This window comes from Reichenbachiella sp. (assembly GCF_039944555.1).
Lineage (GTDB): Bacteria > Bacteroidota > Bacteroidia > Cytophagales > Cyclobacteriaceae > Reichenbachiella.
Genome location: NZ_JBDUYN010000004.1, coordinates 346,029 through 403,699 on the forward strand (window position 1 = coordinate 346,029; position 57,671 = coordinate 403,699).

At 40.7% G+C, this 57,671-nt stretch carries 40 protein-coding genes and 1 tRNA gene (2 of these 41 cut by a window edge); 22 read left to right on the forward strand and 19 right to left on the reverse strand.

What is annotated here, in order from left to right; genetic code table 11:
- Positions 1 to 288: the 3' portion of a response regulator gene (locus ABJD64_RS02990; RefSeq protein WP_348177262.1), read on the forward strand. 84 nt of this gene lie to the left of the window's left edge; only the last 288 of its 372 coding nucleotides appear in the window; its start codon lies off the left edge, out of view; it ends in the stop codon at positions 286 to 288.
- A 176-nt stretch (positions 289 to 464) separates the two neighbouring features.
- Here the strand turns inward: ABJD64_RS02990 and ABJD64_RS02995 are convergent.
- The 7 genes from ABJD64_RS02995 to ABJD64_RS03025 form a co-directional block, all read right to left on the reverse strand.
- Positions 465 to 538 (reverse strand) — tRNA-Ala (locus tag ABJD64_RS02995).
- Positions 539 to 612: 74 nt separating this feature from the next.
- Entirely contained in the window at positions 613 to 2,133 is a 1,521-nt protein-coding gene (gpmI, locus tag ABJD64_RS03000; protein ID WP_348177264.1) for a 2,3-bisphosphoglycerate-independent phosphoglycerate mutase, read from the reverse strand.
- A gap of 142 nt (positions 2,134 to 2,275) precedes the next feature.
- The gene (locus tag ABJD64_RS03005; protein ID WP_348177266.1) at positions 2,276 to 3,484 is read right to left on the reverse strand and encodes a peptidoglycan DD-metalloendopeptidase family protein; all 1,209 of its coding nucleotides are present in this window, start codon (positions 3,482 to 3,484) and stop codon (positions 2,276 to 2,278) included.
- Complete coding sequence (locus tag ABJD64_RS03010) at positions 3,471 to 4,220, reverse strand: DUF4292 domain-containing protein (protein WP_348177268.1); 750 nt, start codon at positions 4,218 to 4,220, stop codon at positions 3,471 to 3,473. The genes ABJD64_RS03005 and ABJD64_RS03010 overlap by 14 nt, the downstream gene beginning before the upstream one ends.
- The gene (locus ABJD64_RS03015; protein ID WP_348177270.1) at positions 4,213 to 5,955 is read right to left on the reverse strand and encodes a tetratricopeptide repeat protein; all 1,743 of its coding nucleotides are present in this window, start codon (positions 5,953 to 5,955) and stop codon (positions 4,213 to 4,215) included. Before ABJD64_RS03015 ends, ABJD64_RS03010 begins: the two co-directional genes overlap by 8 nt.
- 177 nt (positions 5,956 to 6,132) lie before the next feature.
- Positions 6,133 to 7,653: an oligosaccharide flippase family protein gene (locus ABJD64_RS03020; protein ID WP_348177272.1), complete on the reverse strand. Its 1,521-nt coding sequence runs from the start codon at positions 7,651 to 7,653 to the stop codon at positions 6,133 to 6,135.
- 38 nt (positions 7,654 to 7,691) lie between these two features.
- Positions 7,692 to 8,477 carry an enoyl-CoA hydratase-related protein gene (locus tag ABJD64_RS03025; RefSeq protein ID WP_348177981.1) on the reverse strand — a complete coding sequence of 262 codons (786 nt, stop codon included), beginning with the start codon at positions 8,475 to 8,477 and terminating at the stop codon, positions 7,692 to 7,694.
- A gap of 177 nt (positions 8,478 to 8,654) precedes the next feature.
- Here ABJD64_RS03025 and ABJD64_RS03030 point away from each other — a divergent pair, with 177 nt between their 5' ends.
- The 5 genes from ABJD64_RS03030 to ABJD64_RS03050 are packed head-to-tail and all read left to right on the forward strand — an operon-like array spanning position 8,655 to position 13,152.
- Entirely contained in the window at positions 8,655 to 8,900 is a 246-nt protein-coding gene (locus ABJD64_RS03030) for a hypothetical protein (RefSeq protein WP_348177274.1), read from the forward strand.
- Positions 8,901 to 8,905: 5 nt separating this feature from the next.
- Positions 8,906 to 10,093: a glycine C-acetyltransferase gene (gene kbl, locus ABJD64_RS03035; protein ID WP_348177276.1), complete on the forward strand. Its 1,188-nt coding sequence runs from the start codon at positions 8,906 to 8,908 to the stop codon at positions 10,091 to 10,093.
- Between the two features lie 8 nt (positions 10,094 to 10,101).
- The gene (gene truA / locus ABJD64_RS03040; protein WP_348177278.1) at positions 10,102 to 10,845 is read left to right on the forward strand and encodes a tRNA pseudouridine(38-40) synthase TruA; all 744 of its coding nucleotides are present in this window, start codon (positions 10,102 to 10,104) and stop codon (positions 10,843 to 10,845) included.
- Positions 10,846 to 10,867: 22 nt separating this feature from the next.
- Complete coding sequence (locus ABJD64_RS03045; protein WP_348177280.1) at positions 10,868 to 12,640, forward strand: ABC transporter ATP-binding protein; 1,773 nt, start codon at positions 10,868 to 10,870, stop codon at positions 12,638 to 12,640.
- On the forward strand, positions 12,637 to 13,152 hold the full coding sequence (locus ABJD64_RS03050; RefSeq protein ID WP_348177282.1) for a shikimate kinase: 516 nt from the start codon (positions 12,637 to 12,639) through the stop codon (positions 13,150 to 13,152). The genes ABJD64_RS03045 and ABJD64_RS03050 overlap by 4 nt, the downstream gene beginning before the upstream one ends.
- Here ABJD64_RS03050 and ABJD64_RS03055 read toward each other — a convergent pair.
- Positions 13,142 to 14,686, reverse strand: a complete 1,545-nt coding sequence (locus ABJD64_RS03055) for a hypothetical protein (RefSeq protein WP_348177284.1) — start codon at positions 14,684 to 14,686, stop codon at positions 13,142 to 13,144. The genes ABJD64_RS03050 and ABJD64_RS03055 overlap by 11 nt on opposite strands.
- A gap of 20 nt (positions 14,687 to 14,706) precedes the next feature.
- On the reverse strand, positions 14,707 to 16,125 hold the full coding sequence (locus tag ABJD64_RS03060; RefSeq protein WP_348177286.1) for a hypothetical protein: 1,419 nt from the start codon (positions 16,123 to 16,125) through the stop codon (positions 14,707 to 14,709).
- Between the two features lie 120 nt (positions 16,126 to 16,245).
- Here ABJD64_RS03060 and proS point away from each other — a divergent pair, with 120 nt between their 5' ends.
- Genes proS through ABJD64_RS03080 form a run of 4 tightly spaced genes read left to right on the forward strand, consistent with a single transcriptional unit; the run spans position 16,246 to position 20,125 of the window.
- Positions 16,246 to 17,730 (forward strand): proline--tRNA ligase, encoded by a 1,485-nt coding sequence (proS, locus tag ABJD64_RS03065; RefSeq protein ID WP_348177288.1) that lies wholly within the window; start codon positions 16,246 to 16,248, stop codon positions 17,728 to 17,730.
- 11 nt (positions 17,731 to 17,741) lie between these two features.
- Positions 17,742 to 18,272, forward strand: a complete 531-nt coding sequence (locus ABJD64_RS03070; RefSeq protein ID WP_348177290.1) for an NfeD family protein — start codon at positions 17,742 to 17,744, stop codon at positions 18,270 to 18,272.
- Between the two features lie 9 nt (positions 18,273 to 18,281).
- Positions 18,282 to 19,256 carry a flotillin-like protein FloA gene (gene floA / locus ABJD64_RS03075; protein ID WP_348177983.1) on the forward strand — a complete coding sequence of 325 codons (975 nt, stop codon included), beginning with the start codon at positions 18,282 to 18,284 and terminating at the stop codon, positions 19,254 to 19,256.
- A gap of 14 nt (positions 19,257 to 19,270) precedes the next feature.
- Entirely contained in the window at positions 19,271 to 20,125 is an 855-nt protein-coding gene (locus tag ABJD64_RS03080) for a carboxypeptidase-like regulatory domain-containing protein (protein WP_348177292.1), read from the forward strand.
- A 346-nt stretch (positions 20,126 to 20,471) separates the two neighbouring features.
- Here the strand turns inward: ABJD64_RS03080 and ABJD64_RS03085 are convergent, their stop codons facing one another.
- Together ABJD64_RS03085 and ABJD64_RS03090 are read right to left on the reverse strand one after the other, a co-directional pair.
- Entirely contained in the window at positions 20,472 to 25,814 is a 5,343-nt protein-coding gene (locus tag ABJD64_RS03085; RefSeq protein ID WP_348177294.1) for a lamin tail domain-containing protein, read from the reverse strand.
- A gap of 82 nt (positions 25,815 to 25,896) precedes the next feature.
- Positions 25,897 to 26,268, reverse strand: a complete 372-nt coding sequence (locus tag ABJD64_RS03090; protein WP_348177296.1) for a DUF1801 domain-containing protein — start codon at positions 26,266 to 26,268, stop codon at positions 25,897 to 25,899.
- Positions 26,269 to 26,341: 73 nt separating this feature from the next.
- Here ABJD64_RS03090 and ABJD64_RS03095 point away from each other — a divergent pair, with 73 nt between their 5' ends.
- The 3 genes from ABJD64_RS03095 (at position 26,342) to ABJD64_RS03105 (ending at position 31,327) form a co-directional block, all read left to right on the forward strand.
- Positions 26,342 to 28,744 carry an ABC transporter permease gene (locus ABJD64_RS03095; RefSeq protein WP_348177298.1) on the forward strand — a complete coding sequence of 801 codons (2,403 nt, stop codon included), beginning with the start codon at positions 26,342 to 26,344 and terminating at the stop codon, positions 28,742 to 28,744.
- A 308-nt stretch (positions 28,745 to 29,052) separates the two neighbouring features.
- Positions 29,053 to 30,045, forward strand: coding sequence for an aspartate-semialdehyde dehydrogenase (locus ABJD64_RS03100; RefSeq protein WP_348177300.1), 993 nt, complete (start codon positions 29,053 to 29,055; stop codon positions 30,043 to 30,045).
- Between the two features lie 88 nt (positions 30,046 to 30,133).
- Positions 30,134 to 31,327, forward strand: a complete 1,194-nt coding sequence (locus tag ABJD64_RS03105; RefSeq protein WP_348177302.1) for a hypothetical protein — start codon at positions 30,134 to 30,136, stop codon at positions 31,325 to 31,327.
- 23 nt (positions 31,328 to 31,350) lie between these two features.
- On the opposite strand, the gene ABJD64_RS03110 is transcribed toward ABJD64_RS03105, so the two are convergent.
- Positions 31,351 to 33,516: a winged helix-turn-helix domain-containing protein gene (locus ABJD64_RS03110; RefSeq protein WP_348177304.1), complete on the reverse strand. Its 2,166-nt coding sequence runs from the start codon at positions 33,514 to 33,516 to the stop codon at positions 31,351 to 31,353.
- Positions 33,517 to 33,717: 201 nt separating this feature from the next.
- Here ABJD64_RS03110 and ABJD64_RS03115 point away from each other — a divergent pair, with 201 nt between their 5' ends.
- The 4 genes from ABJD64_RS03115 (at position 33,718) to ABJD64_RS03130 (ending at position 41,483) form a co-directional block, all read left to right on the forward strand.
- The gene (locus ABJD64_RS03115) at positions 33,718 to 35,139 is read left to right on the forward strand and encodes a serine hydrolase (protein ID WP_348177306.1); all 1,422 of its coding nucleotides are present in this window, start codon (positions 33,718 to 33,720) and stop codon (positions 35,137 to 35,139) included.
- 24 nt (positions 35,140 to 35,163) lie between these two features.
- Positions 35,164 to 36,438 (forward strand): hypothetical protein, encoded by a 1,275-nt coding sequence (locus ABJD64_RS03120; protein ID WP_348177308.1) that lies wholly within the window; start codon positions 35,164 to 35,166, stop codon positions 36,436 to 36,438.
- Positions 36,439 to 36,448: 10 nt separating this feature from the next.
- Positions 36,449 to 37,618 (forward strand): MBL fold metallo-hydrolase, encoded by a 1,170-nt coding sequence (locus ABJD64_RS03125; protein ID WP_348177310.1) that lies wholly within the window; start codon positions 36,449 to 36,451, stop codon positions 37,616 to 37,618.
- A 430-nt stretch (positions 37,619 to 38,048) separates the two neighbouring features.
- Positions 38,049 to 41,483: a M4 family metallopeptidase gene (locus tag ABJD64_RS03130; RefSeq protein WP_348177312.1), complete on the forward strand. Its 3,435-nt coding sequence runs from the start codon at positions 38,049 to 38,051 to the stop codon at positions 41,481 to 41,483.
- A gap of 139 nt (positions 41,484 to 41,622) precedes the next feature.
- Here ABJD64_RS03130 and ABJD64_RS03135 read toward each other — a convergent pair whose 3' ends face one another.
- A complete protein-coding gene (locus tag ABJD64_RS03135) occupies positions 41,623 to 42,348 on the reverse strand; it encodes a DUF1223 domain-containing protein (protein WP_348177314.1) in 726 nt (241 codons plus the stop codon).
- Positions 42,349 to 42,523: 175 nt separating this feature from the next.
- On the opposite strand from ABJD64_RS03135, the gene ABJD64_RS03140 reads away from it, so the two are divergent.
- Positions 42,524 to 44,887, forward strand: a complete 2,364-nt coding sequence (locus ABJD64_RS03140) for an ABC transporter permease (RefSeq protein ID WP_348177316.1) — start codon at positions 42,524 to 42,526, stop codon at positions 44,885 to 44,887.
- Positions 44,888 to 44,900: 13 nt separating this feature from the next.
- Here ABJD64_RS03140 and ABJD64_RS03145 read toward each other — a convergent pair whose 3' ends face one another.
- The 4 genes from ABJD64_RS03145 to ABJD64_RS03160 all read right to left on the reverse strand — a co-directional run bounded on the left by ABJD64_RS03145 (position 44,901) and on the right by ABJD64_RS03160 (position 50,837).
- Positions 44,901 to 45,665 (reverse strand): hypothetical protein, encoded by a 765-nt coding sequence (locus ABJD64_RS03145; protein WP_348177318.1) that lies wholly within the window; start codon positions 45,663 to 45,665, stop codon positions 44,901 to 44,903.
- A 98-nt stretch (positions 45,666 to 45,763) separates the two neighbouring features.
- A complete protein-coding gene (locus tag ABJD64_RS03150; RefSeq protein WP_348177320.1) occupies positions 45,764 to 47,983 on the reverse strand; it encodes a DUF5916 domain-containing protein in 2,220 nt (739 codons plus the stop codon).
- A 192-nt stretch (positions 47,984 to 48,175) separates the two neighbouring features.
- The gene (locus ABJD64_RS03155; protein ID WP_348177322.1) at positions 48,176 to 48,805 is read right to left on the reverse strand and encodes a response regulator transcription factor; all 630 of its coding nucleotides are present in this window, start codon (positions 48,803 to 48,805) and stop codon (positions 48,176 to 48,178) included.
- A gap of 55 nt (positions 48,806 to 48,860) precedes the next feature.
- Positions 48,861 to 50,837 (reverse strand): sensor histidine kinase, encoded by a 1,977-nt coding sequence (locus ABJD64_RS03160; RefSeq protein WP_348177324.1) that lies wholly within the window; start codon positions 50,835 to 50,837, stop codon positions 48,861 to 48,863.
- A gap of 258 nt (positions 50,838 to 51,095) precedes the next feature.
- Here ABJD64_RS03160 and ABJD64_RS03165 point away from each other — a divergent pair, with 258 nt between their 5' ends.
- The 4 genes from ABJD64_RS03165 (at position 51,096) to ABJD64_RS03180 (ending at position 55,946) form a co-directional block, all read left to right on the forward strand.
- Complete coding sequence (locus ABJD64_RS03165; RefSeq protein ID WP_348177326.1) at positions 51,096 to 53,363, forward strand: Ig-like domain-containing protein; 2,268 nt, start codon at positions 51,096 to 51,098, stop codon at positions 53,361 to 53,363.
- 57 nt (positions 53,364 to 53,420) lie between these two features.
- The gene (locus tag ABJD64_RS03170) at positions 53,421 to 53,921 is read left to right on the forward strand and encodes a PEGA domain-containing protein (RefSeq protein WP_348177328.1); all 501 of its coding nucleotides are present in this window, start codon (positions 53,421 to 53,423) and stop codon (positions 53,919 to 53,921) included.
- Positions 53,922 to 54,161: 240 nt separating this feature from the next.
- Positions 54,162 to 55,217: a histidine kinase gene (locus tag ABJD64_RS03175; protein WP_348177330.1), complete on the forward strand. Its 1,056-nt coding sequence runs from the start codon at positions 54,162 to 54,164 to the stop codon at positions 55,215 to 55,217.
- A 12-nt stretch (positions 55,218 to 55,229) separates the two neighbouring features.
- A complete protein-coding gene (locus ABJD64_RS03180; protein ID WP_348177332.1) occupies positions 55,230 to 55,946 on the forward strand; it encodes a LytTR family DNA-binding domain-containing protein in 717 nt (238 codons plus the stop codon).
- Here ABJD64_RS03180 and lipB read toward each other — a convergent pair.
- Positions 55,943 to 56,665, reverse strand: a complete 723-nt coding sequence (lipB, locus tag ABJD64_RS03185; protein ID WP_348177334.1) for a lipoyl(octanoyl) transferase LipB — start codon at positions 56,663 to 56,665, stop codon at positions 55,943 to 55,945. The two genes, ABJD64_RS03180 and lipB, sit on opposite strands and share 4 nt — an antisense overlap.
- A 24-nt stretch (positions 56,666 to 56,689) precedes the next feature.
- Positions 56,690 to 57,671, reverse strand: partial view of an AMP-binding protein gene (locus ABJD64_RS03190; protein WP_348177335.1) — the 3' portion only. The gene runs 719 nt beyond the window's last position; the window shows 982 of its 1,701 coding nt (coding positions 720-1,701); the start codon falls outside the window, past its right edge; the stop codon is at positions 56,690 to 56,692.

Here is a 57,671-nt window from a genome sequence, read left to right on the forward strand (position 1 = left end):
GTGGGAGAAGCCGGCAATGGAGAAACAGCCATTGACTTATGTATTGGATTAGAGCCAGATCTAATCACCTTAGACAACATATTGCCAGATATGCATGGACTTGATATTCTTCAGACTATTCGTGAAGACGGGGTTGAGTCTAAGGTTGTAATGGTAAGTGCACTGGGTCAGGCAAGCATCGTTGATGAAGCCAGAGCGCTTGGTGCTTCAAACTATGTTGTAAAACCATTTGAGCCAGAGAATTTGGTTAATGTTGTGAATGGAATGTTTGTGCCCGTTGAGGCTTAAAGACTTATTATAAACATAGGTTTTCCGGATCAAATCGAGAAAAAGTCTGGACCTCTTCTATGGAGGATATCGAAGCCGTAGAGGGGCACCAGGTCCGATGCACCTTTTTGGACCGTGCAGCGTATAGAATTGAGGAAAAAGTATAAAAAAAGGAAGCCTAAAACAGACTTCCTTCGTGGAGCATATCGGAGTCGAACCGATGACCTCTACGCTGCCAGCGTAGCGCTCTAGCCAGCTGAGCTAATGCCCCAAATAATTGGGAAGGCAAATATATATTTATTTTCGATATTATAGCCTAGCGATTAGTCGCTAGGCTATAATATTTTATACCAAAATATTTCCTGTCATTTCCTCTGGAATACCCACTCCCATCAGTGTAAGTATAGTTGGTGCCAAATCTCCCAATTTCCCATCTTTTACAGGATCTTTGATATCTTCATCAGCAAAGATGCAAGGTACAAGATTAGTAGTATGGGCTGTATTAGGCGACCCATCTGCGTTGACCATGATGTCCGAGTTGCCGTGGTCTGCAATGATGATAGTGGTATAGTCATTGGACCTAGCAACATCCACCACCGCTTCGGCACAACTATCAACTGTCTCACAGGCCTTCACAGCTGCTTCGAATACACCAGTATGACCCACCATATCAGGATTGGCGAAATTGAGGCATACAAAATCAACCTCTCCTTTATTCAACTCTGGAATAATAGCATCACGAATATCGGCGGCACTCATTTCAGGCTGAAGGTCGTAAGTTGCTACCTTCGGCGATGGGCACAGCAGTCTTTTTTCGCCGTCAAATTCTTTTTCTCTACCACCGGAAAAGAAGAATGTCACGTGTGGATATTTTTCTGTTTCAGCAATACGGATTTGTTTTTTCCCAGCTCCTTCTAGTACTTCTCCTAATGTGTTTTTGAGGTTGTCCTTATCATACATCACCTTCACTCCTTTGAATGTGTTGTCATAATTGGTCATGGTGACGTAGTTCAATGGCAATTTCTGCATACCATCTTCAGCGAAGTCAAACTGAGTAAGTGCCTCTGTGATTTGTCGTCCTCTGTCTGTTCTGAAATTGAAGCAGATCACGACATCGTTTTCTTTAATCAGTCCTAATGGATTCCCGTTGGCATCAGTTTGGACGATAGGTAGAATAAACTCATCGGTGACATTTTCTGCATAAGAGTCATCTATGGCGGACAGGACGTCTGTAGTCTTTTTCCCTTTTCCACTTACCATAGCGTCATAGGCCAGCTTTACTCGGGGCCATCTTTTGTCCCTGTCCATTGCGTAGTATCTCCCGGTAACAGAAGCAATTTTTCCGGTAGTCTTGTCAAGATGATCTTGCAAATCAGACAGATAGGCCTTTCCGCTCTTTGGATCTGTATCTCGGCCATCAGTAAATGCATGAATCAATACATCATCTAGTCCTTGTGCGGCGGCGCCATCACATAGGGCCTTCAGGTGGCTGATATGAGAATGTATACCGCCATCAGATACCAATCCTATGAAATGAACAGTCTTATTATTGGCTTTGGCATCGCTAAAAGCTTCAAGTAGAGTTTCGTTTTGAGCAAGGCTTCCATCGGCAGCGGCATTATTGAGTTTCACCAAATCCTGATAGACCACTCTGCCTGCTCCTATATTCATATGACCAACCTCTGAGTTTCCCATTTGACCTTCGGGTAGACCTACGGCCAGACCAGATGCTTCCAGTTTGCTATGTGCGTACTTACTATAGCAAGAGTCGATGAAAGGAGTTTTTGCTTTTTTGATTGCTGAGACCTCCGGATTGGTGCCAATACCCCACCCATCCAAAATCATAAGTATTACCTTTTTATTCATACCGCAAATATAGTTTTCTTAAAAGCAGCATTGAAATTTATTCAGAAAAAAGGAGGTAATTTTCAATGAATCAATCCAAATATTAGATGAAATTCAATAATTCGTTAAAAAAATGAAAAATGTGAATTTGTACTAAAGTAAGTTATTTATTGGCAAGCCATTTTTCAGGATCCATTTTTACGTTGTTTTTCCATACCTGAAACTGAAGCTCTGAAATCCCGTCGCTATTAGTGAAGACCTCACCCAAACTCTCATTGGCCCTAAGAACCTGTCCTTTTTTGACGTTAACAGTTTTCAGTTTGGCATAGAGTGTATAATAATCACCATGCTGAACGATGACTACACGATTCATTCCAGGCACGAAGGCAGTTGTTGCAACTTTGCCTTCAAAAACAGCCTTTACCTGAGCATTTTTTTGAGTTTGGATATCCACGCCTTGATTCTCCACCCAGATATTTTTTAAAACCGGATGGGGATGTTTACCAAACCTTTCTGAAACAAAGCCGGATTGTACAGGCCAGGGAAGTCGATTTCTCTTACCTTCGAAAGAGGTAGAAATGCGTGCCATGTCAGCTGTAAGATTGATTGAGTTGGCATTTTTGCCAGCATTGGATTTTTCAATCTCTGCTTTTATAATCTTAGCTAATAATTTATCCAACCTCGTCACAGCTTTTTTGGTCTCCGCAACTTCTGCTCTAAGTTCTTTTTCACGTTTGCTCAGTTCCTGAACTACCTTGCTTTGCTTGTTTTTTAAGGACAGTAAATTCTTATTTTCTTTAACCTTTGATTTGAGTAAAGCATCTTGTTCCTCCTTTTTTACTACCAATACCCCCATTTGCTGGTTAAGCGCATCTCTGACTTTTTCAATCTGTTCTACCTGCACCTCTCGGGCCTTAGTATATTGTTCGAGATATTTGAGTCTTAGAAAGAGCTGGTTGAATGTTTCTGCAGAAAAAAGGAAAGTCAATTTGCTAAATCCCTGATTGGCTTTGTAGGCATCATATATCATCTGCCCGTATTCGTCTTTAAGGTGCTCCAAGTCTGTCTGTAGTGAGTTTACTACGATCGAAAGGTCGCTGATCTCGCCGTTGATAAGTTCTATTTCTTGAGTAATAGAAGAAATAAGAGCTCGTCTTGCCTCAATTTGTTTGTTAAGTGCCTGAAGTTGACCAATAGATGCTTTTTTTTCTGTTTCGGTCTCCTTTAAAATCTTCTGAACCTCAGAGATTTTAGCCAGATTGTCTTTCTTCTCTTTTTCAATCTGAGATTTACTTTTTTGGGCGATGCCCTCGTAAGTACAAAATAGGGTTGTGATCAAAAACAACCATGTAAAGAATTTACATTGGGTCATACTTATCAGGAATGCTAAATGCGAAATTCAAGTCTTCTTTATTGATGCTGATTTTTGAATGTCGAATTTGAACCTTAGATACTTTCTTAGCCTTGTTTCTTTTTGATCGGTAGTTGATTAGCATATTGATTTCCGACGGCACGATTTTGCCATCTACTTTAAGAAAATCTACGTAGTCTATATTCATGGCATTTCTACTGGTATCGCTTACCGCTTGAATCTTCTCTAGCTTCATAGAATTTGAACCTATATAGTTCATAACACTCAAATCGCCTTCCGATTTTTTTACCTTAAAATAACCTTCCTCTTTGTTGATTTCATCTTCATCCGTGATAGGCCAAATTAGGTTACCAATGATGATGGATTCGATTAATTTAAGATCAAAGTCGAAATGATACTTGTTGGATAACTCAGAGACTTTCAATACCTGGTATTCTTTGTGAATCTTATCCAAAATGATAATAGAATCTTTAGTTACTATTCCTCTGGCTGCCTCAATGCCTAAACCTGGGGTAAGAGAGAACCATATGATACTGTCCTTGCGAACCCTGATATTAGCCGTTGCTTTAAGATCACGATTCTCATCTTTATATTTAATTCTTGATTTTATTGACAGATTGTAATAGTCCAGATTATTCAGATTAAGTTGTTCTGATTTGGAGGAAAATATCGCCAATTTTTTGCTACAAGCCGATAAAGCCAACAGGCCTGTGAGGCATAGGATAAATCTATTCATAGAGCTGTTTATCTGCTATTTTTTTATCAAGTGTGGTTGTATCTTCGGCCATATCGCGAGCCGTTTTCCATTGTATAATGGCCTCGTCAATTTTTCCAAGCTTAAACAAGGCATCTCCGTAATGCTCGATTATTGTCGAACTAGGCTCATATAACAGGGCCTGTTTTAAATTCTTTTCTGCTCCAACAAAGTCACCCATCATATAAAGGACCCAGGCATGTGTATCCAGGTAGGTTGAATTCTCAGGATAATCTTTAACCAGCTTTGATGACATCTCAAAAGCTTTGTTCAGATCTTTTTTACGCAGTGATAAGAAGTAACTGTAATTATTGAGCACATGGTCATTATCTGGTTTTGCGTCCAGCGCAATTTCGTAGGCTTCATCGGACTTATTGTGATCGCCCAGGCTATTGTATGCATCTCCAAGCTGACCATGAAATAAACTTTTCATGTTTGCGTCACGGGCAGCATATGATTTTCCTGCATTGAATATTTTGAGTGCATTTTCATAATCTTTTTTAATCAAATATGCTGTACCTCCAAAGTAGTACAGTGTGGCCTGATTGGGGAATATTTCTAGCGCCTGATTGGCATGATCGATGACTCCGTCATAGTCTTCCAATTCTAAATCGAGTGAGAGTATATTTTGCCAAATATTGAAATTTGAGCCGTCAATTTTTACCGCTTTTAGATAGTATTCTCGACCCTTGTGTCTGTTATTGATGTTATAATACAAGTCTCCGGTCATGGCTAAGGCCTGATACGATTTTGGGTGGGTTTCTACAAGGGTTTCCGAAAGCGCAAGAAGTGGTTGATTTAGTTCGTCATTTGGAAGCATAGCCAAATAACCTGCCATTGTTCGTATTTTTCTTGATAAATCTAGCGTGCTGCTTGCAAATGGAATCTCCAACACTTTGATAGCTTCAGCAAATTTCTTTTGCTTACCATAAGCCTCTGATAAAAAAATATAAAGCCGTTCATTGTTTTGATAATGATCAATTTTGGAAAGAATGAACTTTTCGGCCTCTTCATATCTGTCATTTGATAGCATCATTTGGGCTAGAGAAAGAGCGTGAGATGGCTGGTTTGGATACTGCTCAACAAGTTCTTTTCCTTCATTGATGGCTAAATCCAATCGATTCATTTTAAGATATATCTGCTGCCTTTGGATTGTGATTTCTTCCATCTGGCCAAAATGATTCCTCGCCCTTTGATAAGTGTCCAGAGCTTCGGCATATTTTTTCTGATATAACTGCACTGCGGCTAGTTCAAAAAGGTAGTTTTCGGTACCCCCAACCTTGTCTAGCATTTCGATGTAAGTCTTTTCCGCAGCATTTAAGTCGCCCAAGCTAGTTTGTATATGTGTGACCAGCAGATAGTAGTATTTGTTTTCGGGGTTAAAGTTCTTAGCGAATATGGCATGAGGCAGGGCCTTATTCATATCACTACCATCGCTATAGATCTGTGCAATTTTATAGTGTGAAGCAGCATTTTTGGGATCTAATTCCAACACTTTTTGAAAGGCACTCATGGCTTTGGACAGATCTTCGAGCAAAAAATATTTCTCTCCCTCTAAGAAATAGTGATCAACTTCAGCTTTTTCTTCTTCCGTCAGGAATTGTACCCTTTCTATTTTTACCTGCTCCTTGTTTTTTTTCTTTTTCTTTTGGGAAAAAGCGTCATTGCTCCATATCAATAGTAGCGAAAAAAGAAATATGGTACGAAATACTGTCATTGTTGTCTCGATCTAACGATCAATAATAATAATTAGTTAGGGTTCACAAAATTAACGAAAAACCGCTTTACCTTATTGATTTTGACTTCATTGATTTGTTAAAAGTTAATTCCCAGACGTTCTACTTAAAATTTGGATTCCGACTAAACTCAAAGCAAATCCAAATTATTTGATAATTTAAGGAATTTTTAGACCGAAAACCACTCGGCCAGAAAGATGCCTTCGCTCTAAAAAGTATGTTACTAAAACAAATAACAACACACCAAGGTTTCTAAGGATAAAATTAATCAACCAGTTGCCGGAATCGAATTGATAAAAACCGAACACCAAAAAAGAAGAAAACACCACGTAGGAGAGAATTTTATTTACCTGATACGGTACTGGATAGTATTTTTTTCCCAAGATGTAACTAGTGGCGGCCATAGCTAGAAATGAAATCAATGTGACAATGGCACTACCAAAATATCCCATGATTGGGATTAAAACGTAATTCAGCCCGATTGTGATTAGCGCCCCCAATATCGTTATCAAAGCCCCATATATAGTTCGGTCGGTAAGTTTATACCATACAGATAAGTTGTAATAGATTCCATTAAAAAAATATGCCATTAAGAGAAATGGAACAATGTATAACCCTTCTCGATAAATTGGTTTCGAAAGAAACAGCATACCTATTACCTCCAAATTCAATGAGACAGAAACAAAAATGAACGCATTGAATATTGCAAATCCTGTCATGACTCGAGCAAATAAAGCGGGTGAATCCTTACTCTCCGCGTTAGAGAAAAAAAAAGGTTCAGCTGCGTATCTAAAAGCTTGTATCCCGAGCATCATAAAAACGGACAATTTGTAACAAGCACCAAAAATACCCAAAGCGTCCATGCTAGTTTGGTCTTGATAGAAGCCAGCAGGTAGCCAAAACTTCAGTAATGCACGAGATAGCATTTCATTGGTCATGCCCGCTAATCCCATGAAGAGTAATGGAGATGCGTATAATATAATTGGGGTAAATTTTTTTCGACTAAAGGTGAACTTGAAGCCTTTGAACTCTTTAATCAAAAGAATAATTAGTAGGGAATTTGAAATAAGGTTGGATAAAAAAACATACTTGGCTTTAAATTCAAAGTCATAATGCTCAAGCATGAAAGGCCTCCATTGTGGGAACCAGTCTCCTTCGTATATGTTTAGACAGAATACTAGGAAGAATAGGTTCAGAAAAACAGCGAAAGTGATATTAAAAAAACGAATGAAGGCAAATTTTTTGGCCTTTTTACGAAAGCGAAGCCTGGCAAATGGAACTGCAGTTATAGCGTCCACTGTAAGTACCGCAGCCAGCCAGTAGAATACCATTTCTTTGCCTGGGTATTCAAGCCAAACTGCTATATCAGCACCAAACCAGAATAGTAAACTTGCCAGACAGATACTGGACAAAATCAGTGATGATGTTGCCAGGTTAAATAGTCCGCTCTCACCGTCGGGGTCTTTGTTGGAAAACCGAAAATAAGCCGTTTCGATGCCATAGGTGAATACAGGATAGAGGAATGCAGTATAGGCGTAAAGTTCAGTAACTATACCATATTCACCAGGAAGAAACACTGTGGTATAGAGCGGAACAAGTAGGTACGAAATCATTCTGCCTACTATACTACTCAGGCCATACCACATAGTGTCTCCAGCTAATCCTTTGACTGTACTCATGTCTTAGCCAGATTTCTTATTATCATAGATCGAATTAATTATTCGCCCTTGAAATTGGGCTTTCGCTTTTCAAGAAAAGCCAAAGTGCCTTCCTTAAAGTCTTCTGTACCACAACATCTTGAAAAAGAATTAGCCTCAGTCTGATAGCCATTTTCACCCGTTGTAAATACTGCTTTTACACAATCGATGACCATGCCAACAGCAAGCGGTGCTTTTGTTGTAATCTTGGCCAGAATTTCTTCAGCTTTTGAAAGCATTTCTTCTTTGGTATCCACTTTGTAATTGACAAGACCAAGTGAAAGAGCCTCTTCTGCGTCAATCATGTCACCTGTTAGCATGAGCTCAATGGCCTTACCCTTACCAACTAGATGTGTAAGTCGTTGGGTTCCCCCATAACCGGGTATGGCACCCAGGTTCACCTCGGGTTGTCCAAATTTGGCATTTGCGGTTGCGATTCTCATATGGCATGCCATAGCTAATTCACATCCACCACCCAGAGCAAAACCATTAACAGCTGCGATGACTGGCTTCGCCGAACCCTCAATTAGGTCAAAAATTTCTTGCCCCTTTTCGGAAAAATTCCGTCCATTTACCTCATTTAAATTGGCCAATTCGGTAATGTCTGCCCCTGCTACAAACGCCTTTTCACCTGCTCCGGTGAGAATAATGCCTGAAATATCAACATTGTCAATAGCTTCTTCAAAAGTGCCTTTGAGTTCATTCAATGTTTTCTGATTCAGTGCGTTCAATGCCGATTCTCTGTTGATCGTAATCGTCAGGATACCGTCAGAGTTTTGTAAGGCCAGTGTTTCCAATTGATCCATAGTGGTGAATAATGGTTTTTTCAAATCTATTTAATGCTGAGAATTAATACTACGATTGCCAATGTTTTTTACTTAACGTCCAAATTAAGGAATGTCATTTTTGGTCAAAATATTATGTGTTGTCTGATAAAAATTTTCGCGCTTCACTTTATGAACAAACCGTATATTTGCGACGTGATGGAAAACGATATCGACTTTAAAACGTATTTGATTTCAAAGAAAATTGATCCAGATCAATTCAAAAGTGCAGAATCTGAATTGTTTGAAAAACTGGCAATTATCTTTGAACAATCGCACCCAGACAGCTTTACCGCTCAAAAACTTTTTCTGATTAACCCAATCAGACGAAAGTATTTATTGAAAGAGCAAGAAGGTGAATTGCCATCCAAACCCAAAATGAAGTTTAAACCCAAAATAGGATAATTCAAATGTACAAATCATTAGAGTCCAAACTGAAAATTCAACTAGAAGAGATTAAAGAAGCTGGTCTTTTTAAATCAGAAAGAATCATAACCACCCCTCAAGGAGCCGATATAAAAACAAGCGAAGGCAAAGAGGTTATTAATTTTTGTGCAAACAACTATCTTGGTCTTTCTTCACACCCAAAAGTAATTGAGGCAGCCAAAAAGGCCATCGATACACATGGCTTTGGAATGTCTTCCGTGAGATTTATTTGTGGCACCCAGGATATTCACAAAGAGTTGGAAAGAAAAATATCAGATTTCTTAGGTACCGAGGATACCATTCTTTATGCCGCTGCCTTCGATGCCAACGGGGGAGTTTTCGAGCCACTTTTTGGACCTGAAGACGCGATTATTTCTGATTCGCTTAATCATGCTTCAATAATCGACGGCGTAAGATTGTGCAAAGCTCAGCGATACAGATACAATAACAATGACATGGCTGACCTGGAGGCTAAACTAATTGAAGCAAAAGATGCAAAATGCAAAATTATTGTAACCGATGGAGCATTTTCTATGGATGGCACAGTTGCCCAAATGGACAAAATTTGTGACCTGGCAGATAAATATGATGCTTTAGTAATGACTGATGAATGCCACTCAACTGGATTTATGGGTAAAACTGGTCGGGGCGTGCACGAGCTCTGTGGAGTAATGGATCGCGTCGATATTATTACAGGTACGTTGGGTAAAGCTTTGGGTGGAGCTTCCGGAGGGTTTACATCAGGAAAAAAGGAAATAATTGAAATGTTGAGACAGAAATCCCGACCCTATCTGTTTTCAAATACTTTGGCACCTTCAATCGTCGGTGCTTCGATTGCGGTAATTGACATGCTGAGCGAGACTACAGAACTCAGAGATAAGTTGGAAGAAAACACACAATACTTCCGTGAAAAAATGACTGCTGCTGGTTTTGATATCAAACCAGGGCATCATCCGATCGTGCCAATCATGCTTTATGATGCGGTGCTTTCCCAGCAATTTGCTGCCAGACTATTGGAGGAAGGAATCTACGTAATTGGCTTTTACTTTCCCGTCGTTCCTAAAGGTCAGGCCAGAATACGTGTTCAACTGTCAGCTGTTCATGATCAGAATCATTTGGATAAAGCGATAGCCGCATTTACCAAAGTAGGTAAGGAGCTAAAGGTCATTTAATAGATTGCATGAGGTACTTCGTTGATATTTCTTATGACGGCTCGTCTTACCACGGTTGGCAAATTCAAAATAACGCACGCACTGTTCAAGGAGTACTCAATGAAGCCTTATCTACCATATTGAGGACAGATATTTCGAGTATTGGAAGTGGCAGAACGGACACAGGTGTTCATGCAATCATGCAAATGGTTCATTTTGACCACGAAAAAGAAATTGACGCGGATCAGCTAATGGCTAAGCTAAATAGTCTGTTGCCTAAGGACATTGCCATTAATCACTTGATGCGAGTTAAAGAAAGCGCCAGTGCCAGGTTTGATGCCATGTCTCGAGGCTACGTCTACAAGATGCATAAGCACAAAAGCCCTTTCAAAGAAGGGCAGTCGTATCATTTCAATCAGTCTCTCGATCTAGAGCAGATGAATCTTTGTTGTGATTTGATCAAAAAATGGGAGGATTTTGAGGCTATGAGCAAGGTCAAAACTGAGGTCAATAACTTTAATTGTGAAATATTTAATGCCAATTGGGAAAAGCATAACGATGGGACTCATTTTCACGTAAGTGCGAATAGATTTTTGAGGGGAATGGTTAGAGCACTTGTAGGTACCATGCTAGAGGTCGGTCAGGCACGCATGTCGATATCAGATTTTCAAAAAGTGTTAGAAAGCAAGGATAGGAAAAAAGCAGGCCGTTCTGTTCCGGCACATGGTCTATATTTGCGGGACATTACCTACCCAAAAGACATTTATCTTTAACTCAGTTCACGTTTAATTTAGTTTGGAAAAAGAAAAAGTTGACGGCAAAATACTCGATTTCAAAGTCTTAAAAAGGATATTTGTCTTCGCGAAGCCGTATATGTCTCAATTTTGGTTATTGGTATTGTTGACTATAGCCTTGGCAATACTGGTCCCAATCAGACCCTATTTAATTCAGATCACTATTGACAACGAAGTTGCCAATGGGGATTTTGATGGATTGATATTTATGATTGGTTTGTTGGTGACACTTCTAGTTGCACAAGCATTTGTACAATACGGCCACACGTACCTCTCGAGCTGGTTGGGTCAATATATCATTCGAGATATTCGCACAAACCTTTATGAACATATTCAAAAGCTCAAGCTCAAGTTTTTTGATAAGACTCCTATAGGAAGATTGGTGACTAGAAACATCTCGGACATCGAAACACTGGCGGACGTCTTTAGCCAGGGGATCGCCATGATGATCGGGGACCTACTTCAGTTGGTAGTTATTTTAATCTTTATGTTCTATACAGATTGGAAACTTACTTTAGTTAGCTTGTCCACTCTGCCTGTGCTAGTTTTCTCGACTTATATTTTCAAAGAGAAAATCAAGGTATCTTTCAATAGAGTTCGCACGGCTGTTTCCAACTTAAATTCCTTTGTACAAGAGCACATTACTGGCATGAGCATTGTCCAGATTTTTAATAGTGAAGAAAGAGAACTAAAAAAATTCAAGGAAATCAATCGAGAACACAAAAAGGCAAACGTTAAGTCTGTGATGTACTACTCGGTGTATTTTCCTGTGGCGGAGGTTATTCAGGCGATTGGAATTGGTTTGGTCGTATGGTATGGAGCCGTAAAGATGATAGATGCCCAATATCAGCCTGGCGTGCTAATCGCTTTTATCATGTATATTCAGATGTTTTTTCGCCCTATAAGAATGATTGCCGATCGGTTCAACACGCTTCAAATGGGAATAGTAAGTTCAAATCGATTAATCGATTTGTTAGAAAATGATGAACATATTTCAAATGAAGGCTCCCTCAATCCCATGCAACTGGAGGGAAGGGTGAAGTTTACAGATGTATGGTTCGCTTATAATGATGAAGACTATGTGTTAAAAAACATCAACTTTGATGTAGATTCAGGCCAGACCATTGCTTTGGTTGGAGCAACTGGTGCAGGTAAATCATCCATTATTAATTTACTGAGTCGTTTTTATGATATCAACCAGGGGACTATTGAAGTTGATGGGCATAATATTCATGAATTTGAGCTAAATGCCTTGCGTCGTAACATTGGTGTTGTATTGCAGGATGTTTTTTTGTTTTCTGATTCGATTGAAAAAAATATAACCTTAGGTAACACGGATATTTCTTCAGAGCAAATAATGGAGGCTGCAGAACTGGTTGGTGCACGAGAATTTATCGAACGATTGCCTGGAGGGCTGGATTACAATGTCATGGAACGCGGCTCAACGTTATCCGTAGGTCAGCGTCAGCTGATTTCATTCGTCCGGGCCATGGTCTATGATCCCAAGATTATTGTTCTCGATGAGGCCACTTCGAGTGTTGATACGGAAACGGAAGAATTAATTCAGCTGGCGATTGATCGTATGATGAAAGGCCGTACCTCTATTGTTATTGCCCACAGGCTTTCTACAATTCAGCACGCAGACAAAATTCTTGTCTTGGAGCAAGGAGAGATAAAAGAATCTGGTTCGCACGACGAATTACTTGCAAAAGAGGGTTATTATGCACAACTTCATAGCATGCAATACAAGGAGCTAAAGAACAAAATCGCTTGAAACACTCGCCGAAAATATTTTTGATAGGCATGCCGGGTTCTGGTAAGTCTACTTTGGGAAAAGAATTGGCTGAAAAGCTTAATAGGAACTTTTTCGATCTTGATGAAGAAATTGAACGCATGGCTGGCTGGGTTATCCCAGATATATTTGCTCAGGTAGGGGAAGATTACTTTCGTGAACTGGAAAAAAGTGTGTTGTTGATGCTGATTCGACTAAACGAACCAGCGGTAATTGCCACGGGAGGAGGCACACCCTGCTTCTATGACAACATGACTCTGATGAATATGTCCGGTACCACTGTCTTTCTTGATACTCCAATGGAAACTTTGGTGGAACGTGTGCAAGAAGACAAGAAGAGTCGTCCGCTGATAGGACAAATGAGTGACTCCACTCTGGAATCTGATATGGAGGCTCTATATAATAAGAGGCTTCCTTATTACAAGAAAGCCTCATTCACTACCAATTCTAAACTGGACGATATTGTCCAATTTCTAGATTCTGTCAAAAGTTGACCCCGAAGGTCACTGATACATTTAAGTTCTTGTTTTCTGTAAAAGCTGTAGGGCTAATGTTCAAATTTGGATCGTCAAAGGAGTAAATGGTATATGGACTTCTAGCCGTATTCCACTTAGAATGAACAGCAGATACATCAACAAAGAATTCTTGATTTCTATAACCCAATCCTGCTGATATTTTTTTGATACTATTGTCAATTCCACTGCTCAAGTATGGGTCTCCTTCATAGCTATAACCCCCTCTTAATCTGAATGCATCCAGGCGTATTTCACTTCCAACTCTGAAATTTATAGTGTTTTGGTAAAGAGATTTTATAGTTTGATTATCTTCAGAAACATTAAAGTCACTTGATTTTAGCTTGGCTGACGAATAATCAATAAAATCAACATCGGCCGAGATAAACCCATGCTTACCAAGGAAGAAGGCTGCACCGGTTGTTAGCTTGAATGGAGTCGTAATGTTGTATGAGGATTCGCTAAAGTATTCATCGTAGAAGTCTTGAAGCACAATTGAGGAGTCAGCGGTAATGGCATATTCCCAATTGTTGTAAGAAGTAAATAAATCTTCAGAACTTTCCTCTCTCATGCCATAATAAGTAGGCGTGGTTGCCGACACTCCAATTCTTAGAAAATCGGCGGGGCGTGCTATAAGTCCAAATGTTCCACTTATTCCTGTTCCCCGTACATCTAAAGTTGTTCTAGTACTAACTTCATTGATCGCGTCATCGGGTGCGTTGTTGTACAGAAATTCCGACTCGGTATAGGTGTTTTCTTTTGTATATCTGATTGAGTTAATACTTAAACTAGCGCCGAAATAAAGGATATCATCATAATTTCCTCCGGCGGCAAAGTCCCACTGATACTGACTGCCCTTACTGGTAAGCACCTCAATCTGGCGTGGGAAGTCTCCAATGAACTTATTATACCCATTGGGTTCATTTGGGTCAACAAAATCATTGATTAAATAGTGGTTATAGGCGTCGTAGACAATACCAAGATTTCCGAGCTGATCTACAGGAGTACCCCATGCTTGGTCAAGCCAGGATTCCACAATGGAAGATCTGCTGATACCACTCTCAGATGGGGTTGTGTTAAACCCATCATATCTGATATCGCTATGAAAGTTGTTTTCTCGAGTTACCGTAATGGCAAATGACCCTCCTTTGAATTTACTCGTTTCAATGTCGCTATTTGCAAAATTGAAAATGACTCCCAAATTAGCAATGTTGAAATTTGCCTTGTAGTCATCGGTTAATTCTCCAAAATATTCAGACTCACTGTTGTAGAAATTAATTGAGGGCGTAAAGGTGACCACAGAGCTTCTATTGAAACCTAGTCCTGCGGGATTGGCATAGGCTGAATTGATGTCACCACCTAGCGCAACTTGTGCTCCTCCCAGCGCCTGAGTTCTGGCAGTCCCAATAGAATTAGTCCTGCTGAATTGCAATGCGTCGTTGTAGTATCCAAACTGAGCCTGCGTAGAAAAAACGCACACCACGAGCATTAAACCTAAAAAAAATAGCCTCTTCATACTTCGATTTTTTTGAATACTTATCTACCTCTTGATGATCTACTTGATGATCCCGAAGATCGGCTCGGCGAACTTGTACGACTCGGTGAACTAGATCGACTTGGGCTACTGATCCTAACCCGGCTGTTACTAGACCGTGATGGAGTTGAATAGGACCGACTTGGTGAAGATGACCTGCTACCTGAGTAGGATCCTGAACTTCTTCCCGAGCTTTGAGTACTATATCTTCTTACATTGCCAGAGGAACTACCGGTTGATCGAGCCGAAGAACTTCTTACCGTACGTGGTGATGAGGAAATCGTTTTGTTTGGTTCATACCTGCTTCGCGTATTCACATTCTGAGAAGTTCGTCTTGAGGTAGTTGATCTTGAATTACTTATTGAGTATGTCTCCCTAGTTCTGGTCGATGAACGTGAGGTGGATCGACTGGACACATCCGAAAGTCTGGATCTGGAAGTACTTACATTCGCTCGTCGCAAATATTCATTTTGTGAGCGACTGTAATCCCTGGAATCTCTTGCAGTTGCTGACCGACTTCGGCTGCTTGAACTACTTCTTCCGGTGCTTGACGCAACTCGAGCTGAACTATTTGTCCGGCCGTTGCTTGCAACGGCTGCTGCACGCCCGGATAATCTAGAAGGTCTTGTTGAGGACATTCTTGAAATGTTTGTGCTTCTGGCCACAGTAGACCCCCGAGTATATCGAGCACCTCTGGTAACATTTCTGTAATATCGTTCGGCCTGATAGCCAGTCGCAGCATAGGCACCATATCCATATCCGCCATAGTATGGACTATACCATCTGAATCTGTTGAAGCTATAAACTGGGCAAAAGAAAGGGTCGTAGAAGAAGGGGTCATAAAATGCGTTACCCCAGCCAAAACCAATACCTATGCCGGAATACCATCCACCGAAACTGTTAAAGCCAAATCCAAATGATGGTCCCCAGGTATTGAACCTATTGTAGTATGGGTCTGCATAGTACCCTGCTCCATAGTAGTTATTCACAACAGTTGGCTGACTCTGTCTGTTATATTTTGGGTCATTATAAAATGATTCATCATCGTATTCTGCAACTTGATCCTCTACGTAATAATCCTGACTACTATATGTAGGATTTTGATAGTTATCGTTTTCTGAAGTTTTATTCTCATAGTTATCGCCATTGACCGACTGACGAGCTTGCTGCTTGTATTTTTCAATATATTCTGGGTTCACCTCTTTGGCAGAGTAAGAGGCATTGCCATAGGTGTTGTTGGAATAAGATTGATATGTAGTACTCGCATCAGTTGGAGTATCCTCGGTGTATTTTATTTTCTTTCGATCCTTCGAAGAAAAATACATGTCGTCGTATTCATTTTGAGCAAATCCAATCTGCGTCAATCCCATCATCAGGATAAGAGCAGAGAGAGCGGCGAATTTGAAATTTTTGTGTATCATAACGACCTCCGAGTTTAAATGGTAAGACATTGATTTTAATTACTGGACAACATATTATATTTGTGTCCAATTTTTCTAACAAGAGAAGAGCAATATCCATACCAAATTTAATAAATCAAGATGAGTAAAGGATTACCAAAGCGAAGCGAAGACTATTCTTTGTGGTATAATGAGTTAGTGAAGAAGGCAGATTTAGCCGAAAATTCGGCTGTAAGGGGTTGTATGGTAATCAAACCGTATGGATTTGCTATTTGGGAAAAAATGCAAGCTGCTTTGGATGAAATGTTCAAAGATACCGGACATTCAAATGCCTATTTTCCACTTTTTATTCCCAAATCATATTTGAGCAAGGAGGCGGCTCATGTTGAAGGTTTCGCCAAAGAGTGTGCTGTAGTTACTCATTATAGGTTGAAAAATGATGAAGACGGCAAGGGCGTGGTGGTTGATCCTGAAGCTAAGCTGGAAGAGGAATTAATTGTCCGTCCTACTTCTGAAACTGTCATTTGGAATTCATATAAGAATTGGATTCAGTCCTACAGGGATTTGCCCATTTTAGTAAACCAGTGGGCCAATGTGGTACGTTGGGAAATGAGGACCCGCCTCTTTCTTAGAACTGCAGAGTTTCTCTGGCAAGAAGGCCATACTGCCCATGCAACCAAGCAGGAAGCCATTGACGAAACAGTTCAGATGATGAATGTCTATGCTGATTTCGCTGAGAATCATATGGCACTTCCAGTATTGAAAGGCGTAAAAACTGAAAGCGAGCGTTTTGCTGGAGCAGAAGATACTTATTGTATTGAAGCGTTAATGCAAGATGGCAAAGCGCTTCAGGCTGGAACTTCGCATTTCTTGGGACAAAATTTTGCCAAAGCTTTCGATGTGAAATTTGCAAACGCTGAAGGTGGTGCTATGGAATATGTCTGGGGTACTTCTTGGGGTGTAAGTACTCGATTGATGGGTGCGCTTATCATGGCACATTCTGATGATCAGGGATTGGTATTGCCTCCTAAGTTGGCACCATTTCAAGTAGTGATAGTGCCTATATTCAAAAGTGATGAGCAGCTAGCTGAAATATCTGAAGTAGCGCTTAAAATTAAAGCGAATCTAAAGAAAGTAGGTATCAGTGTCAAGTTTGATGACAGGAAGACACATAAGCCAGGTTGGAAATTTGCTGAGTATGAATTAAAAGGTACACCAGTAAGAATAGCCATTGGCCCAAAGGACCTGGAGAATGGAACGGTCGAAGTGGCCAGAAGAGATTTATTGGAAAAAAATGTGATGCCTTTGGATGATAATTTTGTTCAAAGCATATCGTCGTTATTAGATAATATACAAGAGACCATTTATAAAAAGGCATTTAACTATAGAAAAGAACATTCCTTCACGGCTGATACATATGACGAATTCAAGAAAATTATTGAAAGTGAAGAAGGCGGCTTTGTTTATGCACATTGGGACGGTACTGCTGAAACGGAAGAAAATATAAAGAACGAAACGAAAGCAACCATACGTTGTATACCGATAGACCAGAAAGAAGAAGCCGGTAAATGTGTCTATTCTGGTAAACCTTCAGCGGGTCGCGTTGTATTCGCAAAAGCATATTAATAAACATAGGCATGGAATTAATTCCATGCCTATTTTGTATATTAGGCCCTCATTTTAAACCACTTGTATTGCTTGACTATTTTCTCATAGCGTTTCTTATTCTATCAGGTGTGGCATTGATTATCGTTGAGATAATTTTTGTTCCTGGTACTACTATAGTAGGAATATTGGGATTTCTTACGGGAGCTTATGGAGTCTATAGAAGTTACGAATTGTATGGACAGACTGCTGGTCATTTTGTGCTTGTCGGCTCCCTGACCCTAATGTTTGTGGCTGTTGTTCTCAGTTTTAAATCTGGAGCTTGGAAGCGTTTTGCGCTCAAAGGTGCTATGAGGACTCCCGTAAATAAAGATTTGACCTCCGGTTTGGAAATCGGAATGGAAGGTACCACTGTTTCTTCTCTCAAGCCAATTGGCAAGGCTGAGTTTGAAGATAAAGAATTTGAAGTGACCTCATTAGGTAATTTTGTAGAAGAGAGCCAACCTATAAAAATTATCAAACTAGAACGTAATAAGATATTTGTTGAACCAATTAAAACATAAAATAATATGATGATATATGCGATTTACGCAATGCTGGGAATAGTTGCGTTTTTTACCTTTCTCTATTTTGTTCCCGTAGGTCTGTGGATTACCGCTCAGTTTTCCGGAGTTAAGGTCGGGCTATTTGAATTGGTATTCATGAGAATCCGTAAAGTTCCACCATCATTGGTAGTAAATTCTCTTATTACTGCGACCAAGGCCGGTTTGCAAGTTACTTCGGGTGAGTTGGAGACTCACTACCTTGCCGGGGGAAATGTGCCTAGTGTAATCAAAGCGTTGATTTCAGCAGATAAAGCAAATATTGCGTTGGAATTTAATCAGGCGGCAGCAATTGATCTTGCTGGTAGAGATGTATTCGAAGCAGTACAAATTTCAGTAAATCCGAAGGTCATCACCACGCCAAGAGTCGCTGCAGTTGCCTCAGATGGTATTCAATTGATTGCAGTGGCAAGGGTAACAGTGCGAGCTAACCTCACCCAATTAGTAGGGGGGGCAGGAGAAGACACTATCCTGGCTAGAGTAGGAGAAGGTATTGTTACATCCATAGGTTCTGCGGTCACACATAAAGAGGTTTTAGAAAATCCTGATAAAATATCTAAGTTGGTTTTAACAAGAGGGTTGGATGCAGGTACTGCCTTTGAAATTCTTTCCATTGATATCGCGGATGTTGATGTGGGCAAAAACATTGGGGCAGATTTACAAACTGACCAAGCCGCAGCTGATTTGAAGGTGGCAGAGGCTAAAGCTGAAGAAAGAAGAGCTATGGCGGTAGCCGTAGAGCAGGAAATGAAGGCGAAGGCGCAGGAAGCCAAAGCTAAAGTAATCGAGGCCGAGGCTGATGTGCCGAAAGCTATGGCACAGGCATTCCGAGAAGGAAATCTTGGTATCATGGACTACTACAAAATGGACAATATCAAAGCCGATACGGAAATGAGAGAATCCATTTCTAAGCCAAAAGGTTCAGGTTCTGGTAAGAAAAAATAATTAAAAATTCTTTTTTGAATTTTAATTTAACGGGCATCTTCAGATACATTCATGGCATTAGTTCTACAATGAGAACCGAAAGCCGGATGTTGAAGATGCCTGTTTTTTGTAGGTCGGCCATACCACTAACAGGAATTCTTTCTTTAATTCTATTTGCCAGTCAGCTGTGCTTGGCACAGAAAGTAATTATTCATGGACAGGTACTAGATGGAACGAGCCTCGAAGAGTTGGCTAATGTTCATGTCTATTTGGAAGAGTATTTGGGCACCACTACTACTATGGAGGGCAGATTCGAATTTGCGGTAAACCATATGGATACACTGCACTTCTCCTTGGTGGGTTATGATTCACTGTCACTTGTGATTACCAATGTAGACGAAGTTCAAAAGGTTATTTTAGCGATGCATCGGAGCACAATTATTTTGGAAAGTGTGGAGATAGCTTCGGATTATCAGGCCGAAACGATCATCAAGCAGCCAGAGCGAATCACTTTTCAGATCCCTGGTGTAAAATATTCTAATAAACCACCTCAAAAGAATTATAAGTTGGGACTGGCTGCCATAGGAAGTCCTATGACTGCCCTCTATAGGTCTTTTAGTAAGCAATACAAGGAGGAAAAGAAAAACTATTTATATCTCAAGGAAAAACAGGCCGAAGATTTGGTTTACAACAAGGCCAAGGCCAATCTGGATAATGCCTTCGATCAGATCAACGAATATTTTGATGATTATTATTATCGAGATTTCATTCAGTATTCGGGGCTAACCGTGCAGTATGTGGCTGATTGCTCAGAATATAATCTGATCAAACTATTGCCCGACGCTATAAAAAAATACTACGAGCATCTTGAAGAACGCGAAGAGGAGTGATTTGAAAATCAAAAAAGCACGAGATTTTCATCCCGTGCCTTTCTAAATCAAACAATAAAGTCAACTGTCAGGTTTTAAGGCCCTTTAAAAATTGCTGACATTCTTGTTCGTCGCCAAGATATTTTTTTCGCTCTCCTATGACGGCGTACCAAACATTCTTTTCATTATCGAAAAGCAACCTTATTCTCTTTGATACTAGTGATTGCGAAACACTCATAGCTGGTGAGTTTTTAACTGATCTTGTGAATAGCAAAGTTGTTGTAAACCTGTGAGTCCTGAAATAGAGTAAAGACTTAAATTTTACTAGGAGAATCTCCTAAAAATGAAATTTGATACATTAAAAATCCTAAAACTTAGCACCAAGCACAACGGTCTCTTTTTGTACAGACTTGTTGCCTTGCCCGTCAAAAATTTCAAAATTGATCACGTAGTAACCCACTGATGCTCGATTACCATTGTTTGTTATTCCATCCCAGGTGAAGAATCCAGTTGTAGATAGTAGCTGCCCTTCGGCCAGGGTTTTTACCAAAACCCCACTGGTGGAGTAGATATGCACATTAGCAAAGTTTCCGGCCTGATCCAGCTGATAACTGATTGTGGTATAATCATTCATACCTGTATTGTCTGGCACAAAAACTTGTGGGTCGACCGACACCTCCGCAATCGATTGATTGGCCTCCCGAAATTGTGAGTTAATAATACCGGGAGTGGCAAACCCTACCGTACTCGCCGCAGATTTCCAGCTATCAGGATTAGTACTTTCTGCTTCAAATGATACCCGCTCTAAAGAAACACCGTCATCGTCGTCCAGAAGATTGAAATGATAGTCGTCTTGATACTTCATTTCATCTATTCTGACTCCAGAGCTATTGATCAGAATTACAGAATCTTCCGCGTCGGAAAGGCTTGGGAAGCTGCTCATGGCAACGAACTTCGAAACATCACCACTTGGATAATTCGCATTTAGTATGGCTGGGTCTGTCGTTAAAGCCATGTATTCTTCGGGATCAAGAATTAGGTTTTCTGTGGTAATTGTCACAGAGTTGTCCAATTGATCTCCAATCGTCCATTTGATCAAATTGATCGCTTTATCCGAGTTGTTATATAGTTCTACAAAATCAACGCCCCCAACTTTTGGATTGAAAAGCACCTCATTGATTAATACTTCTGAAAGGAGGGCCGCTTCAGGCAGCCTGAAGGTTGCAGAATTTGCGCCCGGTTGAATAATATTCAACTTACAGTCTGCAACCTGATTGATTGTGATTTCATACAGCTGACCTGGCTCCAGACTTTCAGTTAAGCTGATATTGACGCTGGTATTTTGAGGGCTGTCCAATTCCTGAGACGAAACTGTTTTTTCAGGCGAAATTGAGATTACGGCATTAATAAATTGTGAGGGGTGCAACTTCTCATTCATTTGAAGTTCTATGGAGTTTTCGCTTGTGGCAATGGCCGTGGTGATCTCTGGGCCGAAGCTATCAGGATTAGAGAGGGCAGCAGAATTAGCTTCACCAGGTGTCCCGCCGGTCTGGCTGATCGATGCCGTCCAATTATTTAATTCCCCGCAAGGATTCTCTAAATCGATCATCTCCAAAGCCCAGCCACCGTCTTCTTTATCGCTGTCTTTGTACCAATCTTTGGTGTAGGAACTGGAATAGATTTGCGTCTCCCCTGCGTAAATTGAGATAGTTTCTCCGGAATTATTGAGAGATGGGAAACTGGTTATTCCTATGGTTGCTACACCAGGAAATTGACTTGCCCAAGACGTACTGGTCAGCACTATATAGTTGCTGCTTTGAATTTCTCCAGAGATGATAGTAGCACTACCCCCTTCATCCACAATGCTTATACCAGCCAAAGAAATGGTTTGATCAGTGGTGTTGTATATTTCTATATACTCGGTATCTGGGAGTCCCACTTCCGGGGTTGGGTCAGACATAATTTCAGTGATAATGAGGTCTCCAAAAGAGGGAGAATTCGCAGCCTCGAAGGTAAGAGGGATGATGTGATTAATTAGAGCATTGTCAGATAGGTCCTCAATGTTGTCTAAGGTCAATTCATAAGCAGTTCCTTCTAGAAATTCAGTAGAGAACTCTAATAAGGTAGTTGAATCGGCATCATCGTATTTGACTTCAGTCGGATATCCAATGGTAGGTGTAATTTGATAGTTGTTTAAGAATTCGGCAGAAACCTCGTTGAGCGGTTCAGAATATTTGATCCAAATGGTATTGGCATCTACAATCAAATGCTCGGATACCGATGGAGCCGTTTGATCGTTTATTACCGTGGTAAAGTAGTCTGCCAGATCGTTGCCAAATGTGTTGATAAGATTTTGCCAGGAAATGGTGTACTCCAAGTCTCCTACCAGGGCTTCTTCAAATGTCAGTCGCAGAATTTTCGGGTCTTCATTGTCAATAACTGCCGCGTTGCAGTTGCCCAGGGATGGGCTAGCCGTAAAGTCTGATAACGTAAGTGTTTGCCCCTCTTTCAATTCGACCTCGAATTCGAGAGCGATAGTACGATCTCCAGCCAGGCCGGAATAGGAAATTCTTGAATCAAATAGGAATGAATAACTACTTTTAAACAAGCCATTCGAATTTTGATCGCTCACGTTATCAACAGTCAGGGAGTTTTCGCTGTTGTCCTCCAAGGTCGAATTAAAAGTCAATGTAGCTGTTTTGTCATCAGTGAAATTGATTGCACTTATGGATTGTCCGTTGATCGAATAGTTTATTAATGTACTTTTCGAAGTTAAATCCGGGATTTTGTTGAATTCAATCTGAACGGTATTTCGACCGGTGGATTGAACCACAGCTAGGTAGAAGATATCATAATTGAAAAAGGATGAGATTGGATTGATAATCGCATTGCCTCTCTGGTCTTGCATGGCTGAAATGTCTAAATCGATCTCTGAAGTCTCAGGAAGGCCTGAAGACAAATTAAGATAGACGATGTGCTGAAACTCTAAGTCCAGGGACGCACTGGTTGGCTGACCGAGCCCCTCAATTGAATAGTTCGTAATATTTTCCGCTATCGTTTGGTCTACATTCTCATTAAACCAAAGAATTAACTCATCAGAAGATCGAACGATGATACTGTCTAATTCCGGTTCGAATACGTCGTAGACAAATTCTTGCTTAAGCTTAGTTTTGATTTCGTTATTATAGAGGTCTTTTACTTCATCAATCGACAACTCGAAAACTACTTCACGTTCAAAGTCTTCGTCAAATTCAAGGGTTACCGTTTTTTGGTCAACGGCCAGCGTGGCCCTGATGGGGAAGATGTTTTCGTATTCATAGTTCTCCTTAGATTCAGCTGATTGCTCATCTACATTTTCAGTAAAGACAATCTCCAGTGATGAGGAGGAGACCACTTTCACTGTATCCAATTTGGGAGGAGAAGTGTCGTACACAAAAATGAGGTCTGGCGTAGTTAGATATTCCAGGCTGGAATTTCGAACGTCCGAAATAGTCAAGGTAAGATTTTTGTTATCATCAAAATTATTGGCAAATGCCAAATGGACAAGTCGATCATTGGAGCCATCCAGAAAGGCACTAGAAGGATTGCCGACACCATCATCAACGAAGTAGTTGCTTTCAGTGCCTGCGCTGGTAGGGTCCAGATTCTGTTTGTAATAGATATCCAGTAAGTTAATTCCCATAACCTGAATGGTATCAACCTGCTGAGACAGGGTAAAAGTAGGTGTCAAGGCTGCTGCCAGAACGTTGCCCTGTAAATCTTCGAGATTGCTTATTGTTAGTGTACTTTCTGTATTAAGTACAAATTCGTCTGCGAAGGTGAGGCTAACTGTGGTTGCGTCTTCACTATTCAAAATGGCCGATGTGGGGCTGGAACCTGAGTGGTCTGATACGTAATTCCCTTCAGTTTCAGCAATGGTTTCGTTTAGATCTTCGGTAAAACTTATATCGATCTGGTTAGATGTTCTTACTACTATGCGGTCAAGGGCAGGTGGGTTGGTGTCATAGTCAAAGGAAAGGCTATTGGTTTGGATAGCATTTCCGGCGCAGTCAGTGGCCCCGGTGATGGTAATGGTGTAGTTAGCCCCACTGGTTAGATCGGGAGTTACATCTATCGTTGTGGTCAAAAAACCAGGGCTTATTGGTGTAATGCCGTTTTCTGTAATGCCATTGTCAAATGAATAGGTGGCGCCGTTTAAAGAAGTTTCGTCCATCGGTTCATCGAAGGTGAGCAAGAAGGTATTAGCATCAGTAGCGATAAAACCCATGAGATTGGGGTCCGTAGCATCCGGGGTATTGTCGTAGACTGCATTTTGAATACCGGGCGTTCCTCCATTGGCATCAGCCGATACCGTCCAGTTGTTTTCGTTGCTGCAGGTCAGTTCGGGGTTGATTTGTTCAAGACTATATCCGCCACCATCTTTATCTGTGTCGTTGTACCAGTCCGATGTATAAGAAACACTATCAACCAGATTACCCAAATTGTCTGTGAGTTGCAGGGCTTCGCCAGAGTTACTCAACGACAGCCCACTTAAACCTATGACATCACCGGAAAACAATCCTGCATTGGCGGAAGTAGTCAAGGTTACATATGATCCCGACTCCAGAGTGAAATCACCAATTGTCCGTGCGTCAATCATAAAATCACCAATATTAATTGCCTGATTAGAAGTGTTGTACAGTTCAAGAAATTCAGCATCTGGCAGTGTCACTACCGGGTTTGGATCAGCCATGATTTCGTTAATCACAATATCCCTAAAGGGAGTCTGAAGTTCAACATTAAATGCTTGGTCAACATCGTTAATGGTTTCATCCATGGCCTCATGTTGGACCTGATCAACATTGAGTGTGTAATCGTTGTTGACAAAATTGGTTGCGAAGGTTAGTAAAACCTCATCCAGATTGGTCATATCCCTCGCAGCCGAAGTAGGGTTTCCAAAGCCATAATTTAAGGAGTAGTTGGTCAGAGTTTCGGCTGTCGTCTGATCTACGTTTTGGTTGAAGGTGATTCGTATCGAATTAGTGCCTTCTTTAGCTAGTGATTCGATCCCAAAACTGGGAACCACAGGAGTGGTTGAAATGGAAATGTCGTCGAAATAAAAATCGGTCGAATTTGAGGATGTGTAGTCACACCAGAACCCAAAGTGGCTTGTGCTTGTATGTGTGGCATCTAAAAAGGAAGCACCTTCACTTGAGTACGGTGCAATACCATCACTGCTTGAATTCACTTGCCAGTTGCCGGTTGCATCTCTTGTGACTTGTACCCAAATTTCAAAGCTAGAAGATAAACTTGTTGACCCAGAAAAGAGTAAGCTATTTGAACCTCCATTTCTTTTATAGAACCTTAACACATCACCGCTTCCACTTTCTCCTACTAAAATGAAATATCCATCTGGATAGGCACTAAGGTCGCCATTGTCACTAACTAGATAAATTCTAGTGCGATTTCCTCCTGAAGGTGAAAATGCAAGTCTAAAATAGAATTCCCAAGTAGTTTGGCCTAGTTCTGTTTGGGAAGTGGAAAGATAAGATTCACCTTCTAGTGCCGGTGTTACATTGAGTTGCAATTGTTCGGAATTAACGCCAAAATCTACGACATCCCCACTCCATGCCGGATTACCAGTAAAGTCTCCATCAGAAAAATCATCACTCACCTGAGCCAGCGAGAGCTGAACGGTAAGCAGGCCAAAAAAGGTTAGCAGGTATCTCATTCAACTTGAGTTTCAACTACTAAAATACGGATAATTCATCAACCTCAATAGCGGTTTAAATCCCTGCTGGGTTATGATTTTATTATTTTTTCCTTTTGGAGGCATACTTGACAGTTTCATCCAAGATAAGTGCTTCCTGGATCACCTGGTTGAGCGCTCGTTGATCTATTTCCTCAATCGAAAAGTAACTGATTCCGGCCACTTGTTTTCGATCTTTAAAATCGAGCAATTGATTTTCATTCGACAGTTCGTTGGCGCGAATAAAGCACAATTCAACGCCTCCTTTCTTGATCGGGTTGAGATAGCACACCCAACTTTTCTGGTAGTAGAATGGCACCTTGAAACGGATCTTACTACTCATTCGGTCATTGGCATGAAACATTTGGTCGAGGATGGTCATGATTTCTTTTTGTGGACTTTCAAGTCCAGATATATAGTCTAGGATCTCAGACATTATTCTACATAGTGGCTTTTCTAATTCAAATGTAGTAATTTGTGGTTAGGGAGATCTTACTAAAAATGTAGCCATGATAAAATTCTTCCTTCGTAACGCCCGTCGAAACAAGCTTTATTATTCTATCAACTTGATTGGCCTGGTACTCGGTACCACCTCAACTATCTTCATATTTCTCTATCTTCAGAGTGAACTGACTTTTGACAAGCACTTCAGTGATTCGGATCGCATTTACCGAGTGGCACTGAACCGTGTTTACCCTAATAACGAAGTCGGCTGGGCTTCCATTCCCGCACCTGTCGGTACGGCTTTGGCTGACAACTTTCCTGAAATAGGGGAGGCCACAAGAATGAGCACCGGCGATTTCAATATCAAAGTCAACAACGAGCTTTTTAATGAAATGAAGGGACTCTACGCTGACAAAAATTTCTTCAGCGTGTTCGATGTAAAAGTAATCCAGGGTGATTTGAAGACAGCTTTGAGTCAACCACGCCAGCTGGTACTTACTAAAGATCTAGCCCTCAAATATTTTAATACTACCCAGGCAGTTGGAAAGCAATTGATTGTTCGCGACAGTCTGAATTATCAGGTGAGTGCCGTGATAGAAAATCTCCCAGACAATTCCCATTTCGAAGCCGATTTGATTGCACCCATGCAAGACTCATCCGAACCTCGCTATCACAATACCTGGGGCACGGCTTTTTTCTATTTTACTTATGTCAAACTCAATGAAAGGACAGTATCTAGTCAATTTGAAAGCAAAGCACGTCAGTTTTTACTTCAAAAAATGGCTGAAAACACAACAGGCATGGATTTTCAGAAATGGTTGGACGAAGGCAACAGCTACGATTATTTTCTTCAGCCTCTGACCGACATTCACCTGACCTCCAATCTAAGATGGGAATTTATGCCGAATGGCAATAAGAGCAACGTTCAACTTTTTATGGCTGTAGGGATTTTCATTTTGATTATTTCGTGCATCAATTATGTGAACTTGTCTACAGCCAAAGCAGGGAAAAGAATGAGAGAACTTGGGCTAAAAAAAATCATGGGAGCTTCACGGGTGCAGTTAATCAGACAGCTGCTAGGAGAGTCGGTGATACTCACGGTACTTTCAGCCTTGCTGGCCATGCTGCTGGCATTTCAGGTGCTTCCGTATTTCAACGACTTGTCAGGTAAATCCTGGTCACTAAATGTTTTGTTGGCACCAGCTTTTTTAGCTCTTGTTGGTATTTTCTCATTGACACTTGGCCTAATTGCAGGCGTTTATCCTGCATTAAAACTGTCCAGTGTATACCCAACAGAAGTGATTACCACTAATTCCAAAGGCGGCAGCGAATCTGCCCAGGAAAGATGGGTTAGAAATATACTAGTAGGTCTGCAATTCGGTGTCTCGCTTGTGGTGATTGTATCTACACTTATCGTATCCAAACAAAATCAATTTTTGAAAACAGTTGATTTGGGATATGACAAGGAGAATCTGTTAGTTATAAAAAATGCCGGAGAGATAAGAGCCCAGGGAAGTACATTCAGAGATGAATTGGTGAAATCGCCTTATATCAATCAAGGTTCGATTATGTCATCAGTCCCTGGCTTTGTTAATGGCGCAACCACCTATACCACGGCAGAAGCGGAAGGTAATCCTGTGAATGTTTCTTTCTTTTTTGCGGGTGATGAACACAGTGCTGATATATTCGGGCTGGAGTTATTAACTGGCCGGAATTATAGACCTGGCGATTTTACGGATACGATTCGTAGTGCGATCATCAATCAGGAGGCCGTTAGGCAGTTTGGCTGGACAGCCGACCAGGCGGTCAATTCTTTTATCAAAAACACTACCGGAACAAGAAGGTTGAAAGTGATAGGAGTGGTAAAGGATTTTCATATTCATTCGCTTCATGAATCCATTCGGCCATTGGTCATTTCAACCGGATTGAGGTTTCCGGCCAGGATGGTCTTCAAGATAAAAGAAAGTAACACACAGCAGGCTGTTCAGGACATGCTCAATCAGTGGTCGGTTTTTTCACCGGACAAGCCGGTGGAGTATTCATTTTTAGACACCAATTTGGAGACCTTGTATGTCAGTGAAAAACATACCCAGGAATTGTTCTCAATATTCACTTTACTAGCGATTTTTTTAGCGGGATTTGGCATGTATGGACTTTCAGCTTATCTGACAGAACTGAAAAGAAAGGAGGTTGCCATTCGCAAAACATTAGGTGCCTCGGAACTATGGATCTTAAAATACTTCACCTTTAAGCAACTATCAGTTATTGCCTTGGCTGTACTTATTGGACTACCTATCGCCTATTATTTAGGCAATGAATGGCTGAATAACTTTGCCTACCGTATAGAAATAGATCTTGGTTTGATGTTAATGTCTGTAGGATCGATTTTAGCAATCGGCCTGCTTTCTATTGGCTGGTATTCCGTAAAAGCAGCGCTGGAAAATCCTGTGAATATGTTGAGGGAATGAGTTTAATGACCAGTATTCATCCATCTGATTAAAACATTTCAGAGATCAGATTGGTAGTTGCCAAAATTCTGTTAGAAATTTGTTTTACGTTTCTTAATTGGTTAATTATTTAACGATTGATTCGTTTGATTAACAAATATTAAAAAAACCAGCATTTCGCTGTTCTGGTTCTCAATGAAATTGTAGTAATTTTGAATTCTAATTACATGGAATCCAAGAGATAATTATTCAAATTCGTTCGTTTAGTGGGCATGTTGCAAGAATTAGCATGTTTCCCCAAGACGGACTTTATATAAAAAGTACAAAAAGTGAAGCTAGCAGTAGTAGGAGCCACGGGCTTGGTAGGATCGGAAATCCTGGAAGTCCTTAAAGAAAGAAAATTTGAATACGATGAACTGTTATTGGTCGCGTCGGCCAGGTCAGCTGGTAAAGTCATCGAATATCAAGGAAAAGCACACACCGTTATCGGTTTGGAAGACGCCGTGGCGGCAAAGCCAGATATTGCAATTTTTTCAGCTGGAGGAGGAACGTCTCTTGAATGGGCACCTAAGTTTGCAGAAGTAGGCACTATTGTCATCGACAACTCTTCCGCTTGGAGAATGGATCCTAGTAAAAAGTTGATTGTACCTGAGATCAACGGCTCGGCCATCATGATAGATGATCGAATCATTGCTAACCCAAACTGCTCTACCATACAAATGGTATTGGTTCTAGGGCCCTTGCATGAACGGTACGGTATCAACCGTGTATTGGTGTCTACTTACCAATCGGTAACCGGATCTGGAAAAGGAGCGGTTGACCAGATGATGGCGGAACGAAATGGTGAAACACCTGAAATGGTCTATCCTCACAAAATTGACATGAACGTATTGCCTCATATCGATGTGTTCCAGGAGAACGGATATACCAAGGAGGAAATGAAGATGACCAATGAAACTGTCAAAATCCTCGGAGATGAAAACGTAAAGGTGTCTGCTACTTGCGTCAGAATTCCTACCATGGGCGGTCACTCAGAGGCTGTTAATATTGAATTCGACAATCCTTACGATTTGGAAGAAGTAAGAGAGATTTTGTCCAAAGTTCCGGGATTAGTGATTCAAGACGATTTGGCCAATAATGTATATCCGATGCCATTGACCGCGCATAAAAAGGATGAAGTGTTTGTTGGAAGAATACGTCATGACGAGTCAAAAGAAAATGCATTGAACCTCTGGATTGTGGCGGACAACCTTAGAAAAGGAGCTGCTACTAATGCAGTACAAATTGCACAGTATGTGACTGAGCACAACCTCGTGTACTGATAAGAAACCTATTTTAGTTATTCGTGTGAAAACATCTCGCACAAATAAAAGGCTGGTTCGAATGTTATACATTTGAGCCAGTTTTTTTATGTCCAAAGCACTCATAGATACACTCAGTCAGCCCCAAGTTCGGCAATTCATCAAAGCACATTTGAACGAGGACCCCTTGGCGTTGGTGCTTAAAAGTGCCAACTACCCCGATTTACCGATTAGGGAAATAGCCGGGCAAATTCAGTCCAGAAAGAAGGCCCAAAGCAAACTCCCTGAATGGTTTGAGAATGAAGAGGTTATTTTTCCTCCTGGAGTATCTCTGGAACAATGCTCGTCCGAAATCACAGCCAAATACAAGGCTTCATTGGTTGAAGGAAAAGTGGTGACTGATTTAACCGGTGGGTTCGGAATAGATTTATACTACCTGTCCAAATGTTTTGAGCAAGCCAATTATGTAGAGCAGTCTGAAGTACTGGTCTCACTTGCTAAATATAATTACCAAAAGCTGGAGGCTAAAAACGTCCAATTTTTCAACACAACTTCTGAGGAATATCTATCAAATGAAGAAGCTGGTTCAGATCTTTACTACATAGACCCGGCTCGACGAGACGGAGCCAACCAGAAAGTATTTCAAATCGAAGACTGCACACCTGATTTGAGTTTGATCCTTCCCCTACTTCTGGAACGAAAAGCTGAAATTTTGATCAAAATGTCTCCTTTGCTCGATATCCATCAGGCCTTGGCAGCTTTATCTCATGTCAAGGAAATTCACGTCGTTTCCGTTCGGAATGAATGCAAAGAGTTGCTATTTAGAATAGAGCCAGATTTTAAAGAGTCACCAGTACGGGTAGCAGTCAATCTATTGCAGGGCCATACGGATACTTTTGAGTTTTCGGAACATCAGGAACAAGAGAATCCTGCATTTAGTCAGCCGCTCAATTATCTCTACGAGCCGAATGCCTCTATCATGAAAGCGGGAGGTTTCAATTCGGTTGCTAATGCATTTGGACTAAGCAAACTACATCGAAACTCGCATCTTTATACGTCAGACAAGTTAATCGAGAACTTTCCCGGAAGAGCCTTTCATATCGAAGGAATAAGTGCACTGAGTAAGAAAAAACTGAAATCCTATTTACCTCAAGGAAAGGCGAATATAACTGTACGTAATTATCCCATGACCGTAAAAGAAATCCGAAAGAAAACGGGAATTAAAGAAGGAGGAGATGTGTTCCTATTTGCTACTACTTTGCTTGATCAAGGCCTGAAGGTACTTGTTTGTGCAAAAAGTTAAGTGAATGTTGAAGCTCCAAAAATCTATTTAAAGAATGCATACTTCGAGGTCGCTGGAGGATTCTCATTTCGAGGATGATTAGCTTCGACCACAATCATTTTTATATCTGAACGGATAACATCGTTGAGGGTGATTAGCCAGGAGCTATCTCGTACGTCATATGTGAAACCCGAAAAAGTATATGACATCGGATAGCTAAAAGACTGGTAGTGGTGTTGGCTACCGTCAGTCGGATCCATGTAGTAAAGTTCGGGTTTACCGTACCTACTTCTTGATATATAAAATAATTTGTTCTTTACAATCTGCCAATTGGCAATGTCATTTGGGATGAAATTTTCTATTACCTTTTTTTCTTCTCCCGATTCTAATTTCCATATTCCACGACTATAAGGGAAACAATAATAGATATCCTTGCCATAAGGTATGGCCCTTATGCCTCCCTTGGTTGTGATTTGGATATCGGTGCTATCCGTCAAGCTTTTTTTATGAATCTGAAACGTTCCTGTTTTGTTAGAGCCATAATATATGGCTGAACCATCCAAGGACCAGCAAGGGAACTTCTCATGACCTAAATCGTCAATGATTCTGTTTGATTGTTTCGATGCAATATCCAACATGAAGACATCATTATTGCGTTCTTTGTTAACTTCAAATGAAATTTGTTTTCCGTTAGGAGACCATTGTGGGTATCTGACAATTGCTCCATTGAAATTGGTCATCTTGGTTTTGGATTTCGTTTCAAGATTCTCAATCCAAATTTCCGCATAGCCAGATTCACGAGAAACATAGGCAAGTTGATTTGTTTTGTGGTGATAGGTTGGATTCCAACTGGTATTTCCTCCTTTGATGTATTTGCTGCTGAAGTTAGTACTCTGAGGTAAGTCAGAAAACTTCCAGATGTTATATGACTCATTCCAGGTCTCAAACACCAGCTGGTTGGTTTTTGCATGAAAATCAAGGTTTCGAATGATCTCTGATGTCTCATGAACAATTATTCTGTCATCAGTTGCTAGATTGATTTTGGCAATTTGAAAAGTATAATTTTTATGGACAAAAGAATAGAGCAGGTGTTCATTGTCTGCCCAACTTACACCGGTAATTTGCTCCGGAGTTTTCGTTACCTCAGTTTCCTCTCCATTGTTTAGGGCCATGGTCATGATGCGACCGTACCCTGGGATCAGGTGGTAATAAAGGTTGCTGTACCGATAGGATCTGATAAATGCCATACTGCTTCCATCGGGTGAAATTCTAGGAGAACTATCTCCAACTATTCGTCCTTCAGGTTTGGTGAGTTGTGTGATATTTTTACTACCCAGATCAACACGATGCAAGGCAAATGCTCGCTGTCCTTCTAGCCTATCGCAATAGATGATAGACTTACCATCTGGTGTCCATATCATGGCAGATAAGTTAACAATTGAATTGACTGTAATAACTTCAGTTTCCTGATCATTTTTTACATTCTTAACAATGATCCAGACACTTTTCCCGTCATTTCTAAAAAAGGCAATTTCACCTCCTGAAGGAGACCATACTGGATCAGTTTCTAGATTATGAGGGTTTTCTAAATGGTTTAGGTCTTGAGTTTTTAAATCCTTTATGTAAATATCGAGATTGTTGTTTCCACTAGTTGCCCTTGCAAACATGACCTTTTTACCATCAGGGGAAAATCTTGGCACTCTCTCCTGACCCCAGTCATCGGTTATCTGAATCACTTTATTTACGGGAACATTTTTTGAAGAATCAAAAAAGAAAAAGCTAAGAGCGATGAGTGCCAGCGGGACCAATACAAGAGAATAAGTAATAAGCCTCGGTTTATCCTTGCGTAGCCCTTCTACCAACCTGTGTCCTTCAGCATATTTGATTGGTGAAAGAAGCACGTATCCTACGGAGCGTATGGTATCAATTTTTGGTTTGTTTTCCCCAGCCTCCTCAAATATTTTTCTTAATACTGATATCGACTTCATCAACGAATCTTCAGTAACCACCACGTCTCTCCAGACGGTTTCCATAAGTGTTTCTTTGGTAACGACCTGGCCCTGGCTTTGCGCAAGACTAACCAAAACTTGCATGGTTCTGGAGCCAATGTTGTGTTTGCCAGTGGTACCTATAATTCGGTTGATTTCCGGCATTATCAGCCAATCACCAATTTTAAAGGGTCTCGAATTCAAGTCAGAACTCTTTTTCATAGGGTGGAAGTGTCAAATATGGGTTTTGAGGTTGCTTTTCAGAAAACATTCAGGATTCTTCTAATGCTGAATTTTACCAATATGTCAATATTGTCTATGCCATACGAGATATAACAGTTGATTTATTCATAAACCTAATTTCTAATGGCTTTTTGCGGAATAAAATTGACCGATAAACAACAAACGTAAAATAATATTTTTATGAAGCCCTATTTGATTTGTATTATAGCTCTTCTTATAACTTTTAGTGGTTGTGATGAAGACAGTGAGAAAGTTGTTATACCTGAAATAACTTCAATCAGTCCCATATTCGGGCATGAAGGAGAAGAGATTGCCATCAAAGGCTTGAATTTTTCCAGCATTGCCGTCGAAAACATCGTTAGGTTCGGCAGCAAGCAGGCTACGGTGCTAGAAGCCTCAATGAATCAACTTAAGGTTCTAGTGCCTGAAGACGCAATTGATGGTAACATAACGGTGCGGGTGGGTAATTCATCAACGACGAGTAATGAGGTATTTACAGTGCTTGTCAATTTGCAAAAAGAAGTTGAACAAGCCATGGCATCGAGCGGAATTCCATCACTCGCAATGGCAGTATTGGCTAATGACAAAGTTCATTACAGCCAGGGTTTTGGTCAATACGACGTTGACCTTACCAAAGCTGCAGATGAAAGCACGTTATACATCACCTCTTCGATTGGCAAGCTGGTGGTATCTATTGCCGTTATGCAGCAAGTCGAACTCGATGAGGTCGACATAGATCGGGATATCAGTGATTATGTTGGGTTTGAGGTACGAAACCCCAACTTTCCAGACAAGGAGATCACTGTAAAAATGGTCATGGAGCATGGTAGCTCTCTATCCAACCCAGGTGTAGGAGAAATAATCGATGATGTATTCGCTGCTATAAAGCCCGACTCAGCTATAGCCCTACATCCCATCATCGAGGAGGCAATTACACCCGGAAGCTCTATTTATAAAGAGGGTATCTGGATGAATGTAGAGCCTGGCACTTTTCACAAAAATTCAAACTACGGCATTACACTCCTGGGTTATATGGTAGAAAAATTGTCAGGTCAGCATTTCAATGACTATAGCAAGGAAAAGATTCTAACACCACTAGGAATGTCTTCCTCAAGTTTTCACTATCCTGATATCGATCATTCAAAAGCTGCGGTAATTTATGGCTCGGATGGAAGTATTCTCGAGCCCTTCTCCTTCTTTTTCTATCCGGCAGGTATGCTCCGAACCTCTACTTCGGACTGGTCACAGCTTTTGTTTATGATGCTGAATGGAGGCACATATAACGGGAATAAGATTTTAGAGACTTCTTCTGTCGAAGCTTTGCTTGACGTAAAATATCCTCAAGGCAACAGTATTGCTTACGATTCCAGTATTGGTTTAGTCTGGAGGCAGGCAGCTGGCAGCACGGGCTGGATAGGCCATACCGGTGCTGGTGTGGGCGTCACACATGTGACGGAAATAAACAGGGAGAAAAACGTTGCCTATGTGATTTTCACAAACAGGGTAGGCAACGGGGGAGTCATTGGACCTGGAGGGTCGCTCTATACCGAAGTGCATAAGTGGCTGGATCAAATTGATCTGGTAGAATTAAATGCGAATTAAATCAAAAAGCTAAATCGAACGAATATGAGACTGTTTCTACCTTTTTCCCTTTTAATTATGTTTTTCGGATGCAGCGATGGAGATTCCACGCCGGCCTCCCCCGTGCTGGATGCACCTACCGGACTCGATGTAAGAGACATTTCAAATTTTGGCAATGGTCAGGATATGGAATTGGGATTTGAACCACCTGGCGATCTGTCACTGGTTAGTGAATTCCGAATCTATGTTGTAAAGGCTGAAAATGCCACGAGCTTTGACTCTTTAGCCGCAGCAGGAATTTCTAATAACTATACGGCAGTAGAGGCGTCTGAAAACTACATCAAGGTTCTGCTGATAGCGACTTCCAAAGATGTAGATGGCGATTTGATTCTAGAAGGTCAGGCCTACCAGCTATTTGTTAGTTCTGTTGGTACAGAAAATAATGGTTCTCCGCTATCATCGGCTTCGGCTAGTATTATGCTGGAACAAAGAAGTGCCGTAAGAACAATTACTGGAGTTATTCAGGCTGGGTCTGGAGGGATGGACATGGACGCGAATGGCAATATTTATATGGGAGATTTTGGTTCTACGCTTGATGCCGGAGGCAAAAATGTCTACAAAATTACACCAGAAGGAGAGGTAGCGATTTTCAATAGCGCAATGAACGGAGCTTCTGGAAATGACTTTGATAAAGATGGGAATTTGTACCAATCCAGTACGGTTGGATTTATGAGTAAGATCACACCCGAAGGAGTGTCGAGCACGTTTGCAAGTGGATTTTCTGGAGGCCTAATAGGCGTTTCTGTCCAGGATGATGGCCGATTGTATACCTGCAACTGTGGAGGCAATTTAATCAATGAGGTGTCCGCCGACGGTGTAATTTCTACTTATGTGGCGAGCCCGCTATTTAATTGCCCCAATGGTATTGATGTTGATGCGGAAGGTAATTTATACGTGGCCAATTTCGGCAATGGTGATGTGGTGAAAGTAACCCCTGCAAAAGAAGTAAGTGTTTTTGCAACGGTACCGGGTGGAAACAACGGACATCTACTTATTCACGGAGACTTCATATATGTGGTCGCCAGAAGGGGCAATGCTATTTATCAGGTAGATTTCGAGGGTAAAGTATCCAAGTTTGCCGGTAGTGGTTCGAGAGGGACAGCCAATGGCAATTTGAGTCAGGCCACATTTTCACTTCCAAATGATATAGCCATAAGCGCCGATGGAAGAAAAATGTATATCAACGATGTAGCAGGTAGCAGCCTTGATGAAAGAATTATCAGTCCTGTTGTGATTAGAGAAATAGATGTCATTGAATAAAATAAAACCCATGAAAAATATAATCATACTATTTACTGCAGCCGCATTCATTTTTTTTCAATGCGATAGCGATGGTGAGAGTGATAGTTCTGCATTAACAGTTGTGGCCGTTGCTGGTCTATCAATTGATGATATTACCAACAACGGCAATGCATCGGACCTTCAGGTTTCGTTTACTAGTATCACACAGGAAGAAGGCCTGGAGGCGTATCGATTGTTTATTGTCAAAGCTGCAAATAGCGGCTCGTTTACCCTTGCTGCGGCAGAAGCTATCACGATTAATTTTTTGGATATCCCAAAAGGAACACCAAGTCAAAAAGTAGTACTTGATGCCACAGCCTTAGACAGCGATGGAGACGAAATCGTGGAAGGTGTAAGTTATAGAGGATTCATATTGTCGATGGGTATGGAGGGTGTTTCGAATGTTTTGTCGGAGCCCTCCAATGCCATCACAATAAAGCAATCTTCGATTAAAATCACTTACATTGGCAATGATGGCGTTCACATTTCTGATGGAGTGCAAGGAGTAATTATCGACGCCCTGCCGGGCGATTTAAGTGGATGGTCTCCTATTGCAAATGGGATACAATCAGCTATCGAATCGGGGTCAGGTGATTTTGCTAACATTAAAGTTGCCATGGCCACTCATGCACACGGAGATCATGTGAGTTCTGCCTCTGTCAATCGATTTTTGAGCGCCAATTCGGGTGCCAAGGTCATTGTTCCGAGCGGCCTACAAGGTTCGATATCGAATCAATCTCAGGTGGCTGATTTGACTCCCCTAAGAGGAGAATCAGCAGAGGAGACATTTGATGGTATTAAAGTCAAGGTCCTTCACTTACGGCATTTTGATCTTTTCGGTAACGACTTTTCTTCGGTTGATAATTTTGGATTTCTAGTGGAAATAGGAGGAAAAAAAGTACTACACCTTGGTGATGTCGATTACTCAGAGGAGAATTTTATGCCTTTTAACTTGACCGCAGAAAAAATTGATGTTTTGCTCATACCCACCTTCAACACCCTGATAAGCAGTGCCAATAAGACTTTGATAGAAGAGCAGATCAGTCCTGCCCACATTATCGGTCTTCATCTGCCTACTTCCACGGCCAAGTCTGTGGTCAACAATGTTTATACAGATGCGGTTGTATTTAAGACCTCTATGGAATTTGAGAGGTATTAGGTATTACATAAAGATTCGGTTCAAAGAGGCGTAGTAAACCTCTGATTCCCATTGGACAATACATGGTAGGGTTCATTGGGGATCATTTTTACCCTTCAATTTTATCCCCTTTTCTTAGTTCTGGCGATCCATTTTTCTTTATTGCAGCTACGCCAAAACTTATTTACTAATGTTTGTTAGTTTTTCTTATTTTAAAAATATATATTGTGAAATTATTCTGAATACAGAATAATATTTTATTACCTAACCTAACCCAAATGACTACGCGATTATATTCGGTGTTTTCCGAAATATTCTATCGAAAATTCTGCTATCACTACATTGATAGCCATTCGACTTCACACACATTTCTATTGGATTTACATCAGTCTAACAGCAGCTAGACTGATTGATCATACTAATCTATTATTCAACTAAACCATTTTACATTATGAAAAAAGTGTTAACCACACTATTGGTAGTGGCCTGTGTCTGCTATCAAGGATTTTCGCAAGAAAAATCCAAAACTTTCATCCAGCTGGAAGCAAGCCAGGGACGGATGTTAAAATCAGAATTACTCAGAAGTCAACTGAGAATGAGTTCGTCAGAGGAGATGAGAGCCCTCAAGACTGAAGATGATCAACTCGGCTATCGTCATGAGAAATTCGAACACTTCTACAAGGGATTTAAAGTAGAAGGATCAACCTACACCATTCACTCTAAAAATGGAGTGGCTACTCACATGACAGGTAACTATGCTACCGTTGCGGAAGTAGATGTAAACCCAAGTCTTTCCAGTGACAGAGCGCTCGACTTTGCAAAATCTGCAACGAATGCGACATCTTTTGCCTGGGAAGGAAATGCCAGCGGCCGTGAAGGTGAAACTTTTGAAAAGCCTGAAGGAGAATTGGTAATTGTTCAAAAGACTGCTAATGGATACAAATCCAGACTAGCCTACAAATTTCACATTCTTGGCGACAAGCCATTTGTGAATGCTTATGTCTACGTTGATGCTCAGTCTGGCGAAGTCGTGCGTTACAACAGTGTAATCAAGCATGCTGATGCCATTGGTTCGGCGGCTACTCGTTACAGCGGTACTCAGTCGATTCATACAGACAGCAATTCGGGAAGTTACAGACTAAGGGACTACTCTCGTGGAAACGGGGTATTGACCTATGATGCAACTACAGCTACAAGCGCCAACCAGGTAACAGGAGTACCTAATGGGTCTTCTGAATACACTGACAATGATAACAACTGGACCTCAGGAGAATACAACAACGCAGACAAAGACAATGCAGCGTTGGATGCTCACTTTGCAGCAGAAGCCACCTATGATTTTTTCATGTCCAACTATGGAAGAAACAGTTATGACGGAAACGGAGCAGCGATTACAAGTTATGTAAACACTGACATTGAGGCCGTTTACGGATACCCGGCAGGATACAACGACAACGCTTTTTGGACAGGCTATGTCATGGTCTATGGAAAGGGTAACACCTTGGACCCTTTGACTACTGTGGATATTACCGCTCATGAAATTGGTCATGCGTTTTGTACCGGTACTGCAGACCTGGTATACGAAAAGGAGTCAGGAGCAATGAATGAGGGACTGAGCGATATCTGGGGAGCTTGTGTAGAATACTATGTAAATCAAACTTATGGGCTTAATAAAGACGTTTGGAATCTGGGTACTGAAATTGGACAAACATTCAGATCTATGTCTAATCCTAAGGCTTACGGTGACCCTGACACTTATGGAGGAACTAACTGGGTAAGCCAGAATTGTAATCCAAGTAGTCAGAATGATTATTGTGGTGTGCACACGAATAGTGGTGTGACCAATCACTGGTTTTATGTATTGGCCGTTGGGGAAACCAGTACAAACGACAACAATGATGCGTACAGCGTAACTGGTATAGGCGTAGACGATGCGGCTGCCATTGCCTGGAGAACAGAGTCTATTTATTTAAACACTACTTCTGATTATGCTGACTTCAGAACTTATTCTATTCAGTCTGCGGTTGAATTATTCGGGAGCGGTTCGGCTCAGGAAATAGCAGTGACTAACTCATGGTATGCGGTAGGTGTAGGAGCAGAATATGTGCAAACTTGTTCATTGGCTGCCCCAGGCAATTTTGCTTCATCCAGCATCAACGACAATGGATTTACACTTTCCTGGAATAGCGTTTCAGGCGCAGCATCATATACTGTGACTGTTGGAGGTTCTTCTTCTAACGTGACAGGCACAAGCTATGTAGCTACCGGCTTGAACGTAGGTACGCAATATGCTTGTTCAATAGTTGCGAATTGCTCTACTGGTGGAAGTGGCGCTACATCCAACTTGAACGTAACCACCACGGGTACGCCTCCTGTCAACTATTGTGCTTCGAACGGCAACAATACCTCCGATGAGTATATTGGGCGGGTTCAATTCAATTCGATTGACAATAGTACCAGTGCTTCTTCAGGAGGATACGGTGACTACACCACGCAGTCTACCACGGTAACAAAAGGCAGTTCTTACACCATGACCATTACACCAACGTGGACAGGAACTATTTACAATGAAGGTTACTCGGTATGGATTGACTACAATCAGGATGGTGATTTTACGGATGCTGGTGAGCAAGTACTGAGTCAATCGGCTACTACCGCCACGCCAATAAGTGGATCAATTAGTATCTCTTCGGGAGCTGCAAATGGCAACACAAGAATGAGAGTTTCCATGAAGTACAATGGAGTACCTACATCTTGTGAATCATTTAACTATGGCGAAGTGGAGGACTATACACTAAATATCGTGACTGGCTCTGCCGATACAGAAGCTCCAACAGCACCAGGAAACCTTGCTGCTTCGAATGTGACTACATCTAGCTTTGATATGTCTTGGTCTGCTTCTGCAGATAATGTAGGCGTAACAGGCTACAATGTATATGTAGATGGATTCTTAGATGGTTCCACTTCAAATACTTCTTATTCTGTGACAGGTGTGGGTGCTAATACTACCTATACGGTATCTGTGACAGCAATAGATGCTGCAAGCAACGAATCTCCTGCGACAGCGATTGATGTGACTACTGATGCGAACAGCGGTGGGTCTACCACTTTATTGTCTCACTTCTTCGAAAACGGATGGGATGGCTGGTCTGATGGTGGCAGTGATTGCTATCGTTATTCAGGCAGCAGATCATGGGAAGGAAGCTACTCTATCAGAATCAGAGACAACTCCGGGACAGTATCTGCAATGACTTCGCCGTCCTATAATGTAAGTGGCTATAGCCAATTAGACATTGAATTTTATTTCTATGCCTATGGTATGGAGACTGGTGAAGACTTCTGGGTGAGGTACTACGATGGGTCTAGCTGGCAAACGGTTGCAGCTTATGCCTCTGGCACAAACTTCAACAACAATACATTCTATAGTGCTACAGTTACTCTGACCAGCGCAAACTATAATTTCCCAACCAATGCACAATTTAGATTCCAGTGCGATGCTAGCGCAAACGCTGATCATATCTATATCGATGCTGTCACCGTAACTGCTTCATCTGGAGGCTCTCCATTCAATGGATTTGCTGCCGGTAGTCCAGTCAAAGTAGGTGGGGGATTTGCTGGTGTAGATGGTAATGTTGGAAGCGAATTGCCAGGTCTTGATGAGGATATAATGATCTTCCCTAACCCAGCAACTCATACGATCACATTGAATTCTTGGGATCCAATTCAGAGCCTGACCATCTTTGGAATCAACGGAAACGTTGTACGTCAAATTGAATTGAGTGAAAATCAACAAACGATTGATATTTCAGCTTTGGACAGAGGAATGTACTTTATGCAGATTCAAACTGAGGAGGAAACTACCGTTGAGAAGTTCATTAAGAAATAAAATTTGAATTAGGTCGTTACTACCTAGCAACCTTTTATTATTTAATATATAGTGGCCGGAGGGGGCAACCTCTCCGGTTTTTTTTATGCTTCCAAAGTCGAATCAGATGACTTGACTCTCCAATATTTTGGTTTGATACTTAGAGAGTTGCTTTACCAACTGCTGAAATTTTAAGCGTATTTAGGTTCTGTACGTAGGCAATTACCTCATAGGAAGATTCAGTGTTCAGTTCAGGCAGATCAAGAGCTACCTCACCACTTTTCTGAGCAGGAATCGAACGAAAGGCACGTACTACGTTAGAGTGAACCAATGTTTTGTGACGATTTTCCCCTCTAGGTACATGATTGGAAGCTATCCGTTGTACGATGGCCAGATTAAGCACTTCTCCAGAGGAGATATTTTGACCGGTATAAGATATGGTAAGCCGATCTTCAGTTTTTCGAAGATTGGTGATAGATATTGCAGATTTCTTATTTGCTGAGAAGCTTGTTTTTAAAGATGCAATCAGCTTTGGTTTTTGAGATCCCACAAATTCATCCTGACCGTCGACAATCATTTGTGGAGTATAAATCCTACTCAGGCGCATTTTTTTTGCATACCATTTTTGTCTCTCCGTAAATTGCTCTGAGCTATATGGATCTTTCCAACCCAATCGATTCCAATAGCTTACATGAAAAGACAAACCATACACCTCTCCATCAGCGCTATTCGAATTTACGGCCTCTTTCAGCAGCTTGTCCGCCGAAGGGCAACTTGAGCAACCTTGCGAGGTAAATAGTTCAACGATGGATATAGATTGTTGAGAAGACTGTGCCAGACTTGAAGCAGTGGCCATGAATAGGAGTCCAAGGATAGTATATCGCATGATTGGTAAACATCGATGGAGGATTAAACATTCCCAAAGCGAACTATTTTTTGGCCATAACTGGTAACGGTATAGATTTTCTACTGTCTTTATTTTCATGAAGGATATGCAACCAATCACTACGGTGTGGCATCTATTATAAAACTCAAAAGGATCTGAACTCAAACTTGCCATCATGCTCAAGAACTATTTCAAAACTTCGATTCGCAGCCTGCTTAAAAACCCTTTAAACTCATTCATTAATTTATTTGGACTCTCGGTTGCCACTGGAATTTGTATAGTGGTCTATGCATTTATTCAATGGGACATGAGCATCGATCTGTTTCACAAGCAAAAGGACGAAATATATCTTACCACCTTTTATGTAGACCGGGATGGAACGACTCATCAGTATGGTCTGTCTCCCACTCCTATTGGGGCACTTATGCGCCAGGATTTTGCTCAAATAAAAAGGCTTTGTAGACTAGAATATAGCAATGCTATTGTAAAATCCGGGAATGATGTATTTCAGGAAAGTATCTTGTTTTCAGACCCCGAGTTTCTTGATATGTTCACATTTCCCCTTAAGTGGGGGCTGTCATCCTCACTGTCCGATATGAACAGTATTATCTTCAGCGAAGAAATGGCTATCAAATACTTTGGTGACGAAAATCCAGTCGGGCGAGATGTATTGTTGAAATTTGGAGAAGGCAAGGGTAAGAGCTTCACTGTTTCTGGTGTAGCAGAAGCATTTCCTCAAGCGCATGCCATTGATTTTGATTTTTTAATCAACTTTGAAAATTTCAAGTTTTCTGACCCTGAATATCTACTTACAGACTGGAAACATTTTGTGAATGCTACCTTTATTCAGGTGGAAGATCCTGAGAATTTGAAAGTAATTGTCCAGGGTATGAATAAGTATAAGGCGTTGCAAAATCAGGCACAAAAGGATTGGGCAGTCAATTCTTTTGCCTTTGAACCACTTACCACCTTACACGAAAATTCGGATGAGATTAGAAGTGATATTTCAGACGGTGCAAGCGAGGAAGGTCGTGTTGTACTAAGTATCATTGGCATTTTCATGCTTGCCTTGGCTTGTCTTAATTATATCAACATTGCCATTACATCTGCCACTAGACGATTAAAGGAAATCGGAATACGAAAAGTGGTGGGAGCCAATAGGCGGTTGGTAATCATCCAGTTTTTAGTAGAAAATATTTTCATAACCTTCCTGGCAATGGTAATAGGCCTGCTATTGGGTGTATTTATTTTTGAACCCTGGTTTGATTCACTTTTTGACATTGGCATGGATCTCAAACTCTTCAATGTTAACCTATGGTTGTTTTTGCTAAGTATTTTGGCCCTCACAGGAATTGCCTCCGGGATTTATCCGGCCTTCTATATTTCTAAATTCCAGGCAGTTAGCATATTCAAAGGTTCCTTGAGGTTTGGGAAGAAAAACCCATTGACTAAAGTGTTTTTGGCATTTCAATTAATTCTGGCCTGCATCACAGTAGCCACAGCCATTATGCTTTCGCAAAATGCAGACTATCAGTCCGAAAGATCCTGGGGGTATGACCAAGACCGGGGTCTCTATATTGAAGTAGCAGACGAGTCATCTTATGTAAGACTAAGGGAAGCCATGTTTCAACATCCGGATGTGCTATCCATAGCCGGAGCTCAGCATCACTTAGGACGCAGGATTTCTCATGAGGTGATTCACGCTCCGGACAGACAGTACGAGATACGGTCGATGGCGGTAGAACCAAAGTATGAAGAGGTGCTCGGTTTAAATATCATTTCTGGTCGTTTTTTCAAAGAAAATTCTACCAGTGATAAGCAAGCTGTAGTAATGAATGAAAGTTTGGTCAAGGCTATGGAAATTGAGCAGCCTATCGGTCATGTTATCAAAATAGATAGTATTAGATATCAGGTTATAGGTGTGGTCGAAGATTTTCATATCTACAGCTTCTATGATGAGATCCGACCTACTATTTTCAAAATGGCCGAGGAGAAAGATTACAGATATATGGTGTTGCAGGTTAAAGAGGGAACTCAGCAATCAACCTACGAGTACGCACAAGAGCAATGGGCCAGTTTGTTTCCGGAACAGCCATTTGAAGGAGGGCATCAGGAGGATGTTTTCAAGTTTTATTTTGAAGAATTAAAAGGTCATACCAAGTTGCTCAATGCAGTTGCTATGGTTGCTATCCTATTAGCAGGTTTGGGATTGTATGGACTAGTATCATTGAATGTGGCAGGCCGTGTTCGTGAATTTAGTATCAGAAAAGCGCTAGGCGCTCAGCTTGGGAATATTGTAGTTAATGTAACCAAACAGTACATTATTCTAATTCTGACTGCCCTGGCAATTGGGGCACCTGTTAGTTATTTGGCGGTGGAGGCATTAATGGACCTGGTATATAAGTATCATATGCCAATGAACTTTGGCGGTATCTTTTTATCGGTTTTTTTACTAGTCATCGTGCTGATATTCACAATGGCTTCTCAGGTCGGCAAGGTATTTCGTACCAATCCTGTGGATGGACTCAGAGTTGAGTGAAAATCGTCATTACTCAATTGATCAACTCAAGAAACATTGATTTGAGACTTTCATCCTCTCCCAGTTGTCCCAAAACAGCTTGCTGGAGATACTGAGGTATAGACTGCTTATTGACCATTTTTTGACTGATATCTTTGATCATATTTTCAAGGTCGTCATTGTATAGTTCCATTGATTTTAGTTTTTCGATGAATTCAGACATATCCGCAGATGGCGTGGCTACTTGCACTGTTGCCACAGACTTCGCTTCCAGCGCTTGATCCATGCACTCATCGAAGGCTTCAAAAATCTTTTTTAAATCTTTTTTCTTGAGCTCTCCCGATTCGATTTTAGTTTTTACAGATTCACAATCTTCGAAAAACATAGCAAACCGTTTTCTAGGAGTCAGGTTACTAATTTTATACATGTCGCCTTTCCAATTGACGAAAAGCTTAAGTGAATAATTGGAGGTATTTCCGGCAGTAGCGTCGATGTACAAATACTGAGTGAAGTACTTGCCTTTCACATCGACTTTGGCAAATTGATAGCGTTGATCAATTTTTATAGATTCATAAACATCATTCTCCCCTAAAGAAACAGAGCGAACCTGATAGGCTTTATAGCTCGACTTTTCCTTCCCAATTTTTACCTGGGCTTCATCAGCTTGATAAGGTCCTCCGTAGTCCAGGAATATTTTACCCCTTATTGTATCCAATTTGGCCGTTACCAGCCATTGGTCTTGGGCATAGGAATTTGATAAAAAGAATAAGAAAACTGCAGATAAGATGAATCGGATCATGGTCATCGATTTGATGGATCGCTAAATAAATCAAAAAATATTGTTTTATTCAAAGAATAACCAGACATCAGAGCTTATTGACCAAATTAGCATTGGGTTTATATGTTCAACCAGTAAGTCAACTTGAAAACCAAGCCCCTGTTTTTCGTTTTAAAATCTGTAGTCGCGTAGTTGTCTGAATAGACCAGAAAGAAATCAGACATAGGTTTGTATCTCCATTGCAAGCGACTGTTGATGTTGAAATTCTCATCCTGTGTATTGAATTGCACAAAAGTTGTCCACCACATATTATTGCGTAAGCTGATTTCAGCTTTGGGGCCGAGCAGGTGAAGTATAGTTTCTCCATAGCCCTCAGCTAGAGTAATTTTATTCATACGGTAGCTGATGCTAAATACACCCCACGGCTGTGCTCTAAGACTAAATTCTTCGCTAAACTCTATTCTACTTCCATTAAAAAATTGACCAAAATTAAATTCCGTACTGGAAAATATTTTTTTGAGTGGATTAGTGGAATAATTCAATTCGAAAAAGGTGGCATCGTAGCGGCCGACAGGCAGAGGCGTATCATCATCGATCAAGTCAGCGGGTACTTGCAGCTGTATGGTACTGTTCCTAATGTTAAAATAAAAGCGAGAGTTGTTCCGGAATATCATACCTCCGTTCAATGAAGTTCGACGACCCAACAGATTTCCGTCCATATCATATTCAAAAACTGACCAGGTAAACAGCTCTCTGTTGCGATAGCTTGTCTGATCATTTCCATTCCAAACGTAACCAATCCAGGGGTTGATAGAGTGATATCCAATACGAATGGTCGTGTCAAGTTCCGCGTCGTAATGATGCAGGCGTGGAGTAAACCCCATTTCAGCTATATAGTTTTCACCCAGCATGTTATAGTTGAATCCGGCTCTTACATTAGGTCCTCTGTAGTTGCCATTTAGGGATAGAAACTGGTTATCACCGAGTCCTTCTTCTGTGGTGGCCCAGTGCGTTCGCAAAGAGCCATTGAGTTTTCCTGTAGCAGAGGTGTAGTTGAATTCAGCCCCTCCCGTTCGATTGAAAGATTTTGTGTTGCTGTTTTCTTCCGGGTAATCTTCTTTATTCGTAAATAGCGCTTTTACTGAGGAGCGTTTAAAAATTCGATGTTGCACACTTCCCACAAAGAAATTTGTAGGATTGAGCTCACTAGTGGCACGAGTATGTACATCCATGATGCCAATCCTCAAATCATCTGTTAAGTTGCCCGAGATACGAGCGCCAAAAGCGATAGGTACCTGATCCCCGTCGTCAATACCGATTCTCCTGGAAAAAAACGGACGAACACCCCATGTACCAAAATTGGAAAACAGGTCACTGTTTTCCAGGAAAAAGCCTCTTTTTTCAGGGAAGAAAACGCTAAACCTTGATACGTTAGTTACTTGCTGATCTACGTCTACATTAGAAAAATCGGGATTTACAGTTAGATCCAGACTAAGGGAAGAGGTAAGTGCAATCTTCGCATCCATCCCAACATCCAAATTGCTTTCCACAGGCTCACCTTCTTCGTGATCTTTAGATCGGGCGGTTGAAATATATGGAATTAGTGCCCTATTACCTTTGCTTTTGGCTGGAGGCGCATCCCATTCCAAGGTACCAAAATACCCGAGCTCTATGCCGTCGAATGCAATCGGGACATGTGCCCACGTAGAATACACATTTCTTTTCATGTCGTTTCTTATCAGGTTCATCCCCCATGTCCTGTTATTCTGATTATAGCGCAATGTTTTGAATGGAATAGCCATCTCTACAATCCAATGGTCTTCATATTTCCGAACGGCGGAAAACCATTTATTATCCCAATTAGAGTCCATATTGGTATTGCCCTGTCTGGCAGTGAGTGTCGCCTCCATTTGAGCTCCACCGGCATTCACTCCAAATAGATACCCGTTTGATTTGGTATTGATTGGGTCTAATCCAATGGTGAATCCGTCACTGTCCCAAAAGGCCCCAGTATTGTCTCTTTTTAAAGATTGGATAACCAGGTCATCCATATCCTGATAGCAAATTGCGGCCACATATAAGAACTCCTCGTTGTAGGCCAATTTGACTTTGGTTTGAGCCAGCGCGAGCCCTGTGTCCTGAGGCCATTTATTGATAAATTCTGAGGATTCGCTAGCTTTTGCCCATAATTCTTCATCAAGAATGCCATCGAGATTTACTTCTGCCTTGGTTTTGACAATGGCTAGTTGCGAGCCTTCATTGTTATTGGCCCTGTTTCCATTGCCAAAACAGAGCCCTGTCGCCATTATGACCAGCACGGCAGTCAGTCGATAGTTCATTAGTAGTTCGTTGAGTCTACAAAACTAACGGCCCACTGTCAGGAAGTTTCCTCAATTTGACTAAAGGTCGTTTTCGTATGTTAGTTGGCAGTTATCTACCAATGGATGTACTTTTTATCTGAAAGTGCTTAAACAGCGGAAACGGGTCAATGTTCTGTATTTTATGCTCCGATTTGAGATGAATTGTATGGTCTATATGTTTTGAAGGGCATATTTTACCAGACCAGCTGTGTTTTTTACGTCTAGTTTGAAGAGTAAATTTTTTCTATGCGTGTTTACGGTATGTTCGCTGATAGAAAGCTTATATGCTATTTGTGCAGTTGTGTATTCAGCGGTTATGAGTTTTAAAATTTCGATTTCCCGATTAGTCAGAATTTTATGGTCTTTGTTGGAAAACAGGCTCTTCATGTATTTTTGTTGGACCTCATCAGAGAAATATTTCTCATTTGAGAAAATGGAATGAATGGCCTCTATGAGCGCAGCTGGTTCTGCGTTTTTGAGCAGGTAGCCATCAACATTGTTCTTCATCAGTTGATCAATTTTTCCGGGATCATTATAAGTACTCAATACCAGCGTCTTGATGTTAGGGTATTTCTTTTTGATTAGTGTGTTTAAGGCAGTGCCATTTATTCCTGGCATGCTGAGGTCGATGACAACAATATCTACTGGCTCCTTTTCGAGAACTTCCATGACCAGTTCACTGTTTGATAGCGCTGCTACCAGATGTATGTTATCCTCATCCTGAAAGATAGCTTTTAGGCCAGTCAAAAACATGACATGGTCATCGACTACAACTAAATTTATCTCTTGCTTAGAAATCATATGATCCATTTCATTTGAGTGCTTGTCTCACAAGCTCAAAAGATTAAGACTCAAATTAAGCAAAAATGGTTGCTTCTGTTTGAGTAGGAATATCAATGTTCACGGTTGTACCTTGATTAGGAGCGGTGTCGATATGTATTTGACCCTTAAGTTTATTAACTCTATCAAAAATGTTCTTTATGCCAATGCCGTCTGTTTTCTTGGATTGATTAAATCCAACGCCAGAATCTTCGACTATTAGATTAAGATTACTTTCAATTTGCGTGAGACTAATACCAACATTTTTAGTCTGAGAGTGCTTAACGATATTACTCATCAATTCCTGTATAATTCTATAGACTTCTACTTTTACTTCATTTGGAAGTTTATCGATTCCCTCTTTAGGATAATAATCTAATTTGAGTTCAAGATTGCACATTTCTCCAATATCGTAGAGGTAATGACTGATGAGATCGATGAAGGGAGTTTCTTCGACTTTTGGCGGCATCAGATGATGAGATATAATTCTGACTTCATGGTAGGTTTCGTCTAAGTCCTTGATAATAGTCTGGAGTGGCGGAGTTCTTTTTTTAGATAAGTTTAGTTTAATGCTTGCAAGATTTCCCGCAATACCATCATGAAGATCCCGTGCGATTCTTGTTCTTTCTTTCTCTTGTCCGTCAATATTTGCATTGATGGCTCGAATTTCATTTTCCCTGACTAATTCCATCGTTTTTTGCTCGTTTATCAGGTTACTTATTATCACTAATTGCTGACTTGCTCTGATTTTTTGCTGATATACAAACCCGAAAATAGCAGCAATCACTAAAGCCAGAATGCTACCCAAAACCGCAACGTTACGTTCATATGCCTGCTTGGCTAGCTCTGCTCCTTGCAATTCCTTTTCTTTTTGCAGAATGACAATTTCTTGTTCTTTCTTTTCAGTATCAAATTTGGTCAGGAGTTCATCTATTTTTCTGTCCTTCTCCGCATTAAACAAGCTATCTTTTAAATCCTGGAATGTCCAATGATGTTTAAGTGCCAGATCATATTTTTTCTGTCCCTCATAGGCAAGGGAGATATTCGCATGGATATAGGCTAGATTTCTGTAGCGGATTTGCTCAGCCAGATCACGGCTCTGATCAAAGAAATCAACCGCTGATTGAAACTTTCCCATATCAAGATAAATAAGGCCAATACTATTTTTGAGCTCTAATAGTTCTAAGATGGAACCAGCCTGTTCTTGCCTCTCCAGCATGGCCAAGGAGTATTCAAGGGCCTTATCATAATTGCCCAGATTGGTATACAAGGTGACTATATGGCCTAAAGGTAGCAGCTCACAGACTTCGTCATTCTTACTTCTACATAGGTCAATGCTTTGTTGAAAACATTCCATGGCCTTATCTTTTTTTCCTTTTCTAAGATAAGCGAGACCAAGGTTGGCCAAACATACGGATTGACCATATTCACCTTGAATCTCAGGTAAGCTCTTTTGAAAGTATTCAATGGCTTTATCGTATTGTTTTTGATCCAGAAATATGGCAGCGATGTTTTGAGTAATTTTTGGAATTTCGGAATCGAATTTTATATCTTCAGCTAGTTCTGAAGCGCGTAAATAATGCTTGAGTGCTCCTTCCGAGTTGTTTTTGTGTCTATTGACTGTTCCAAGCCATTTATGACTTAGTACTATGCCCTGGCGATAATTTTGATCCTGAAATAACAGCAAACTTCGAGTTAGGTAATTATACGCCTGATCTAAATTGGAAAGACCAAAATAAGCTCTTCCGAGCATAAGGTTGCCGTTTGCTATGCCTGCTTCATATCCACCTGTTTCACTTATGTCCAAAACTTTTTTTGCATATTCCATCGCCTGATGTGGGGTAGAATTAATGGCTTTGTCAAATTCACGAAACAAAGAATCTACCTTTTTCGCGAGCAGAAGCTCTTGATTAGTCATAACCGCTTTCGACAGGTTTTGGGCATATCCTATAGACCATTCTGATACGAACAATAATGTGAGAATGAGTAGTAGAAAACTAATAATTCGATGCATAGTAGATTTTATAGTTGTATTTCGAGTGACTCAAGAATATGGTAGAAGCCGATTTATACTTAGAAACAGTAGGACATACCTAGTCTCCGAATTTGCAAGTTAAGAGACTCTGATCAATGATACATCGCTATAAGTAGTGAGTTTATTTTACTCATTTATAGCGATGTTTTTTGATCCTGGAGGCGCATAAATTTGTCCAAAGAAAATGTTGCTAAAATACAAGTATTTCTTTGAATTGGTCAACTCAATTACTTCATCATGAAAACTCTCATCCAGCACACAAAAAGGGAAGCCTCACTCGATTACCAAAAAGGATCGAAAAATTCACGGGTTGCTCTTCTCTGGCCAATTAAGCCTAATTCGATAACGATCTCTCCTCGATTCCGCAACAACAAATTTAAGAGGAAGATGTTTTTGAATTCAGTGGCATGCATGGTACTGACGGGAACAATTATCGCCCTAATATTACTCTCAACCTCCTGGGCATCGGCACAGAATGTAAACATCCCCGATGCAAATTTCAAAAGTGCACTGGTGGCCAACACTGCTATCAATACTAATGGCGATGAGGAGATACAGGTCAGCGAAGCCGCTTCTTATAGCGGGACTATTTATGTTTCGTCGAGGGATATTACTAATCTCACCGGTATTGAAGCTTTTGTAAATATCACAGGATTGGATTGCTCAAGTAATCAATTGACCAGTCTGGATATAAGTACGAATACTGCTTTAACAACTTTGAGGTGCTTCCGGAATCAACTGACCAGCCTGGATGCAAGTGCTAGCACAAATTTGAATATTTTGGACTGTTACCATAACCAGCTCAAAAGTCTGGACATAGGAAACAATGGTGTTTTGGACTATTTGAATTGTCAAAATAATCTGCTGACCAGTCTGGACGTAAGTGCCAATACAGCTTTGACTCGATTGTATTGTACGACCAATCTCCTGACTAATTTGGATGTGAGTACTAATACAACTTTGAGCGTTTTAGGGTGCTATGAAAATCGATTAACTACTTTAGACGTAAGCATGAATACCGGTTTAACATATTTGTCTTGTGGAGGCAATCAACTAACTACTCTGAATGTCGGCAACAATACCGCTTTGATTGGCATAGAATGTAATGCGAATCAACTTATCAGTCTCGATATAAGTGCAAATACTGCTTTGGTAAGCTTGAGTTGTTCCAAAAACCAACTGACCAGCCTGGACCTTCAAACCAATACTCTTCTGGAGGAATTGAGCAGTGATTATAATCAGCTAACGACTCTGGATGTAAGCTCTAATACGGCACTGACAGAATTGAATTGTTCTTTCAATCAACTGACAGCCTTAGATTTAAGTAAGAATCTAGTGCTAGAGCAATTGAACTGTTCCAATTCTGAAGATGGAAGAGATAAAAAGAGTTTAGATCTCGGTGACGACGTCGCCTCAAGACAATCAGGAACCGGTAATCGAATCACCAGTCTCGATTTGCGTGCTAATGTTGCTTTGAGGTCTCTTTACTGTTCGGACAATCAACTGGGCCATCTCGATTTAAGGAATGGCAGCAATGCCAGTATGTGGACTGTAAGCGTTCAAAACAATGATCTTACCTGCATTATTGTTGATGATGTTTCGGCAAATCATTCAAAATGGCAGAAGGATAAAGAAACTACTTATTGTTCAGATGTTCCACCTTCGGCCGTTATCACCTCACATGCGATTGAAACTAACAAATCACCATTTGGTGTAACCATCACATTCGGAGAGGAAGTAAACGGATTTGAGCTGTCCGACATTGAAGTGTCCAACGGCACAGCGAATCAACTGCAAACTTCTGACAACATAGTCTATTCCATAGATATAACACCACTTGCAGAAGGTCCAGTCGTTCTGAGTATATCGGAGAATCGAGCAACAGATCTGGATGGAGATCCAAACGCTGAGGCACAGGAGTTTACCATTAATTACGACATAACGCCCCCGAGGGCCACCATAATGACTGGAGATGCAATAGCTCTACCCGTTCCGGTGACCATCGCATTTAGTGAAGAAGTCTCCGACTTTGAGCTAGCCGATCTTGTGTTGGATAATTGCACAGCAGACAATGTACAAAGTACAGACAATAAGACCTTTAACCTGGAAATAACTCCGTTAGCATCAGGTATTGTTACGATAGATCTCGCCGCAGATAAAGTGACAGATTTGGCTGGTAACCTAAATATGGCAGCGGCACGATTTGGTATTAGATATGAGGCTATACTGGGATTGTCTGATGAAGAAAAGAATGAAGTGAGCCTCTACCCCAATCCAGTTACAAGTGGTTTGTTTATTGAAACTAAAAACTATCAACAATACAAGGAAGGCAGTAACCAGATTGCCCTGATAGATGTCAGAGGAAAGCAACTACTTGCACAGAGAATAAATCCTATGCTCAAGACACCTGCTTTCATTGACATGCAGGCATATCCAACAGGCCTGTATTTTTTGCTGATAAATATAGGTGGCACATCGATCACGAAGAAAGTCCTGAAAAACTAAATACGGATGTTACTCAATCCATGTCATTATAATCACTAAACGTTAAAAACAATCAAAATGAAAACAATCCTATCAGGAATCTCATTGAGTATTTTTTTATTATCAAGCTGTGCGTCTATCATTCATGGGCCTACGCAGACGGTAGACTTTAGCAGTCAACCTACAGGAGCAACTATCATTATTGATGGAAAAGAATATGGTAAAACTCCACATGCCATTGAGCTAAGAAGAAAAGGAAGAGAAAAAGATGATAAATCTCAAAAACAGGTATATGACGTTCAGATAGAATTGGATAGGTACTACCCATATGATTTAAAGGTCAAAAGAGAGATGGATGGGTGGTTTCTTGGAAATGTACTAATAGGCGGGCTCATTGGAATCATAATAGACGCGTCAAATGGATCCATGTATAAATTAACGCCTGATCAAATAATTGCCCAAATGGATAAATTGACAGCAATGAATAACAAAACAGAAGATGATACTATTTACCTGGCTGTTACATTAACTGCAGATCCTAATTGGCAGAAAGTAGGGCAATTGAATAAAATCGATTAGCTGGTCCGAACTGATATTTTTGAAAATGGGGCAGGGACGTCAGAGCAATGTACTTCGTACATGATCTTACTAAATTGTTGAAGTCTGCTACCTGCCGCATTTCTACATTACTACTTTGATCTGATTTGACCTTTTCTGTGAGCTACGCTTTGCAGCAAAAACTCTAACGTTTGGTGGCCGCAAATGGTAGTTTATACCCATTCTGGTGCAATAACTAGCCGAAACCGTATATTTGTTGCGATGGGAAATCTAGAAGCCAGCATTAGAGAATTATTTAAGAACAGGCTGTTTTGTCATATCATCTTTTGGTTTAGCTATGTTGTCTTTCATGCCGCACTTTGGGGGAGTTACAAGGGAGAATGGGAACTGGCATTTATCGACCAAGCGATTTATTTACCTGTCAAAATAGTCATTACCTATTACACGATTTATGTGCTTTTGCCAAAGTATGTGTTGAAAGGTAAGTGGGCTTCGTTTGCCTTTCTGCTCATGGCTTCTGCACTCACCGGTGGAACCATATATAGACTAATCACTTATTACATAGAGTACCCTCTTTTTTATCCAAAATACCTCAACGAACCGGTTTTGCAAATTTTCAAGATCTTCAAAGGCATTGTTCAAATTTATCCGGTAGTATTTCTGGCTACCACAATTAAGATTTTGAAGCACTGGTACGTCAATCAGCAGGATAAGCAGATTCTGGCCCATGAAAAATTAGAAGCCGAACTCAAATTTTTGAAAACACAGATACATCCACATTTTCTGTTTAATACACTAAATAATCTTTATGCTCTTACACTGAAGAAATCCGACAAAGCTCCGGAAATGGTTCTGAAACTGTCAGAGCTAATTAATTATATGCTTTATGAGTGCAACTCTCCTAAAGTACCGCTAAATAACGAGCTAAATTTTATAAAAAACTATATTGAAATTGAGCGAATGCGCCATGCAGACAATTTGGATATTCAGGCTATGATTTCTGGAGAAACCTCAGGCGTATATGTTGCCCCAATGATCATTTTACCCTTTCTGGAAAATAGTTTCAAACATGGCGTAAATGAAGAGCTCGAAAAATCGTGGGTGTATTTGAATTTATCCCTAAATGAAAATACGCTTAAACTTAGCATTGAAAATAGTAAGAGCGATACACAGAGACTGGATGATCATGAGCATGGTATTGGACTAAAGAATGTGAAACGAAGGTTGGATTTACTTTATCGTGATGACTATCGTTTGGATATTGTAGATGGAGCGAAGACCTTTACCGTCTTGATGGAAATAAATTTTAGAAACTAGTATCGATAGAAGATGAAGCTTAAATGTATAATAGTAGATGATGAACCATTAGCCATTGAGGTAATTGAATCTTATGTAGAGCGCATCGAGTCACTTGTGCTTGTAGGAAAATTTAGAAATGCGATTAAGGCATTTGACTTCATTCAATCTGGAGAGCAGGTTGATTTGATATTTCTTGACATTCAAATGCCAAAACTAACCGGCATAGAATTTTTAAAAACACTGCAGCAACCGCCAAAAGTAATTTTCACGACAGCTTATCGAGAATATGCGCTCGAAGGGTTTGACCTTGAGGTATTGGATTATTTGTTGAAACCAATCTCTTTCGACAGATTTATGAAAGCGATTTCAAAGGCCATAAATCAAAGTACTTTAACTAATGAAGGAGATGTCTCAGTTGCTTCTGATGGTGAGGATTTTATTTTTTTCAAATGTGATAAAAAAATGATTCGAGTTAGCCTAAAGGATATTTTGTACATAGAGAGCATCAAAGATTATGTGAAGATCAAAACAGCAGACAAAGAAGTGGTCACACATCAAAAGATTAGCGTTCTTGAGACAAAGTTGCCAGAGACACATTTTATCAGGATACACAGATCCTTTATCGTAAACATTCCAAAGATAGAAAGCTACTCAGCGAGTGAAATCGAACTAAACAATGAGAGTATTCCGGTGGGAAGAAACTATAAGCTTGAGGTGATGGAGAGATTGGGAAAAATAGTGCTCTAATTCTCCGTCAAACTAAAACCGAACAATTGGATTAAGTGATTTTTGAGCCTATTCTGAACCTCTTGGAGGTTTGGCTTTTCGCCAAGCTCCTTTTCTAGAGAGGTTACTGCTTTATCATCTATTCCACATGGGATGATGTTTTGGAAGTAGTTGAGATCTGTTAGTACATTGAATGCAAACCCATGCATTGTGACCCATCGGCTCGACTTCACACCTAGCGCACATATCTTGCGAGCCTTTTCTGGTTTATCTCCCTCAATCCACACACCAGTTAACCCTTCAATTCGACCTCCGTTGATGCTATAGTCGGCCAAGGTAAGAATTACAGCTTCTTCCAGGAGCCTGAGATACTTGTGGATATCTGTAAAGAAATTATCTAAATCTAAAATGGGGTAGCCTACAATTTGCCCTGGACCATGGTAGGTGATATCGCCACCACGATTAATTTTGTAGAACGAGGCATGTTTTTCCTCAAGTCCCTTTTCGTCCAGTAAAAGATTGGCCTGATCACCAGATTTGCCTAATGTGTATACATGAGGGTGCGAACACAATATCAGATAATTAGGAGTGGGCTTCTGATCCGCAGCCTCTTTTTTTCTATTTTCAATTTTTAGAGCAACCGTCTGATTAAACAAATTGGTTTGATAATCCCAGGCCTCCTGATAATCAATCAGACCTAAATCAATAAATTTTGTTTGTTTGTTTACTACTTCGTTCATTGCGCTCCTTTTCTTACGGCAAAATTACACAGAATGCGCAGATCGAGAGACAGGTATTTGTTCCCAAATAATAGTTTCTGGCAGGTGATACCAATCTTCAAGTTTGTCAATGTACAGTTTTTCGAGAACGTTTCGTTTGATTTTCAATGTAGGAGTAAGAATGCCATTCTCGATGCTCCAAGGTTCTTGAACAATAACGGCTTTTTGGAGTTTTTCGTAACTCACTAAATCTTTGATGACCTCAGAAATCGTATGAGAGAGACTGATCAAGACTTGTTCAGGAGTCTTATTCATACCGATTTCCGAAAGGACTATCAGTGCTATAGGTTGGGGTAGATTTCGGCCCAACACACAGATTTGTTCTATATCATTGTTGAGTGCAAATCCCCATTCTATTGGCCCTGGCACAATGAATTTTCCCTTGGCAGTTTTGAATGTATCTTTCAGCCTTCCGGTAATGAATAGAAATCCCTCTTCATCCAGCTCGCCAATATCACCGGTATGAAGATATCCATCTCTCATCACCTCAGCTGACAAATCTGGCTCTTTGTAGTAACCCGGCATGACCCAATCTGCTTTCATGCAAATTTCACCGGTTTCTTCATCGATGATAAGTTCAGAATCGGGATAGGCCTTGCCTACGCTGCCGACTTTAGTTTTTTCTGACGGCATAATTGTACAGATTCCGTGATTCTCAGTCATACCGTACAATTCCAGCAAAGGAAGGCCCATTTTTTCATACCATTCTAACAATGCTTTTGGGCATGGCGCAGCAGTAGTAATAATGATCTCAGCTCGTGTCAATCCAAGTCCTTTTTTTATTTTTTCCCTAATTAGTTTGTTGATAAGTGGAATCTTGAGCAGGATATCAAGTTTTTGCTGAGATAATTTTTCGAGGACTCCAAGTTGGAATTTGGACCAGATTCTTGGAACACCAAAAAAGATGGTGGGCTGGGTGTCTTGCAGATTTTTAACAAACGTATCAAGTGATTCAACAAAGGAAATG

What these genes read in the sequence shown, in the direction of transcription:
- ABJD64_RS03110 (WP_348177304.1), bottom strand. Translation starts at nt 33,516, where the DNA reads ATGAAAAAGAGTTCTGACTTGAATTCGAGACCCTTTAAAATTGGTGAT.
- kbl (WP_348177276.1), top strand. Translation starts at nt 8,906, where the DNA reads ATGTACAAATCATTAGAGTCCAAACTGAAAATTCAACTAGAAGAGATT.
- ABJD64_RS03135 (WP_348177314.1), bottom strand. Translation starts at nt 42,348, where the DNA reads ATGCGATATACTATCCTTGGACTCCTATTCATGGCCACTGCTTCAAGT.
- floA (WP_348177983.1), top strand. Translation starts at nt 18,282, where the DNA reads ATGATATATGCGATTTACGCAATGCTGGGAATAGTTGCGTTTTTTACC.
- ABJD64_RS03155 (WP_348177322.1), bottom strand. Translation starts at nt 48,805, where the DNA reads ATGATTTCTAAGCAAGAGATAAATTTAGTTGTAGTCGATGACCATGTC.
- ABJD64_RS03145 (WP_348177318.1), bottom strand. Translation starts at nt 45,665, where the DNA reads ATGATCCGATTCATCTTATCTGCAGTTTTCTTATTCTTTTTATCAAAT.
- ABJD64_RS03070 (WP_348177290.1), top strand. Translation starts at nt 17,742, where the DNA reads ATGGAATTAATTCCATGCCTATTTTGTATATTAGGCCCTCATTTTAAA.
- ABJD64_RS03150 (WP_348177320.1), bottom strand. Translation starts at nt 47,983, where the DNA reads ATGAACTATCGACTGACTGCCGTGCTGGTCATAATGGCGACAGGGCTC.
- lipB (WP_348177334.1), bottom strand. Translation starts at nt 56,665, where the DNA reads ATGAACGAAGTAGTAAACAAACAAACAAAATTTATTGATTTAGGTCTG.
- ABJD64_RS03160 (WP_348177324.1), bottom strand. Translation starts at nt 50,837, where the DNA reads ATGCATCGAATTATTAGTTTTCTACTACTCATTCTCACATTATTGTTC.
- ABJD64_RS03140 (WP_348177316.1), top strand. Translation starts at nt 42,524, where the DNA reads ATGCTCAAGAACTATTTCAAAACTTCGATTCGCAGCCTGCTTAAAAAC.
- ABJD64_RS03105 (WP_348177302.1), top strand. Translation starts at nt 30,134, where the DNA reads ATGTCCAAAGCACTCATAGATACACTCAGTCAGCCCCAAGTTCGGCAA.
- ABJD64_RS03020 (WP_348177272.1), bottom strand. Translation starts at nt 7,653, where the DNA reads ATGAGTACAGTCAAAGGATTAGCTGGAGACACTATGTGGTATGGCCTG.
- ABJD64_RS03165 (WP_348177326.1), top strand. Translation starts at nt 51,096, where the DNA reads ATGAAAACTCTCATCCAGCACACAAAAAGGGAAGCCTCACTCGATTAC.
- ABJD64_RS03115 (WP_348177306.1), top strand. Translation starts at nt 33,718, where the DNA reads ATGAAGCCCTATTTGATTTGTATTATAGCTCTTCTTATAACTTTTAGT.
- ABJD64_RS03025 (WP_348177981.1), bottom strand. Translation starts at nt 8,477, where the DNA reads ATGGATCAATTGGAAACACTGGCCTTACAAAACTCTGACGGTATCCTG.
- ABJD64_RS03085 (WP_348177294.1), bottom strand. Translation starts at nt 25,814, where the DNA reads ATGAGATACCTGCTAACCTTTTTTGGCCTGCTTACCGTTCAGCTCTCG.
- ABJD64_RS03125 (WP_348177310.1), top strand. Translation starts at nt 36,449, where the DNA reads ATGAAAAATATAATCATACTATTTACTGCAGCCGCATTCATTTTTTTT.
- gpmI (WP_348177264.1), bottom strand. Translation starts at nt 2,133, where the DNA reads ATGAATAAAAAGGTAATACTTATGATTTTGGATGGGTGGGGTATTGGC.
- proS (WP_348177288.1), top strand. Translation starts at nt 16,246, where the DNA reads ATGAGTAAAGGATTACCAAAGCGAAGCGAAGACTATTCTTTGTGGTAT.
- ABJD64_RS03015 (WP_348177270.1), bottom strand. Translation starts at nt 5,955, where the DNA reads ATGACAGTATTTCGTACCATATTTCTTTTTTCGCTACTATTGATATGG.
- ABJD64_RS03090 (WP_348177296.1), bottom strand. Translation starts at nt 26,268, where the DNA reads ATGTCTGAGATCCTAGACTATATATCTGGACTTGAAAGTCCACAAAAA.
- truA (WP_348177278.1), top strand. Translation starts at nt 10,102, where the DNA reads ATGAGGTACTTCGTTGATATTTCTTATGACGGCTCGTCTTACCACGGT.
- ABJD64_RS03120 (WP_348177308.1), top strand. Translation starts at nt 35,164, where the DNA reads ATGAGACTGTTTCTACCTTTTTCCCTTTTAATTATGTTTTTCGGATGC.
- ABJD64_RS03130 (WP_348177312.1), top strand. Translation starts at nt 38,049, where the DNA reads ATGAAAAAAGTGTTAACCACACTATTGGTAGTGGCCTGTGTCTGCTAT.
- ABJD64_RS03060 (WP_348177286.1), bottom strand. Translation starts at nt 16,125, where the DNA reads ATGATACACAAAAATTTCAAATTCGCCGCTCTCTCTGCTCTTATCCTG.
- ABJD64_RS03170 (WP_348177328.1), top strand. Translation starts at nt 53,421, where the DNA reads ATGAAAACAATCCTATCAGGAATCTCATTGAGTATTTTTTTATTATCA.
- ABJD64_RS03005 (WP_348177266.1), bottom strand. Translation starts at nt 3,484, where the DNA reads ATGACCCAATGTAAATTCTTTACATGGTTGTTTTTGATCACAACCCTA.
- ABJD64_RS03010 (WP_348177268.1), bottom strand. Translation starts at nt 4,220, where the DNA reads ATGAATAGATTTATCCTATGCCTCACAGGCCTGTTGGCTTTATCGGCT.
- ABJD64_RS03055 (WP_348177284.1), bottom strand. Translation starts at nt 14,686, where the DNA reads ATGAAGAGGCTATTTTTTTTAGGTTTAATGCTCGTGGTGTGCGTTTTT.
- ABJD64_RS03180 (WP_348177332.1), top strand. Translation starts at nt 55,230, where the DNA reads ATGAAGCTTAAATGTATAATAGTAGATGATGAACCATTAGCCATTGAG.
- ABJD64_RS03095 (WP_348177298.1), top strand. Translation starts at nt 26,342, where the DNA reads ATGATAAAATTCTTCCTTCGTAACGCCCGTCGAAACAAGCTTTATTAT.
- ABJD64_RS03175 (WP_348177330.1), top strand. Translation starts at nt 54,162, where the DNA reads ATGGGAAATCTAGAAGCCAGCATTAGAGAATTATTTAAGAACAGGCTG.
- ABJD64_RS03030 (WP_348177274.1), top strand. Translation starts at nt 8,655, where the DNA reads ATGGAAAACGATATCGACTTTAAAACGTATTTGATTTCAAAGAAAATT.